The organism is Massilia suwonensis (assembly GCF_042655665.1).
GTDB classification, from domain to species: Bacteria; Pseudomonadota; Gammaproteobacteria; order Burkholderiales; family Burkholderiaceae_D; genus Telluria; species Telluria suwonensis.
The window spans coordinates 511,457-566,313 of record NZ_JBHSMR010000001.1; the positions used below are offsets into that span (position 1 = coordinate 511,457).

Here is a 54,857-nt window from a genome sequence, read left to right on the forward strand (position 1 = left end):
AGGATGCGGCCGCGGAACCCGCGTGCGCGATCATCAGCTGGGCCACGGCTTCGCGCAGCGCCTGCGCGATCTGCTGCGCCTGTTCGCCGTCGGTTTCCGGCATCAGGAGGACCATCTCTTCGCCGCCGTAGCGCGCCGCCAGGTCGGCCGGGCGGCGCATGTGGGTGCCGGCCACGCGCGCCACTGCGCGCAGCGCGCGATCGCCGGCCGGGTGGCCGTATAAATCGTTGAACTGCTTGAAGGAATCGATGTCGAGCAGGGCCAGCGAGAGCGGCTGGCCGCTGCGCCGCGCGCGCTGCCATTCGAGGTCGTAGACGTCGTCGAAGCGGCGCCGGTTGGCCAGTTCGGTGAGGCCGTCGACGTGGGCCAGGTGTTCCAGCAGGCGGCGCTGGCGCACCAGCTGCAGGTGCAGCGCCACGCGCGCCAGCACCACGGTCGCGTTGAAGGGCTTGGCGATGTAGTCGGAGGCGCCCATCTTGAGGCCGGCCGCCTCGTCTTCCGGGCGGTCCAGGCCGGAGATGAAGATGATCGACACGTGCTCGGTCTGGGGCGTGGCGCGCAGGCGGCGCAGCACGTCGAAGCCGCTCATGTCCGGCATCATCACGTCGAGCAGGATCAGGTCGGGCACGTGGCGGGTCGCGCGTTCCACCGCCTGCGCGCCGTTCTTCGCCAGCAGCACCGTGTATTCCGGCTGCAGCAGCTCGCACAGGACGTCGCGGTTGATCGGGTCGTCGTCGGCGATCAGGACTTTTTGCGGTTCGGCGGGCGTCATGTGGTCTCCTCCAGATTCAGTCCCAGCAGCCTGGCCAGCTCGTCCAGCGGCGCCAGCGCGGCCTCGTATTCGAGTTCGCCGACGCCATGCGCGATCGCGGCCAGCTGAGCGGCGTATTCCTGCGCCGGGAGCAGCTCCTGCAAACTGGCCAGCGTATCACGCGCGCGGGCGTCGTCGGATGCCAGCTGGGCCGCGAGACGAGAAAGCAGCGCCGGCAGCGTATTGCTTTGATGCGCGGCCTGCTGCGCCGGCAGGTCGCGCGGACCGGCCAGCGGCGCCATCCCGGCCAGTATCGCATCGAGCGCCGCGATCAGGGCCGGCACCATGCCGGCCGCGCGCTCGGATTCGCCTCCGCGCAACGCGTCCTCGATGCGCCGCGCCAGGCTCTCCAGTTCGTAGGCGCCGACATAGGCCGCGCTGGCCTTCAGGTTATGCGCCAGCACCTGCAGCGGCGCCTCGTCGCCGGCCGCCAGCGCGTCGGCCAGCTGGCGCGGCGCCGGGCGGTATTCCTGCACGAAGCTGCGCACCCGCTTGATCAGGCGCGCATGCTGGTGGCCGACGCCGGACAATGCCGCGTCCCAGTCGATCCCGGCCACCGGCGGCAGCAGGACGGTGTCGCCGCTCGACAGCGGTTCGGCCGGCGCGCTTGGGGCCGCACGGCCTTCCAGGCGCGCCGGGTCGATCCAGGCCAGCAGGGTCCGGAACAGCTGGTCCGGATCGACCGGTTTCGCAAGGTGGTCGTTCATGCCGGCGGCCAGGCTGCGTTCGCGGTCGCCCGCCATCGCATGCGCCGTCATGGCGACGATCGGCAGCGCGCGCAGGCGTTCGATGGCGCGGATGCGGCGCGTGGCCGTCAGGCCGTCGACTTCGCGCATCTGGATGTCCATCAGCACCAGGTCGTAGTCGTTCTGCTGCACCATCTCGACCGCTTCGCCGCCATGCACGGCGACGTCGACGTGGACGGGCGCCGCGGCCAGGAAGTCGAGCGCGACTTCGCGGTTGTTGGCGTTGTCCTCGACCAGCAGGATGCGCGCGCCGCGCAGGCGCGCCAGGCCGCGCGCTTCAAGCTCCATCCGTTCCGACGCCGCAGGCACTTCGAGCTCCGGACGCAGCGCCCGCAGCAGGCTGTGGTACAGCAGCGCCGGCCCGACCGGCTTGTTCAGGAAGCCCTGCAACTGCAGCGCGCCCGCCTGCAGCTGCACGGTCTCGCGCGCGCTGGCGCTGACCATCAGGATCGACGGCGCCGCATGCGCGACACCCTCGACGCCTTCCAGCGCGCGCAGGCGGCGGATCGTCTCGACGCCATCCCAGCCCGGCATCACGTAATCCATCAGCACCACCTGGTAGGGTTCGCCGCGCCCGAGCGCATCCTTCATGCGCGTGAGCGCCAGTTCGCCCGAGGAGGCGGCATCGGCCGCCACGCCGAAGCTCTCCAGCATCTCGACCAGCGCCGTGCGCGCCGTTTCGCTGTCGTCCACCACCAGCACGCGCATCTGCTGCAGGGCCGCGCCCGGCGCCGCCAGCACGCCCGGCGCGCTGGTGGCCTGCCCCAGCGGCACGGTGAAGCTGAAGCTGCTGCCCACGCCCGGGGTACTGGTGACGTCGATGGTCCCGCCCATCAGCTCGACCAGCTGCTTCGAGATCGACAGGCCGAGACCTGTGCCGCCGTACTTGCGCGTGATCGAATCGTCGCCCTGGCGGAAGGACTGGAACAGGCGCGCAAGCTGGTCGCCGTCCATGCCGATGCCGGTGTCGGTGACGCAGAAGCGCAGCGTGACGCCGCCGTCGCTGCGCGCCGCCACTTCCACCGCGACCACGATCTCGCCCTGCCCGGTGAACTTGACGGCGTTGCTGGTAAGGTTGATCAGGACCTGGCCCAGGCGCAGCGGATCGCCGACCAGGCGCGCCGGCACGCCACGTCCAACCCGGAACACGAGTTCGACCCGGCGCGCGTCGAGCTTGACGGCGGTGAGGTTGGACAAATGCTCGAGCAGGTCGTTGAGGTCGAACTCGACCTGCTCGATCTTGAGCTGGCCGGCCTCGATCTTGGAGAAATCGAGGATGTCGTTGACGATGCCGAGCAGGTGCTCGCCCGCGCCCAGGATCTTGCCCAGGTAGTTGCGCAGGCGCGGCGACGGGTCGGCCATCAGGGCCAGGCGGCTCATGCCGATGATCGCGTTCATCGGGGTGCGGATCTCGTGGCTCATGTTGGCAAGGAAGTCCGATTTCAAACGCGTGGCCGCTTCCGCGCGCAGCATCGCATGGCGGATCGCGCTGGTGCGCAGGCCCAGCACGCGCATGAAGATGATCATGTCGATCGCATTCGTGAACTGCAGCGAGTGCATGGTCCAGAAGTCGGCGTCGACGGCGCCGTTGATCATCTGGCTCAGCACCAGCGAGCCGAGGAAGCTCAAGGCCCAGCCGAGCAGGAAATACAGGCCGACCGGATCGCCGCGGCGCGCGCGTTTTAAAGCACCCGGAATCCCCAGCAGCATCGGCATGATGCCGAGCGTGCTGACGATGGCGACCAGTTGGCCGACGCTGATCAGGTCGAGGCCGAAGGCCAGCGCGGCGATCGCGGTGAGCGCGGCGCCGGTTTTCATCAGGCGGCTGAAGGTGCGGTCCATGCCTGGACGCGCCAGCGCCTGCTCGACGAACAGGTAGGCGCCGCAGGAGGACATCAGCGCGAACAGGCCGCCGGCGTGGATGTTCATCCAGGCGTTGTCGCCCCACACGTACTGGCTGCCGATGCCGAAGAATTCGGCCGAGAACAGCGACGAGCCGAGGATCATCAGCGCGTACTTGGCGAACAGCGGCTCGCGCAGGTTCACGGCCTGGGCCATACTGTAGAGCAGCAGGCACAGGCTCAGGCCGAGCAGCAGGCCCTGCACCATCTGCTCGTTGACGGAGTCGGCGTGGAATACGGCCGGCTGCGAAAAGCGCAGCGGCAGCACCATCGCGCCGGTGTTCTCGATGCGCAGGTAGATATCGTAACGCGGGCCATGCAGGAGCTCGAGCAGCATGGCCGGCGTGCGCACGCGGCGCCCGCCCGCCTGCGGCGGCTGCAGGTTGCCGGCCAGGCCGTGCTGGCGCACGACGCCCTCGCTCACGACATAGAAGTCGACCTTGTTGAGTACCGCGTAATCGATCTCGGCGATCCAGGCGGCGTGGCTGCCGTGCGGCACCTGGACCGGGATGCGCAGCCATACGGGATCGTCCTGCACGCCCAGCGTCGCATGGCCGGAGACCGGCGGCGCGAAGCGCTGCGGCGCCGCCAGCACATCCTCGATGCCGAGCTTGCCGCCCGCATCGACCAGCATCGTCACGGCCGGCCAGGCCTCGATGCTGCCGATCCGGTCATCCAGCACCAGCGGGTCCGCTGCCCATGCCCGCGGCACGCAGGCCAGGAAGAGCAGGAACAGGGCGCAGGCAGCGCGCAGGCTGGATGACAGGGTCTTCATGCGGCTTCCTTGATGACGGTGGGTTCGGGAGCAGGTGTGGCAGGCCGCAGGCGCTGTTCGATGGCGTTCATCCAGCCGGGCGCCTGCGGATCGAGGTCCCAGCCGCGCACGGCGCCGTCGACCTGGTGCAGCAGCGCCTCGGGCAGTTTCAGGGGCCGGGTCTGGTCCATCAGGAAGCGCGTCGTCAGACGATAGCCGAAGATGCGCGTGACCAGGCGCGAGATCGAGAACCCGGGGCAGACCAGCCGCACGAGCGTATCGACCGTGCGCGTAACGCCCATGCCGAGCGCGAACACGGCGCGCGAGAACAGCGAGACGCGGCCGTCCAGGCCGAGGTCGCGTCCCGTGTCCTTGCCGCACAGGCGGCGTGTCAGCAGCACCGGGAAGGCTTTCAGTGCCCGCAGCGGGATCTCGTCCTGCATCGCCCGCATCAGGGCATGGGCCAGTGCCGGGCGCGGGTCGGTGCTCCTCGCATACAGCGTCGCGCCGACCTTGCGCGTGGACGGCGCATAGCGGGCGGCGGCCAGGGCGCGGCCGTCCTGCTGCAGGCGCGCGAACAGGGCCTCGGCCTCGCCCATCGTCTCGACCAGCAGCTCCTGCTCGATGCCGAGCAGGTGGCCGACCACGTTCCAGGCGTGCAGGTAGGCGCCCTCTTCTTCCTTGCTCAGGCCCAGGCCGAGACGGCGCAGGCCGCGCAGGAAGACGTAGTGGAAGGTCAGCAGCGTGTAGGCCAGTTCTTCCTGGTTGACCGGCAGGCCGTTGGCGTTGACGTCCCAGCCGCGCGCGAACAGGGTCTGGTGCAGGCCGCGGCCTTCGGCCAGCAGCGGTGCGATCACGGCGCCGTGTTCCAGCGCCTCGCCCGGATTGCCGCGCACGATCAGGTGGCGGATGGTCGCGTGGATCAGGCGCACTTTCAGCACCTGCGCCACGCCGCCGCCGGCGGGGTCCAGCAAGCCGCCGCGCAGCATCACGGGGAAGATCATCGCCGCCGTCGAGCGCACCCGGTAGTCGGTGTGCTGCTCGAGCTGGCCGGCCGTGTGCAGCACGCTGGCCAGGTCGGCCGGCACGTAGCACTCGGGCAGGCTGGCGCAGAACAGCAACGTGCAGGAGAGCATGCTCATGTCGACGAAGACGGCTTCGGCGCAGCCGACCTTGCCCGCGTCGACCCAGTCCGGCAGCCGGCGCGCACGCGCCACGTAGTCTTCCAGCGCCGCTGCGATCGGCGCCGGCGTGCCCAGGCTGGCCTTCCAGCCATCGAGCATGCCGTTGGTCTGCCAGCCGGCCAGCTCGCGGTTCACGAGCGCGATCGCATCCCAGCGCGACATTGCCGGCGTGCCGTCGTCCCACGTGCCGAGCACGCGCGCGATGGTGTCGTCGGCCAGCGGATCGGCGCGCAGGCGCGGATCGGCGGACGCTACCGGTTCAAACATATTCGCCATCATGCCCTCCCCGCCAGCGCGATGCCGGCGCCCTTCCAGCGGCTCCAGCCGCACAGGGCGGCGAGCAGTGGAATGCCCATCGCGAAGATGGCGATCGCCCGCGTTTCGATCGGCACGCCCAGCAGTGCCTGGAACAGCAGGTTGCCGGCATAGATCGCCAGCGGCACGGCGATGTCGCGCGGCGCGATCGGCGCGGCTGGCGCCGGCGGCGAGCGCTTCAGGCCGAGGCGGAACAGGAAGACGATGACGAAGGAGACGAACATCCAGCCCGCGAAGCCCTGCAGGGTCTCGCCGAACCAGCCGCCGTCGGTTTTCGTCATGATCCAGGCCTTGAGCTTGAACACCATGTAGGGATCGGCGCCGAGGTCGTAGGCGGTGACGATCATGGCCGCCAGCAGCGACTGCACCAGCGTCTGCCCGAGCGAAGTGGCGCCGTCGCTCGGCACCTGCCAGACGATCAGGTTGGCGATCACGTAGCCGATGTAGCTCAGCGCGAACCACATCAGCGGAATCACGAAGGGCACGCTGCCGACGCGCGGGCCGAGCACCTCGGTATAGGTGTAGGACCCGAAGAACCAGCCGTAGCGCGAGCCCATTTCCTCGGCAGCCCAGCCGAGGACGACGGCGATCAGGGCGAAGCGCAGCGCGGCGCGCGCGCCCAGCACGTGGGCGGCGCTGCTCAGGCAGCAGGCGAACATGGCAATCGACCCGGCGATCAGGAGGCCCGTGGTGTCGCCGAGGCCGCGCATGAGCAGGGTCGCAGCCGCCACGGCCAGCAGGACGAAGGTGAGCCGGGGGAGCGTCATCAGGAATCCAGCCTCAGAACCGGTAGTCGACGCGCAGGGCCACCGCGCGCGGCGCGCTCGGCACCGTCATGCCGAAGCTGTCGATGTTCACCGGCTCGACCTTGTTCTCCAGGTTCTTCACGCGCAGCAGCACGCTCCAGGGCGACTGCGCCGGCTGGTAGCCCAGGCTCAGGTCCGTCTGGGTACGGCTCGGGACCGTGTAGCGCAGCAGCTGGCTCGGCACGCCGATGGCCCAGTCGCTGCTCCTGCGCGCGAACACGCCGGCGCTCAACTGGCCGTCGCGCAGCGCGAATGCGTGTTGGTAGCCGAGCGTGAACACGGCGCGCGGCGCGCGATCGAGCTTGTAGCCGGCCCAGGAGTGAACGCCGTCCGGGCTGTAGGCCAGGTAGTGGGCGTCCAGCAGCGCCAGCGTGTAGCTCAGGCGTCCTTGCGGCACGGGCTTCACGGCCCCTTCGATTTCCAGGCCCTTGACGCTGGCCGCGCCCGCATTCGAGGTGACGAAGCGCGGCACGCCCTGCACCATCGCCACGCCCGACAACTGCAGGTTGTCGTAGGCATAGCGGAAGGCGCTGAGGTTCAGGCTGGCGCGCTTGTCCCAGAAGCGGCTCTTCAGACCCAGTTCATACGAGGTGAGCGTCTCTGGACGGTAGACCAGGGTGTCCTCGGGCACGGCGATGAAGGCCGGGCAGGCGGGACCGGCCACGCAGCCGTCGTTGAAGCCGCCCGCCTTGTAGCCGGTCGACACCGTGGCATACACCATGGTCGAGGGGTTGACGTCGAAGTCGGCGCCGATGCGCCACGTGGTCTTGCTCGTGGCCAGGCTGGCCGCATTCGGCAAGGCGATGTCGGTGGCGGGATTGAACACCGCCTGCTGCTGCAGGTTGGTCGAGCCGTAGCGCGACTTGCGGTCCTCGGTGCGGCGCGCGCCGAGAGTGAAGCGCAGGCGCTCGGTGGCGCTCCAGGTCATCTGGCCGAACAGCGCGCGGCTATACGAGGTCACGGGATCCGATGGGAACACGTAATAGGACGGCAGGCCGATCAGTTCCAGGTCGCGGAAACTGGCCAGCTGCGCCATCTCTTCGCGGAACCAGTACACGCCGGCCTGGGCCGACACCGGCCCCTTGCCATTGGTGGCCAGGCGCAGCTCGTGCGAGTCCTGTTCGTAGCGGCCCTCGAAATCCTGGCGCACGCCGAGCGCGAAGCCGGGCATGATGCGGTAATAGTAGTTGACCAGGAAGTCGTGGTCGAAGCGGCGGTGCGAACCGAGGTAGTGCAGCGTGGCCGGACCGAGGTCCCAAGAGAATTCGGCGCCCAGGCCCGTGCTTTCGCGGCGGCTGTGGCCCTGCTCCGGCAGCATGTTCGGCGGGACGAAGGCATTCGTCAGGCGCTTGGCGGTGCTCGCGTCGAATGGCGTCGGATTGCCGGTCTCGATGCCCTCATAAAAATTCGTGTCGGGGACGATGACGTCGTTGTTGTCGCGCTGGACGGTGCGGTCCAGGCGCAGCAGCAGCGAGGCCGACTGGCCGAGCGCGAACTTCGCCGACAGGCGGCCGGCGTCGGCGTTGCGGTCCAGGCCGAGCGTATGCGGCGTGCCCTGCTCGTTGCGCAGCAGGCTGTCGCGCCGGTTGCTCGAGACGGCCGCGCGCAGCGCGATGCCGTCGGTGACGGGCACGTTGATCATCGCATTCGCCCGGCGGCTGCCGTGGTTGCCCATCTCGGCGCCGGCGGCGCCTTCGAAGCGCGCGGTCGGCGCCTTCGAGATGACGTTGACGACGCCGGCCGTCGTATTGCGGCCGTAGAGCGTGCCTTGCGGGCCGCGCAGCACCTCGATGCGCTCGACGTCGAGGAAATCGATGTTCTGGCCGTGCGGACGGGCGATGTAGACGCCGTCGAGCATGAAGGCGGCCGAGGGCTCGCCCTTCTCCGTGGCGTCGGCGTTGGAGACGCCGCGAATCGTGATGCGCAGGCCGTCGGCCGCGCCATCGATGGCCACGCCCGGCAGGCGCGCGCCGATATCGGACGGACGATCGAGGCCGGCGCCGGCCAGCGCTTCTCCTCCAATGACCGACATCGCGACCGGCGTTTTCGATTCAGCGCTGGCATTGCGCTGGGCGGTGACGACGACTTCCTGGATCTGGCCTTCGGCCCCGGTTGATGGTGCGACTGGCGCTTCCTGTGCTGCCGCGGCAGCGCCCCAGACGCAGCCCGCGACGGCGAGCGCCAGCGGCGTAAGGTTCGAACGAACCTGACGATTGGACATGCATTCCCCTAGTTTCTTGTGTAGACGCTGACGCCGCCTTTTACAGGGCGGCGTCTGCCCACCTTGTGTGTTTGATTTTTATCAACACATCTTTTGGTTGAGCGTGAATTAGAGGAGTCTATCAGTTAGTGCAACGGGGAAACAGAGCCATGAGCGATACCGTGGACAGGTAACAACTGTTCAGTTTGCTGAATGTGAAACCGGAAGAGGTCATCGCCCTGTCACAGTGTGCTGGCAGGCTGGTCTCGCAAATAGGCCAGGTAGGCGGGATACGCCGAGATCGAGTTATGCCCCGCTCCGTCGATCACCCGCATCGAGGCTACGCCGCGGGCAAAGCGCGACAGCAGCAATGCGGTGCTCTGCGCCGGAATGATTTCGTCGTTCCCGGCCGCGATCAGGAGCGTGGGCGCCCTGACAGCCGGCGCGTATTGGCCCGATTCGTATTTGTCGCGCAGCAGCCAGCGCACCGGTAAATATGGGAACTGCCGGGCGCCAAGCGCGGCCAGGCTGTCGAAGGGCGTGACCAGCACCAGCCGCGCCACAGAACGCCGGGCCGCCAGCTGGATCGCCACACCGCTGCCGAGGCTGCGCCCGATGACGACGATCTCGCGGTGCTCGGCCGCGGCCCGGTCGAACAGCGCCAGCGCATCGGCGACCAGCGCCTGTTCCGTCGGCTTGCCGGAACTGCCCAGGTAGCCGCGGTAATGCATCAGGTACAGGGCGTGTCCGGGAAAGGCCTCGTCCAGCTGGGGCAGGCTGGCGGTCACGTCTTCGGCGTTGCCGCCGAAGTAGAGCACGGCCTGCGGCCCCTGGCGCGGACGTTCCGACACCCTGACTTCGGCGCCGGGCAGCGCCAGCGTCGTCGTCCTGGGCGCCGCCAAGGCCGGGGTGGAAGGCGGAAAATAGATGTAGGAACGCTGGAAAGCGAACAAGGCCGCGCAGATGGCCAGGTAGCCGGCCAGGGCGATCAGCAGGAGCATGGTCACCGCCTTGCGCATCGGCCGGCGCGTCCTCAGCCGGCCCGTACTTTTGTCAGCAGTTTGGTGGTCGAGCGGTCATGCTCGAAGTCGATGGCCACCGCCTGCCCGCCGTAGGCCAGCACGGCCTGCCCTTCGGGAATCGCATCCATCTGATAGTCGCCGCCCTTGGCGTAGATCTCGGGCTGCGCTTCGAGTACGGTTTCCAGTGCCGTGTCCTCGTCGAATTCGACCACCAGGCTGACCGATTCCAGCGCCGCCAGCACCGCCATGCGGTCGGCCAGCGTGTTCAGGGGGCGGTCGTCGCCCTTCCCCAGGCGCTTCACCGACGCGTCGGTGTTCGCCGCAACGACCAGCGAGGCCCCCAGTTCGCGCGCCTGCGCCAGGTAAGTGACGTGGCCGCGGTGCAGGATATCGAACACGCCGTTGGTCAGCACGACGGGTTTAGGGAGGGCGGCGACGCGCGCCTTGAGCTCGGCGCGCGAGCAGATCTTGTTCTCGAAATTCGGCATGGTCTTAATGTGGAGTGGCAGGGTCTTGCGGTTCTTCTTCGAGCATCATCGACAGCGGCGAATTCTTGGCGCCGCCCTCTTCGCCTTCGCGCCGTTCGCCCGACAGCTTGATCTGCAGGCGCAGGCCGTTGGCCGAGTCGGCATTGCGGATCGCCTCGTCGTAGCTGATGTAGCCTTTGTTATACAGCTCGTACAGCGCCTGGTCGAAGGTGCACATGCCCAGTTCGCGCGACTTGTGCATGATCTCCTTGATGCTATGAAAATTCCCCTTCAGGATCATCTCGCCGATGGTCGGCGTGTTCAGCAATATCTCGATGGCGGCTTTGCGGCCCTTGCCGTCTTCCGTGCGCACCAGGCGCTGCGAGACGATCGCGCGCAGGTTGGCGGATAAATCCATCAGCAGCTGGTTGCGGCGCTCTTCCGGGAAGAAGTTGATGATGCGGTCCATCGTCTGGTTCGCGTTGTTCGCGTGCAGGGTGCCGAGGCACAGGTGGCCCGTTTCGGCAAAGGCGATCGCGTGTTCCATGGTCTCGGTGTCGCGGATCTCTCCGATCAGGATCACGTCGGGCGCCTGGCGCAGCGTGTTCTTCAGGGCGTTGTGCCAGGAGTGGGTATCGACGCCGACTTCGCGGTGCGTGACCAGGCAGTTCTTGTTCTTGTGGACGTACTCGACCGGATCTTCCACCGTGATGATGTGGCCGGCCGAGTTGCTGTTGCGGTAGTCGATCATCGCCGCCAGCGTAGTCGACTTGCCGGAACCGGTGCCGCCGACGACCAGCACCAGGCCGCGCTTGGTCATCACCACGTCCTTCAGCACTTCGGGCAGGTCGAGCTTTTCGAAGTTCGGGATTTCCGAGGCGATGGTGCGCACCACCATGCCCACGCTCTGCTGCTGCACGAAGACATTCACGCGAAAGCGGCACACGTTTGGCAGCGAGATCGCGAAGTTGCACTCCATCTCCGCTTCGAACTCGGCGCGCTGGCGCTCGTTCATCAGCGACACGGCCAGCGCACGCGTGACTTCGCCGCTCAGGCGCTGCTGGCTCATCGGCTTCATCGCGCCCTGGTGCTTCATGCTGGGCGGGAAATCGGCGGAAATGAAGAGGTCGGAACCGCCCTGCTGGTGCATGACGGTCAGCAGCTTCTGGATGTAGGCCAGGGCTTCGGCCGGGCCAAAGGAAGTGGACATGCGTGCCTTTCTTAATCGTCGGGCGATGAATCTGCATCGATCTCACCCACAGGGCATTATATCGACTAAGATTCTGGTTAAATTACTATTCTGGCTGACCACGCCGGGCCATGGCAGGATTATTATTGCACCACTGCAATTCGACTGACCATACTCTATGACACTCACCGAGCTGAAATACATCGTCGCCGTTGCGCGTGCCAAACACTTCGGCCATGCCGCCGAGTCCTGTTTCGTGGCGCAGCCCACCCTCTCGGTCGCCATCAAGAAACTTGAAGACGAGCTCGGCGTCACGCTGTTCGAGCGCGGCGGTTCGGAAGTGTCGGTCACCCCGGTCGGCGCCCAGATCGTGGCCCAGGCCGAACGCGTGCTCGAGCAGACCGCCGCCATCAAGGAGCTGGCGAAACAGAACAAGGATCCGCTGGCCGGCCCGCTGCGCCTGGGCGTGATCTACACGATCGGGCCCTACCTGCTGCCGCCGCTGGTGAAGAACCTGATCGACAACGTGCCGCAGATGCCGCTCGTGCTGCAGGAAAATTTCACGGTCAAGCTGCTGGAACTGCTGCGCCAGGGCGAGCTCGACGCCGCCATCATGGCGCTGCCCCTGCCCGACCACGGCATGCTGATGCAGACCCTGTACGACGAACCTTTTGTGGTCGCCACGCCGCGCACCCATCCCTGGTCGAAGCGCCGCGAAATCCCGGCCGACGATTTAAAAGCGGAAACCATGCTGCTGCTGGGCAGCGGCCACTGCTTCCGCGACCAGGTGCTGGAAGTCTGTCCGGAAATGGCGCGTTTCTCCTCGCCGGGCAACGGCATGCAGCGCACCTTCGAGGGCTCGTCGCTGGAGACGATCCGGCACATGGTGGCCAGCGGCATCGGCCTGACCGTGCTGCCGCGCGCGTCGGTGCGCGACATGGAGGATCCGAACGGGATGCTGTCGTTTGTTCCGTTTGCGAATCCGGCGCCTTCGCGGCGTGTGGTGATTGTCTGGCGCAAGAGTTTTACGCGGCGGGCGGCGATCGAGGCGGTGTGCAATGCGGTGGCGCAGTGCGATTTGCCGGGGGTCGATATGCTTGCTTTGGAAAAGGCCGCGTGATTTTGTAAGGTGGGCGGGTCTCCCGCCCACGCGGTGATCGTTATCGGCTGCATTGTCGTGCCGGATGATCTTGTGGCTATCTATCACCGCGTGGGCGGCAAAGCCGCCCACCTTACGGCCCTTCCGATACGCGTCCGTCGCCCCCCATCCCAAACCCGGTAAAATCGCTGTCTTGTACACAATAATTCTTGCGCGACAAGAAGCGAATCCATGAACAAGCTGGCGCTCTACTTCCGGCTGGTCCGCGCTGACAAGCCGATCGGCATCCTCCTCCTGCTCTGGCCCACGCTGTGGGCGCTGTGGATGGCTTCCGGCGGCAAGCCCGATCCGATGGTGGTCGTGATCTTCGTGCTCGGCACCGCCCTGATGCGCTCGGCCGGCTGCGCCATCAACGATTACGCCGACCGCGACTTCGACAAGCACGTCAAGCGCACGGTCGACCGGCCGCTGACCTCCGGCCGCATCAAGGGCTGGGAAGCGGTGATGGTGGCGGCCGTGCTGGCCATCGTGTCCTTCCTGCTGATCCTGCCGCTGAACACGCTGACCAAGCAGCTGTCGGTGGTGGCCGTGATCGTCGCCGGTTCCTACCCCTATTTCAAGCGCTTCTTCGCGATTCCCCAGGCCTATCTCGGCATCGCCTTCGGCTTCGGCATCCCGATGGCCTTCGCCGCCGTGCTGGGCCACGTGCCGGCCGTGGCATGGTGGCTGCTGGTGGCGAACGTGTTCTGGGCCGTGGCCTACGACACCGAATACGCGATGGTCGACCGCGACGACGACCTGAAAATCGGCATCCGCACCTCGGCCATCACCTTCGGCCGCTTCGACGTCGCCGCCGTGATGCTGTGCTATGGCGTGGCGCTCGCCATCGACCTGGTCTGCGGCTGGATGCTGGGCCTGCGCTGGTGGTTCGTGGCCGGCGTCGTGGCAGCGGCGGGTATCGCGCTCTACCACTACACCCTGATCCGCGACCGCGACCGCATGCGCTGCTTTGCGGCCTTCCGGCACAACAATTGGTTGGGTGCGGCACTTTTCATCGGTGTCGCGTTAGACTATGCATTAGGATAATATTGTCCGAAATGCACCAAGCGTTGCGGCTACTGGCCGCACTCCACATTCCGATGAAGAGGACCTCCCCATGATGGAAAAAATCCCGACCCAGACCGGCGCCCGCGATCAACTGCTGGCCGACCTGAAAACCGTCATCCAGGACGCCGAAGCCTGGCTGCGCCACGGCAGCTCGCTGACCGGCGAAGAACTGACCAAGGCGAAAGCCAAGTTCGAAGGCGCCCTCGCCGGCGCCAAAGAGGGCCTGGCCAACCTGGAAGTGGTCGAGAAGTCGAAAGCCGCCGCCAAGGCCACCGACACCTACGTCAAGGACAATCCCTGGAAGGCAGTCGGCATCGGCGCCGCGGTCGGCGTCGTGCTGGGCATGCTGATCAATCGTCGTTGATCGTGTTCACCGAGACGGTCGGCCGCATCGGGTCGACACTCGTGTCCATGGCGCGCACGCGCCTGGAACTGGCCGCCGTCGAGGCGCAGGAGGAAGCGCAGTCGCTGCTGGGCTATGCGGCCTGGACGCTGCTGGCGGCCTTCCTCGGCGCCTTCGCGTTCATGCTGGTCGCCCTGTTCGTCATCGTGCTGTTCTGGGACGAGCACCGTCTGCTCGCGATCGGCGCCATGGCCGGCGTGTTCGCGCTGGCGGCCGTCCTGATCCTGGCCCGCGTGCGTGCCGGCTTCGCCGCGCGCGGCCCGATGCTGGCGGCGACGCGTGCGGAACTGGGCAAGGACATCGCCTTTATCAAGGGCACGGGGATTCCACATGAACAGTGAACACACTCCTCTGGCCGTGCGGCGCGCGCATCTGGTTGCGGAATGTGCGCGCCAGCGCGGGGACATGGCGGATCAGTTGAATCTGCTGAAGGCGCCGGTCGAACGCGTCCAGGGCGCGGCGGGATTCATCGGCGCGCATCGCAAGACCCTGCTGGCTGGAGCCGGCGTGGCGGTCGGCGTGATGATCGCCCGGCCCAAGCCGGTGCTGGCCGTGATCGCGGCGGGTGCGTCCTTGTGGCAGCTTGCGCAGCGCGTGGTGCCGGTGGTGCAGAGGATGCTGCCGACGGTGCAGCGGGTGTTGCCGATGGTGCGCGCGCGGATGGGCGGGCATCTCGAATAAACGATTGGTGGGCACGGGGCGCCCACCCTACGATACTGTAGGGTGGGCGCTCCGTGCCCACCGTTCTTAATCCTTCCCTAATTCCTCACCCAATTCGCGCCCGCGCGCGGCCGCCGCTTTCATCGCAGCGACAATCGCCTCCTTCACGCCCGCCGCTTCCATGCTCGTGATGGCCGCATGCGTCGTCCCGCCTTTCGAGGTCACGCGCTGGCGCAGCACTTCCAGCGATTCATCCGACTGCGCCGCCAGTTGCGTCGCGCCGCTGAAGGTCGCCAGCGCCAGCTTTCTCCCCTGCTCCGCGCTCAGCCCCATCTCCTGCGCCGCCGCGACCATCGCTTCCAGGAAGTAGAAAACGTAGGCCGGCCCGCTGCCCGACACCGCCGTCACCGGATCGATCAGCGCTTCGTCGTCCAGCCACACGGTCTGGCCGACCGCGCCCAGCACCTTGTCGGCGGCTGCACGCTGCTCCTCGCTCACGCCCGCCAGCGCCACCAGCCCGGTGACGCCCTGCTTGATCAGCGCCGGCGTGTTCGGCATCGCGCGCACGATGGCCTGGTGGCCGTTCATCCAGCGTGACAGGTCCACGCCGCGGATGCCCGCCGCGATCGACAGCACCAGCTGTCCGTTCGCCAGATGCGGCGCCAGCGCACCCGCCACCTCGCGCATCTGCTGCGGTTTGACCGCCAGCACGATCACCTCGCACGACGCCACGGCCGCGTCGATGCTGCCCGACGTGCTCGCGCCGTACTGCGCCGCCAGCTGCGCCAGCGCTTCCGGCTTCGGGTCGACCACGTGCACCTGCACGTCCTGTCCTTTTACGAGGCCGGCGATGAGCGCGGTAGCCATGTTGCCGCCGCCGATGAAAGCGATCTTCATACTGTTCCTTTTAATCGTAATGGCGTGAGCCGAAGATGGCGCTGCCCACGCGCACGATGGTGGCGCCTTCGAGGATCGCGGAGGCCATGTCGCCCGACATGCCCATCGAGAGCGTATCGAGATCGAGGCCGTCCGCGCGCAGGTCGTCGGCCAACTGGCGCAGCCTGGCAAAGGCGGCGCGCTGCAGCGCCGGATCGCTTTGCGCTTCGGGAATCGCCATCAGCCCGCGCAGCCGCAGATTCGGCAGGCTGGCCACCTGGCCCGCCAACTCGGGCAATTCGGCGGCCGTGGCGCCGCTCTTGGTCGCTTCTCCGCTGATGTTCACCTGCAGGCAGATGTTCAGCGGTCCCAGTTCCGGCGGACGCTGCTCCGACAGGCGCTGGGCGATCTTCAGGCGCTCGACCGTATGCACCCAGGCGAAGTTGGCCGCGATCGGACGCGTCTTGTTGCTCTGGATCGGGCCGATGAAATGCCACTCGAGAGGCGTATCGGGTTGCGCGCGCGCCACGGCGGCGATCTTTTCGACGCCTTCCTGCAGGTAGTTTTCACCGAAGGCGCGCTGGCCCGCGGCCATCGCTTCGAGCACGGCTTCCATCGGGAAGGTCTTCGACACGGCCAGCAATCGGACGCTGGAAACCGGCCGGTTGGCGGCCTGCGCGGCGGTCGCGATTGTCGCTTCGACAGCTTGCAAGTTGGCGGCGATTGTGGACATAATTGTTTTCTATAGGCAATTTTCGCGCGGAAGTACGCCGGAGCTGAGCCTCCACGCAAAAGGATTATAAATGGACATCTCCGAACTCCTCGCCTTCTCGGTAAAGAACAAAGCCTCCGACCTGCACCTCTCGGCCGGCCTGCCGCCGATGATCCGCGTGCATGGCGACGTGCGCCGCATTAACCTGCCGCCGCTCGAGCACAAGGACGTGCACGCCATGATCTATGACATCATGAACGACGGCCAGCGCAAGCAGTACGAGGAAGTGCTGGAGTGCGACTTCTCGTTCGCGATCCCCGGCCTGGCCCGTTTCCGCGTCAACGCCTTCAACCAGGAACGCGGCGCCGCCGCCGTGCTGCGTACCATTCCGTCCAAGATCCTGACGCTGGAAGAACTGAACGCGCCGAAGATCTTCGGCGAGCTGGCCCTGAAACCGCGCGGCCTGGTGCTGGTCACCGGCCCGACCGGCTCGGGTAAATCGACCACGCTGGCGGCGATGATCAACCACCTGAACGAAACCGAATACGGCCACATCCTGACGATCGAAGACCCGATCGAATTCGTGCACGACTCGAAGAAGTGCCTGATCAACCAGCGCGAAGTCGGCCCGCACACGCTCTCCTTCAGTAACTCGCTGCGCTCGGCGCTGCGCGAAGACCCGGACGCCATCCTCGTCGGCGAGCTGCGCGACCTCGAGACCATCCGTCTCGCCTTGTCCGCGGCCGAAACCGGCCACCTCGTGTTCGGCACCCTGCACACCTCGTCGGCCGCGAAGACGATCGACCGTATCGTCGACGTGTTCCCGGCCGAAGAAAAAGAGATGGTGCGCGCGATGCTGTCGGAGTCGCTGCAGGCCGTGATCTCGCAAACCCTGCTGAAAACCAAGGACGGCTCCGGCCGCGTCGCCGCGCACGAGATCATGATCGGCACCCCGGCGATCCGTAACCTGATCCGCGAAGCGAAGATCGCGCAGATGTATTCGGCGATCCAGACCGGCAGCAACGTCGGCATGCAGACCCTGGACCAGAACCTGACGGACCTCGTGCGCCGCAATGTGATCTCCAGCGCCGCCGCCCGTTCGGCAGCAAAGATTCCCGAAAACTTCCCAGGTTAAAAAATGGAACGCGACCAGGCATCGAAATTCATGTTCGACCTGCTGCGCCTGATGGTCAGCAAGGGCGGCTCGGACCTTTTCATCACCGCCGGCTTCCCGCCCGCGATCAAAATCGACGGCAAGATGACGCCGGTCTCGAGCCAGGCGCTCACGGCCGCGCACACGGCCGATCTCGCGCGTTCGATCATGAACGACAAGCAGACCGCCGGCTTCGAACTGACGAAAGAGGCGAACTTCGCGATCAGCCCGGGCGACCTGGGACGCTTCCGCGTCTCCGCCTTCGTCCAGATGAGCAGCGTCGGCATGGTGCTGCGCACGATCACGACGCAAATCCCGAAGTTCGAGGACCTCGCGCTGCCGAACGTGCTGAAGGACGTGATCATGGCCAAGCGCGGCCTGGTGATCATGGTCGGCGCCACCGGCTCGGGTAAATCGACGACCCTGGCCGCGATGGTCGGCTACCGCAACGAGAACAGCTACGGCCACATCATCACGATCGAGGATCCGGTCGAATTCGTCCACCCGCATAAAAACTGCGTCATCACCCAGCGCGAAGTGGGCGTCGACACGGACAGTTTCGAAGCGGCCCTGAAGAACTCCCTGCGCCAGGCGCCGGACGTGATCCAGATCGGAGAAATTCGCGACCGCGAGACGATGGAACACGCGATCGCCTTTGCCGAAACCGGTCACCTGTGCCTGGCCACCCTGCACGCCAACAGCGCCAACCAGGCGCTGGACCGCATCATCAACTTCTTCCCCGAAGAGCGCCGCCAGCAGCTATTGATGGACTTGTCGTTGAACCTGCGCGGCCTGATCTCGCAGCGCCTGGTGCCGAAGAAGGAAGACAAGGGCCGCGTGGTGGCGATGGAAATCATGCTGAACTCCCCTCTGATTTCGGACCTGATCTTCAAGGGCGAAGTCCACGAGATCAAGGAGATCATGAAGAAGTCGCGCGAGCTCGGCATGCAGACCTTCGACCAGGCTCTGTTCGATCTCTACGAGGCGGACAAGATCTCGTATGAAGACGCGCTGCGCAATGCCGACTCGGTGAATGACCTGCGCCTGAACATCAAGCTCAATAGCAAGAGTTCGAAAGACCGCGATTTCTCGGCCGGGACCGAGCACCTCGGCCTGGTCTGAGCCGCCGGCGGGTGTATGATCCCGCCATGAACGTCTTCGACTTCCACGCTCCTCTACTGGACGGCACTCCCACCGACCTGTCGCGCTACCGCGGCAAGGTGCTCCTGATCGTCAACACCGCCAGCGCCTGCGGCTTCACGCCCCAGTACAAGGGGCTGGAGGCTGCATATCGCCAGTTCCGGCAGCGCGGCGTCGAAGTGCTGGGCTTCCCCTGCAACCAGTTCGGCAAGCAGGAATCCGGCAGCGAAGCCGAGATCGGCGCCTTCTGCGAAAAGAACTACGGGGTCAGCTTCCCCCTGTTCGCCAAGGTCGAGGTCAACGGGCCGAACGCGCATCCGCTGTTCCAGCACCTGAAGCGCGAGGCGCGCGGCGTGCTGGGCACCCAGGCCATCAAGTGGAATTTTACGAAGTTCCTGGTTGGCCCGGACGGCAAGGTCGTCAAGCGCTACGGTCCGGCGACGAAACCGGAACAGATCCTGGGCGACATCGAAGCCCTGCTCAAGTAAGACAACGCAAAAACGAAAAGCCCGCAGATGCGGGCTTTTCGTTTTTTGCGACCGTGCTTACTTCTGGATCGGCGCGACCGGCACGCTGGCCGGGGTCGGCGAGGTTTCCGGGGTCGGCGCGCTGGCAGGCGCCACGCTCGCATCGACATTCCCGCTCACCGGGGTGGTGGCCGGGGTCGTGGTCAGGACCGGCGCTGCGGTGGTGCCGGTGGTGCCGGTGGTGGCCTGCACGTCGGCCGAGGTCGAGGTCGTACCCGACGTTGCGCTCGAACCGGAAGTGGTCGTCGAGGTAGGCGCCGCTGCATCGGTGGCCTCGGTCTTCGCAGGCTCCTGCGTGTCCTTGTGCTTGGCCTTGGTCTTGGTGGACTTCTTGGCCTTGGCCGTATCCGCTTTCGCTGCAGGCTTGGCGTCCGTCTTCGTGTCCGCCTGTGCCGTCACAACAGGAGCTGCGGCAGGCTTGGCGCCCGTGTTCAGGGTCGACTTGACGTCCTTGTTGTCGACCAGGACGGCGGTCTTCGCATCCATCTTGCCGGTATTGGCTTTGGCGACAGGCGCCGGGCTTTGTGCATAGGCGGCGCTTGCGAACAGGCCGGCGATCAGGGTGGCGGTGATTTTTTTCATGGTGTGGCTCCTTGTAGTGGCCGTCGCCCGTGCGACAGGCAAGGGAAGCCCGCGCTGGCGCGGGCTCGATCGACTGAGGGGTTTATTTGGTCTTGGCGGTGGCCGAGACATCGGCGCCGTGGGTGCCGGCGTGGCCGGTGGTGCTGACTTCCGCAGGCGGTTTCACGCTCGACTTGACCGGGGTCTTACCGTCGGCCTTGGCGGCCGCCTTGGCGTCCCTGGTATCGGCCTTGAGCGTTTCCTTTGCTTCCTTGGTATCGGCCTTCAGCGTCGCCTTGGCGTCCTTGGTGTCGGCCTTCAGCTCGGCTTTCGCTTCCTTGGCGTCGGCCTTGACTTCCGCCTTGGTGGGCGCAGGCGTGGCCGTGGTCTGCGCAAAGGCGGCAGTGGCGAACAGGCCGGCGATCAGGGCAGCGGTGATTTTCTTCATGGTCGAGCTCCTTGTTGGTTGTCTTGTCAGTGCACGTTTTGCATGTCACTGAACCAACAACGAAGCGCGGACACAGCCTGTTGACCAGTTTAACAATCGCTTACATTCGTGGCATTTGCTTACAAGCCTGGCAAACTTAGTTGTCGTAAAGCCAGTCGATGTCCTGCGATGGCACGGCGGCATGCAGCACGAAGCGGATCGCATTCACGAGCGGTTGCGCCGCCTCGAACGACGCCGCAGCGCGGCCGAACCAGCCAGTACCCTTGCGCCCCAGCGACAAGCCCCAGTGTTCGTCGCTGCCGTCGATGTTTCCACACAGGATATGAAAGACCACGCCCTGGCCGGCGTCGAAGCTCAGCATCCAGCCCCAATCTTCCGCCACCGGGTAACTCGTCACGACGCCCTGCTGCGCAAGCTTTCCCGCCAGCCAGAACGCCAGCTCGGCGCCATATCTGCGCGGATTGACCTGGCAGGTATCGGGCAGGATCGGCTTGAACCGGCCGCTCCTGAACTCGGCGATGTCGCGGATGTCCTTCACGCGACGTTCAGGCCCATCGTCCGCACCAGCTCCGCCGCCTGCCGCGGCGAGATCGTCGCGCCTGCAAACAATTTGACGTTCACCAGCTTCAGGCCGCCGAGATCGGCCTCGCGCAGGTCGGCGCCGTCGAAGCGCGTGTCCTTGATGTGGGCGTCGCGCAGGCCGCCGCCTTCGAACACGGCATCGCGGAAATCGCAGCCCGACAGATCGGCGTCGGCGAAGTCGAGGCCCATCAGGGTCTGCTTGCGGAAGGACATGCGGCGCAGGTCGGCGCCGATCAGCAGGCAGTCCTCGAAAGACAGGCCCAGGTAGCTCACTTCCTCGAAGGCGGCGCCGGTCAGCTTGCAGCTGCGGTAGCTGCAGGAGGCCAGCTTGGCGCGGCGCCAGCTGGTGTTGTTCAGGTCGCAGGATTCGAAGCGCGCGTCGACCAGGTCGCCGGATTCGAAGTCGGCATGCCCTGCCCGGCAGCGCCGCCAGCGCGTGCGTGCCAGGTTGGCGGCGTAGAACGAGGTCTCGAGCAGCGCGCAGTTATTGAAAACGCTGTCCTGCAGGTTCAGGCGCGAGAGGTCGGCGCCGGAAACATCGCAGTCCTCGAAGACGAGCAGCGCGTCTTCCTGCAGCAGTTGTTCGATGCGGGCGCGGTCGAGGGAGTCGCCGCTCAGGGTGATGGTGGGACGCGGCATCAGCGGCTCTGGATCTCGGCCGAGCCGTGGATCACGCAGCCGCGGTTGACGTTTTCCAGGAAGCGGATCGCTTCGCCCATCGAAGCCGAGGATGGCACCAGGCGGTTCAACCCGGGCTCGCTGGAGACGCGGTCGAGGCCATAGGCGATCGCGCGCGAGACGTCGCGGGCGCGCTTGCCGTCGCTGTTGTAGAGGGCATCGTAGACGCCGACTTCTTCCCACAAGGGGACGAAACCGGGGGTGGTGGAGTCCTCGAAGACGACGACGGGCTCGAGGCCTCCTTCGTCGCGTACGAGGCGGAATACGGAACTCATTGGCTGCTCTCACGGGTGGTGGCACGGAATGCTAGCACGACGGGCGACACCTGTTGTGGCTGGCCTGACACGCGCGTGCGGGGAAATGCCGGGGAGCGATGCAATTGTTTTGTCGGTATGCATCACGAATTGACTGTTGATTACATTAATACTATTTTCGAAATGCAATACCTACCGCCTCTTTCCTCTTTTAATTGCAGACATTCTCATGTTCACACAGCCGCTCGACCAGGTTGATACCACTGACGCCGCTCCCCGCTTCCCGCTGCTGGACAAGATAGCGCACGCTTATGAGGCATACCAGGCCAGGCGAACCCTGGCCCGGTCGAACAAGCTCTTCGAGAAAGTGGAAGAACAAAAATACCGGTTGACGCAGCGGCACCGCGAAGCCGTTTCCGTTCTCTACAACACCGCCAAGGGTCCACTCGTCGATCAACAATTTTTTGCGACGATGAATGCAGTCGAGGCGATCCAGCAGACCGGGCAAAGCCTGGAGCAGCAACTCGAGCACCAGCGCATCGCCCTGCAATATGGGATGCGTGCGATAAAAGACATCATCGACGGCCGCCGTCGCACCGACGACTGATCCGAGCGGGCGTTACTCCCTGTCAGGCCGCAAGGGCCCGGTCCACCAACTCGATCCAGTGCGTGACCGGCATCGAGGTCCCCGACTGCAGATGGGTCATGCACCCGATGTTCGCCGAGACGATCTCCTTCGCCCCCGTCGCTTCCAGGTTGGCCAGCTTGCGGTCGCGCAGTTCGTGCGCGATCTGGGGGTGCAGCACCGAATAGGTGCCGGCCGAGCCGCAGCACAGGTGGCTGTCGGCGCACAGCACGACATCGATCCCGGCCGCGCGCAGCACGCCTTCCACCTTGCCGCGGATCTGCTGGCCGTGCTGCAGCGTGCACGGCGGGTGGAAGGCGATGCGTTCGGTGACCTTCCCGCGCAGGCGCGCCGCCAGTTGCTCCTCGAAGGCCGGCATGATCTCGGAAAGATCGCGCGTCAGCATCGAGATGCGTCCCGCCTTCGCCGCATAATCCGGATCGTGGGCCAGCAGGTGGCCGTATTCCTTGACCGTCACGCCGCAGCCCGAGGCCGTCATCACGATCGCCTCGACCTGTTCGTTCTCGACATACGGCCACCAGGCGTCGATGTTGCGGCGCATGTCGTCCAGCCCCGCCTCCTGGTCGTTCAGGTGGTAGCGCACGGCGCCGCAGCAGCCGGCCTTCGGCGCCACGATCAACTGGACGCCCAGCGCATCGAGCACGCGCGCAGTCGCCGCGTTGATATTTGGCGCCATCGCCGGCTGCACGCAGCCATCGAGCACCAGCATCTTGCGCGCGTGTGCCCGGGTCGGCCAGTGGCCGGCGCTGCGCGGACGCTGCACCTTGTCCTGCATCTCTTTGGATAACAGCGGCCGCAGCGCCGTGCCCACCCCATACGCCGGCTTGAACAGGCTGGTACGCGGCAGGAATTCCTTGAGCATGGTGCGCTTGACGCGGTCTTTCGGCGGACGCGGCACGCGCTCTTCCACCACGCGGCGGCCGATGTCGACCAGGCGGCCGTACTTCACGCCCGACGGACAGGTCGACTCGCAGTTGCGGCAGGTGAGGCAGCGGTCCAGGTGCAGCTGCGTCTTGCGCGTCGGTTCCGCGCCTTCCAGCACCTGCTTGATCAGGTAGATGCGCCCGCGCGGGCCATCGAGCTCGTCGCCCAGCAGCTGGTAAGTGGGGCAGGTGGCGGTACAGAAGCCGCAGTGCACGCAGGCGCGCAGGATGGCTTCGGCCTCGTTGCCTTCCGCCGTGCCTTTGATGAAATCGGCCAGGTTGGTTTGCATGTTTTAAAACATCCGTCCGGGATTGAAGATGTGCGATGGGTCGAAGGCCGTTTTCAGGCGTTCGTGGATGCGCGCGACCGCGGGGGCCAGCGGCTGGAACACGCCGGCGGCCTTGTCTCCGCCGCGGAACAGGGTCGCATGACCGCCCACGGCGCGCACGGCGCTGCGGATGGTCTCCGCTGCATCGGCAGGCGCGCGCAGCCAGCGCTGAGCCCCGCCCCACTCGATCAGCTGTTCGCCATCGAGGACGATCGCGCCCGTGGTCGACGGCACCGACAAGCGCCACAGCGGCGCCTCGCCCGCGAAGAAGGCGTGGCGCTGTTCGCGCAGGCCGGCCCAGAAAGCGTCGGCATCCGGCACCACTTGCCCGCCCAGCGATTTGATGGCCGCGTCCACCGCCGCCTGCGCGCCCGACAGGCGCAGCAGCAACACGCCCTGGTGCCAGCAGCTGGCCGACAGCGGCAGCGGCTGGCCGCCCCAGGTGTTGAGCAGGCGGATGGCGTCGATCTCGCTCGTCTCGAAACGCAGCGTGGTCTCGGCGAACGCACGCGGCAGCACCTTCACCGACAGCTCCGTGATCAGGCCGAGCGTGCCGAGCGAACCGGCCAGCAGGCGCGAGACGTCGTAGCCGGCCACGTTCTTCATGACCTGGCCGCCGAAGTTGAGCAGTTCTCCCTTCCCGTCCATCAGCTGCGCGCCCAGCACGAAGTCGCGCACGGCGCCGCTGTTGGCGCGGCGCGGGCCGGACAATCCTGCAGCGATGGCGCCGCCAATCGTCGCACCCTCGCCGAAATGCGGCGGCTCGAAAGCCAGCATCTGGTTCTGCTGCGCCAGCACGGCCTCGATTTCGGCGAGCGGCGTGCCGCAGCGCGCCGTGATCACCAGTTCCGTCGGCTCGTAGTCGACGATGCCGCTATGGCCGCGCGTGTCGAGGATGTCGCCCGCCAGCGCGCCGCCGTACCAGTCCTTGGTGCCGCCGCCGCGGATGCGCAAGGGCCGTTGCTGAGCTGCGGCCGCGCGTATCTGTTCCTTGAATTGTTCGATCATCTTTTAAAAACGCGGGAGTTCAGGGAACGGCACATCGCCGTGATGCACATGCAGCTTGCCGAATTCGGCGCAGCGGTGCGGCGTCGGGATCGCCTTGTCCGGGTTGAGCAGCATCGGCACGTCGAAGGCGCGCTTGACGGCGAAGAAGGCGTCGAGTTCGGCGCGTTCGAACTGCACGCACATCGAATTGATCTTCTCCATGCCGACGCCGTGCTCTCCCGTGATGGTGCCGCCCACTTCCACGCACAAGGCAAGGATCGCGGCGCCGAAGGCTTCGGCGCGCTCGAATTCGCCCGGCTGGTTCGCATCGAACAGGATCAGCGGATGCATGTTGCCGTCGCCCGCGTGGAACACGTTCGCGCAGCGCAGCCCATAGGTGGTTTCCATCTGCTCGATGCTGCTCAGTACATGGGCCAGCTGCTTGCGCGGAATGGTGCCGTCCATGCAGTAGTAATCGGGCGAGATGCGCCCCGCCGCCGGGAAGGCATTCTTGCGGCCGGACCAGAACTTCATCCGCTCCGCTTCGTTCTGGGATACCGCGATCGCGCTGGCGCCTGCGCGCTCGAGCACTTCGGCCATGCGCGCGATTTCTTCGGCCACTTCCAATGGCGTGCCGTCGGCCTCGCACAGCAGGATGGCGGCGGCGTCGGTGTCGTAGCCGGCGTGGACGAAGGGCTCGACCATGCGCGCCGAGGTGCGGTCCATCATTTCCAGGCCGGCCGGGATGATGCCGGCCGCGATCACGCTGGCCACCGCATTGCCGCCGGTGACGACGTCGTCGAAGGAGGCCATGATCACCTGGGCCGCGACCGGCTTCGGCACCAGTTTCACGGTCACCTCCGTGACGATGCCGAGCATGCCTTCCGAGCCGATGAACACGGCCAGCAGATCCAGGCCCGGCGCATCCAGCGCCTCGCTGCCCAGTTCGACGATCTCGCCGTCGATGGTGGCCACGCGCACGCGCAGCACGTTGTGGACCGTCAGACCGTATTTAAGGCAGTGCACGCCACCCGAATTCTCGGCCACGTTGCCGCCGATGGTGCAGGCGATCTGCGAGGACGGGTCCGGCGCATAGTACAAGCCGTACTGGGCCGCCGCTTCGGAAATCGCGAGGTTGCGCACGCCCGGCTGGACCACCGCCGTGCGCGCATACTCGTCGACGCGCACGATGCGGTTCAAGCGTGCCGTGGACAGCACCACGCCGTCGTGGATCGGCAGCGCCCCGCCCGACAGGCCGGTGCCGGCGCCGCGCGGCACGATCGGCACCTGCAGTTCGCGGCAGACGTTCAGTATCGCCAGCACCTGCTCTTCGTTGCTCGGCAGGGTGACGATCATCGGCAGCTGGCGGTAGGCCGCCAGGCCGTCGCATTCGTAAGGGCGGGTGTCTTCCGGATCGGAGAGGACAGCGCCATCGGGGAGCCTCGCCTTCAGGGCTGCTGCGACCTGCTGGCGGCGTTCGGTAGAGACTGGGAGAGGGGCGGACATGAGATCGATTGTAGCCACAATCGCATCGTTTTGTCGTATGCTCGGGCTATCTTTTTTTAGGGGCAGGACATCATCATGGGTAATCGACTTTCCAAAATCGCCACACGCACCGGCGACGACGGCAGCACCGGCCTCGGCGACGGCAGCCGCACCGGCAAGGACAGCGCCCGCATCCACGCCCTGGGCGAAGTCGACGAACTCAATTCCTTCGTCGGCCTGCTGCTGTGCGAGGACATGCCGGCGGACACCCGCGAGGAACTGGTTTCGATCCAGCACGACCTGTTCGACCTCGGCGGCGAGCTGTGCATCCCCGGCTACCAGATGATCAAGGACGAGCACGTGGCGCGCCTCGATGGCCTGCTCGAGAAATACAATGCCGACCTGCCGGTCCTGAAGGAGTTCATCCTGCCGGCCGGCTCGCGCGCCGCTTCCACCGCCCACGTCTGCCGCACCGTCTGCCGCCGCGCCGAACGCGCCATCGTCGCCCTGTCGAAACAGGACAGCATCAACCCGCAGCCACGCCAGTACGTGAACCGCCTGTCGGACCTGATGTTCGTGCTGGCGCGCGTGCTGAACCGCTTCGCGGGCGGCAGCGACGTGCTCTGGAATCACGAGCGCAAGCGCGGCTGAGGCGTGCCGATGACGGGTAGCAGCAGCTTCGACGTCCGTTTCTACACGGCCGGCGCCAACTGGCCGACCAACCCCTTCCGCCTGCGCGGCCAGGGTTCGCTCGAGCTGCAGGACGACTTCGTGATCGTGCGCGGCACCAGCCAGCGTTCGTTCCGCATGCCCAAACGCGAGGAACACCGCCTGCGCCGGGTCGACATCGTCAACGCCTGGGCCAACGGCCAGGACGTGCGCTTCGACGTGCTCGGCGTGAAGGGCGACGTGACGGTCGGCTTCAGCGTGGCCGACCGCGAAACGGCCGCGCGCATCGTCTCCCTGCTCCCCACCCGCCAGACCGAACAGTTCGTGCAGGAGCACGAGGAAAACGCCGTTTTCCATGACCGCATCGACTACTGGAGTCCGTCGACGCCGGTGATCTGGGGCCTGCTGACGGCGAACATCGGGATCTTCGCCCTGATGTGGCTGGCGCGCCAGACCTACCAGAACGCCCTCGAAGGCCCGCTGCGCCAACTCTTTGCGTTGAATCCGAGCGTCTCCGCCCTGCTGCACGCCCAGCAGCTGGTGGAATGGGGCTCGAACGTGGGCCGCCTGACGCTGGGTGGTCAATGGTGGCGCCTGGTGAGCTCGATGTTCCTGCACGGGAGCATCTGGCACCTGGGCTTCAACATGCTGGCGCTGTGGCAGGTCGGACGGCTGACCGAACGCATCTTCGGCAGCACCCGTTTCGTGGCCCTCTACCTGCTGGCCGGGATCTCGGGCAGTCTCGCCAGCGTGCTGTGGAACCCGCACGTGAACAGCGTCGGCGCCTCAGGCGCCATCTTCGGCATCATCGGCGGCCTGTTCGCCTTCCTGAGCCGCCCGAACAGCGGCGTGCCGCCGACGGTCGTGAGCGAGCTGCGCTCGTCTCTCCTGCCCTTCCTGCTGTTCAGCCTGTGGATGGGCTTCGTGTATCCGCACACCGATAACGCCGCCCACATCGGCGGGCTGGTCGGGGGCTGGCTGGCGGGATTCCTGCTGGCGCGCTCGATTCATCTGCCGGAGCAGCGGCCGGCCTGAACGCAGGTTCGGAAGGAAAAGGGAAAGGAAAAGAGCGGGCAAAAGCCCGCTCCTTTGCTTTACGACGTGTAGAAAATCAGACCTTGGCGGCGCGCTTGCGGGCGACGACGCCGGCGCCCAGCATGGCGATGCCGAACAGGGCCAGCGAGCCTGGCTCCGGCACTTCGGCCAGCTTGAACTGACCGTTGTTGCTGACGAAGAACTGGCCTGGGCCGTTCGCGTAGGTGCCGCCGCCGCAGCCTGGACCGGTGTAGCCGGCAAATTCGCAAGCGACTTCCGACACCAGGGTGGCGTCCGGATTGGCGACGGTGTTCGCGTTGGTGAAGGCGAACGCCATGATTGCCTCGGTCGACAGATCCTGGCCGTTTTCACGGAAGAAATAGCCCGCGTCCAGCGAGCCGGCTTCCGCGCGTGCCAGCACGGTCACCTGGCCATTGTTGGTCGGCGAGCCGCTTGCATCGACCAGGCCCCCGCCGCCGGCCATCACGGTGAACTCGGCGATCTGCTCGCCCAGGTTGGCGCCGTAGATGCCGGCCGTGGTGGCGTACTGGTTGTTGGTCGGGTTCTGGTACATGCGGATGGTGCCGCCGGTGAAGGTGAAGGCGCCGCTGAAGTTACCGGTACCGGTCGCCTCGAGGGTTGCAGTGATATTGCCGCCTGGGAAGTTCACTGGGAACAACCTGCCATTGCTGTCAGCCTGCACGATGTTGAATACACCGTGTTCGGTGAACGAGAAGCTGCTACCGCCGGTTGGGTTGAGTTCAATGAACGCATTGCCGTTCACGTCGAGGTATTCATTGATGCTCTGACCGCCGGCAAAGCCGCCGCCGGACGGGTTGAACACCCAGTCGTTGAGCACGGTGGCAGCGTTTGCGCCTCCCGCGAGCGACATCGCAACTGCAGTAGCACAAGCCAATTTCTTCAGAAATTTCATGATCGTCATCCTCTGTTCGTGGTTGATCGGGCAATGGCACAGCAATTCATGTCTAGCAACCACCGTACCAGCCAAAGGACGACCTTACAGATCAATGACTTACGATTTTTCGTTATCTCATCAATAAGAAAATTGTAAAAAAATCCGACTAAAAAGTTGCGGGAATTTAATGCTTTTATGCAGGAATCCTTTCCAAAATCCATTCCAGAGAAGATTCGAAAATTTCGATTATAAATCCGCAAATATTCCGTTTTTCTTATCCTTTCAGGCCACGCATAATGACTTCATCGCATCGAACACTAGGCGAACCGGAGCAGAAAGCACTGGCGCACAGCGTCGAAGCCTTCGATGCTCAGCCAAATCAACGCAAAGGAGAGCAAGCATGTACCTGATGTCACTCGGCGCCGGAATCCTGGCAGGCGTGCTCTACGGTGTGATCAACGTGCGCTCGCCGGCACCGCCGGCGATTGCCCTGATCGGCCTGCTGGGCATGCTGGTCGGCGAACAGATCGTACCGGTGGCCAAGCGCGTGCTCGACGGCGCCCCGATCACCAAGGCCTGGTTCGCCAGCGAATGCCAGCCAAAAATCACCGGCGTGCAGCAAGACGCCAAAGACGAAGCTTGAACCAATCAACCACAAAGGAGAACGCCATGAACAACCCAAAACTCGAAGTCCTGACCCCACACAACTCGCAGCTGATCATCATCGACCACCAGCCGCAGATGGCCTTCGGCGTGCAGTCGATCGATCGCCAGACCCTCAAGAACAACGTGGTGGGCCTGGCCAAGGCGGCCAAGGCCTTCGGCATCCCGACCATCATCACCACCGTCGAGACGGACTCCTTCTCGGGCAAGACCTACCCTGAAATCCTGGACGTGTTCCCGGACCACGTCATCCTCGAGCGCACCTCGATGAATTCCTGGGACGACCAGAAGGTGCGCGACGCCCTGGCCAAAAACGGCAAGAAGAAAGTGATCGTCGCCGGCCTCTGGACCGAAGTGTGCAACACCACCTTCGCCCTGTCCGCCATGCTGGAAGGCGACTACGAGATCTACATGGTGGCCGATGCCTCGGGCGGCACCTCGAAGGACGCCCACGACTTCGCGATGCAGCGCATGGCGCAGGCCGGCGTGGTGCCGGTGACCTGGCAGCAGGTGCTGCTGGAGTGGCAACGCGACTGGAAGAACCGCGAGACTTATGATGCGGTGATGAAGATCGTCACCGAGCATTCGGGCGCCTACGGCATGGGTGTCGACTACGCCTACACGATGGTGCACAAGGCGCAGGCCCGCAACCAGGGCCAGAACGAAGTGCTGGCGCCCGTCGCTGCGCCAGTCCGCTAAACACGGCTCGCCGGTCCGCCGCGGCGGACCGCTCACTATCAAGTAGCGAATCATCCAGGAGACAGACCATGCAAGCACAGGCCAACACGGGCGCCGGGGTTGCAACCCTCATCCTCACCAACGGCGCCTTCGCCACCCTCGACCGCGACAAGCCGCAGGCCAGTGCGGTCGCCATCCGCGACGGCCGCTTCCTCGCCGTCGGCGGTCTCGAAGACGTGATGCGCCACCGCGACGCCGCCACCCGGGTCATCGACCTGAACGGCCGCACCGTGATCCCCGGCCTGAACGATTCGCACATCCACCTGATGCGCGGTGGCCTGAACTACAACCTGGAACTGCGCTGGGAAGGCGTCCCTTCGCTCGCCGACGCGCTGCGCATGCTGCAACGACAGGCCGAGCGCACGCCGCATCCGCAATGGGTGCGCGTAGTCGGCGGCTGGAACGAATTCCAGTTCGCCGAAAAGCGCATGCCGACGCTGGAAGAAATCAACGCCGCGGCGCCCGACACTCCGGTCTTCATCCTGCACCTGTACGACCGCGCCCTGCTGAACCGCGCCGCCCTGCGCGCCGTCGGCTACACCAAGGACACACCGAACCCGCCTGGCGGCGAGATCCAGCGCGACGCCGCCGGCAACCCGACCGGCATGCTGATCGCCCGTCCGAACGCGATGATCCTGTACGCCACCCTGGCCAAGGGCCCGACCCTGCCCTACGACCTGCAGGTGAACTCCACGCGCCAGTTCATGCGCGAACTGAACCGCCTCGGCCTGACGAGCGCGATCGACGCCGGCGGCGGCTTCCAGAACTACCCGGACGACTACGCCGTCATCGAGGAACTCGACCGCAACAAGCAGCTCACGATCCGCATCGCCTACAACCTGTTTACCCAAAATAAAGGCCAGGAACTGGAAGACTTCCAGCGCTGGACCGGCATGGTGAAACCGGGCGAAGGCAGCGACTACTACCGCCACAACGGCGCTGGCGAGATGCTGGTGTTCTCGGCGGCCGACTTCGAGGACTTCCTCGAGCCGCGACCGGAACTGGCGGCCGGCATGGAAGACGAACTGGAAAAAGTCGTGCGCCACCTGGTCGAGAACCGCTGGCCGTTCCGCCTGCACGCGACCTACGACGAATCGATCACGCGCATGCTCGACGTCTTCGAAAAGGTCAACCGCGACATCCCCTTCAATGGCCTGCACTGGATGTTCGACCATTGCGAGACCATCAGCGAACGCAATATCGAGCGCGTGAAAGCGCTGGGCGGCGGCATCGCGATCCAGCACCGCATGGCCTTCCAGGGCGAGTACTTCGTCGACCGCTACGGCAAGCAGGCCGCCAGCGCCACGCCGCCCGTGAAGCACATGCTCGCATCCGGCGTGCCGGTCGGCGCCGGCACCGACGCCACCCGCGTCGCCAGCTACAACCCGTGGACAGCGCTGTACTGGCTGGTCTCGGGACGCACGGTCGGCGGCCTGCCGCTGTATGGAGATAATGGCCTGCTGTCGCGCGCCACGGCACTGGAACTGTGGACCTCGGGCAGCGCCTGGTTCTCGAACGAGCAGGGCCGCAAGGGCCAGATCAAGGAAGGCATGCTGGCCGATGTGGCGGTGCTGTCGCAGGACTTCTTCACGGTCGACGAAGAGGCGATCAAATCGATCGAGTCTGTGCTGACGGTCGTGGGCGGGAACGTGGTATATGGCGCGGCCGAATTTACGAGCCTCGGTCCGCCGCCGATCCCGGTGCTGCCGGAATGGTCGCCGGTGAGTAAAGTGCCGGGGCACTGGCGCAAAGCCGCGCCGCAGCCGCAGCAGCAGATCGCCCTGCCGCACCAGTGCAGCGGCCCTTGTGGCGTGCACGCCCACAGCCATGACCGCGCGCGCAAGTCAAACGTACCGGTGTCGAACTTCGACGGCTTCTGGGGCGCCCTCGGTTGCAGCTGCTTCGCGTTCTGATCATGAAGACGATCCAATTCCAACGCGTCCAGGGAGTCGGCATGGGTTTTCTGGCCGGCTACGTCGACACCCTCGGCTTCATCGCCCTGTTCGGCCTCTTCACCGCCCACGTCACCGGCAACTTCGTGCTGATCGCGGCGGCCCTGGCCGACCCGGCGCAGACGCCTTCGCTATTAAAACTGCTGGCCTTCCCGGCCTTTATCCTGGGCGTGGCGGCAGCCCGGCTGCTGGTGGCAGGCTGCGAACGGCGCGGCGCGCCGGCCACGAAGCCGGTCTACCTGCTGCAGCTGGTCCTGCTGCTCGGCTTCATGGTGTGCGGGATGCTGGGCGAGCCGGTGAGCCGCAACGTGAATGCGCTGGCCTTCACCGCTGGCCTGCTGGGCGCAGCCGCGATGGGCGCCCACAGCGCGGCCAGCAAGCTGCTGCTGACGCACCTGGCGCCGACCTCGATGATGACCGGGAACGTGACCCAGCTCGTGATCGACACGGTCGACCGCCTGCGCGGCGCCGCCGACGCTGCCACCAAGGCGCGCTGCGCCAAGTTCTTCTGGCCGGTGCTGGCGTTTGCACTGGGCTGCGTGGCGGCTGCCTTTGCGTACCGCGCCTTCGGCTTCGTCGCGCTGATCTTGCCGAACGCGATACTATGCCTGCACCTGTGGCTGCCCGAAGCGGAGGAAAAATGAACAAGAACCGCCTGGAGGCGTTCAGCGACGGCGTCATCGCCATCATCATCACGATCATGGTGCTGGAGCTGAAAGTCCCGCACAACCCCAGCTTCCAGGCCCTGTGGCCCCTGTGGCCCGTCTTCATGAGCTATGTGCTCAGCTTCATCTACGTCGGCATCTACTGGAACAATCACCACCACATGATGCATGCGGTGAAGGAAGTCAGCGGCGGCGTGTTGTGGGCCAACCTGCACCTGCTGTTCTGGCTGTCGCTGATTCCCTTCGTGACGGCCTGGATGGGCGAGAACCATTTCGAGACCGCGCCGACCATCGCCTACGGCTTCGTGCTGTTCATGGCCGCAAGCGCGTATTCGCTGCTGGTGCGCAGGCTGATCGCCCACCACGGCAAGAACACGACCCTGGCGGACGCCATCGGCGACGACCGCAAGGGCAAGATCTCGATCGTGCTGTATCTGGCCGGGATCGCGCTGGCCTGGTTTGCGGCCTGGGCGGGCTTTCTGGTATATGTCGGGGTGGCGGTGATGTGGCTGATTCCGGACCGGCGGATCGAACAGAAGGTGGTCGAGGAAGAGCGGGAGGAAGGCGAAGGCGCGCCTTCCTGAGAGGCCGCCCCCGCGGATAACGACGCGGCGCTCACCGCATCGAGACTGTTACCAGGTGTAGCCGGCCTTCAGGTAGAAGTAGCGGCCATTGAACCCGTTCGGCGCCCACACGCTGTACGGCTGGGTGCCGTTCACGTTCAGGTTGGCGAGCGAGGTCACTTGCGCCGGGTAGCGGTTGGTGACGTTGTCGATGCCGGCCGTCAGGCGCCATTGTTGACCGACGCGCACGCTGGCGGCCAGGTCGAGCACCCATTGCGGATCGTAGGTCTGGTCCAGCGTTGCATCGTTCTGCGGCACCGTGAACTTGCCGTAGCGCGTGACGGCGGCGCGGCCATTCCAGATGCCTTGCGTGTAGTCGCCCGACAGGCTCAGCTTGTCCTTCGGCGAACCCACGGTCAGGCGGTTGACGGTCTGGCGGTCGACCAGGCGCAGGCCCTGTGCGGACAGCACGGCCGGCGAGTCCGACACGCGCTGCACTTCGTTGTCGTTGTGGTTGTAGGCCAGCGTCAGATCGGCACGCGCGCCCTGCTGCAGGTTCAGGCGCCAGGTGCTGACGACGTCGACGCCCTTGGTGCGGGTGTCCACTGCATTGGTGAAGTAGCGCGCGGCGCCCACGTAGACGCCCTGCGCGGCCAGTGCGCCGGCGAGGGCCGGTGCATTCGCCAATTGCAGGTTCGACGAGAAAACGATGCGGTCGTCGATGTCGATGCGGTACAGGTCGACGGTCGTGGTCCAGTTGCGCGTCGGCTGCCATTGCGCGCCGATGCTCAGGTTGCGCGCCTTTTCGGCCTGCAGCGGCTGGGCGCCGAGTGCGCGCGCCGCGGCGCTGCCGACCGGGAAGGTGCCCGTTTCGACCAGTGCGCTGGTGCCGTTCACGAGCAGCGAATTGGTCGTCGTGATCGTGTAGAAGGACTGGGCCAGCGAGGGCGCGCGGAAGCCGTTCGATGCGGTGCCGCGCAGCGCGAAGCTCGGCGTGAACGCATAACGTGCCGAGGCCTTGGCCGAGCTGGTGCTGCCGAAATCACTGTAGCGCTCGTGACGCAGCGCCAGGGCGCCCGACAGGTCCTTCGTGATGTCGCCTTCCAGGTTCAGGTACACCGACTTGTTGTTGCGGCTGTTCTTGCCGGCGTTCTCGGGACGGAAGCCCGAATAGCCCTGGGCGCCGGAACCGACATAGGAATTGGTTTCGCCCGCGCCGATCTCATACGATTCGTGGCGCGCCTCGAGGCCCAGCGCCACCGTCAGCGGGCCGCTCATGAAGGACACGGGAATCTCGCGCGCCACGTCCAGGTTGGCCAGGCTCTGCGTCGAAGTCAGCTCACCGGCATAGAAACGGTTCGGGCTGGCGGCGCCCAGGCTGAAGTTGGCCGTATTGGCGACGTCCAGCGAGAAGCGGTTGCGGCCATGGTTCAGGCTCGCGTCCCAGCGCCAGCCGGCCAATTCGCCGCGCAGGCCGGTGACCAGCGACGCTTCCGTGGAGGTGCTGTCGAGCAGCGGCTGGAAGCCTTCCGGATACAGGCTCGAACGCAGCGTCGTCCGGCTGTTGTCGGTATAGGCGGTGCGGAAGGTGGCAGCCGACGAGGTGCGGCGCTCGCCGTAGTTGGCGAACGCGTACCAGTCGATGGCGTCGTTGACCTTGACCTGGCTGTTGACGAACAGCGTGCGCGGACGGCTGTCCGGATCGCCGTAGCGCTGCGTCACCGTGCCCTGGCGCGGGCCGGCGGAAGCACGCGGGTCGGCGAACGCACGGTTGGTCGCATTGCGCTCGGCCGCCTCCACTGCGACGCGCACCCAGCCATCCTGGCCCAGGTTGAAACCGGCGGAGCCGCGCACGGTGGCCTGCTCGCCGTCGCCCCGGTCGAACTGCCCGTAGACGATTTCGGCTTCGCCGCCGTCCGCGCCCTTTTTGAGGATGATGTTGACGACGCCGGCGATGGCGTCCGAGCCGTATTGGGCGGCCGCGCCGTCGCGCAGCACTTCGATGCGATCGATCGCCGCCAGCGGAATCGCATTCAGGTCGACCGGGGCCGAGCCGCGGCCGAGGGTGCCGTTGACGTTGACGACGGCGGAGGTGTGGCGGCGCTTGCCGTTGACCAGCACCAGGGTCTGGTCAGGCGACAGGCCGCGCAGTTGCGCCGGACGTACCGCGTCGCTGGCGTCGGCGCCGCTCGGGCGCGGGAAGTTCATCGACGGCAGCAGGCGAGACAGCACGGTCGCGAGTTCGCCGGAACCGGTGCTCAGCAATTCCTTGCTGCCGATGACGTCGACCGGGGACTCCGAGTCGAGGGTGCGGCGGTTCAGCGAGCGGGTGCCGGTGACGACGACCGACTGCATCGGCGCCGCGGCGGGGTCTTGTTGCTGGATGTCCTGGGCGAAGGCGACGGGCGGGGCCAGCGTCGCGATCAGGCCGAGAATGAGGACGGCGCGTGCCGGATTGGTGGGGGGGTGCTTGCAGCTCATGGGGATTCTCTGTGTTCTTGCATGGGTTGCGGCGGCGCTGCGGCAGCCGGGGGGAAGCAAGCTTAACAGTCATGAAATTGCGGCGCCAATAACGAATACGCTTATGCTTATGCACCGGATCGAGGGGAGCGCAGCGCCAGCCCGACACCGGCAAAAGTCAGGCCCATCGCAAGGAGCTCCTTCGCGCCGAGCGCCTCGCCCAGGCTGAAGGCCGCGGCCAGCACGCCGACGACCGGCGTCAGCAGGGTCGCAATCGATGCCAGCGCCGGCGGCAAGCGGCGCAGCGCGGCGAACCAGGTGACGTAGCACAGGCCCATCGGCACCAGCGTCATGTACACCATGACCGCGAACCCCTTGCCACTCAGCGCATGCAGGTCCGGGCGCTCGACAAGCACGCCGTACAAGATCATGGGTAGGCAACCGAGCGCCAGCTGCCATGCGACCGCGGCCAACGGCGCAATCGGAAGCGGCTTCAGGACCACCGTCCCCAGCGCGAACAGCAGGGCCGCGCCCAAGCCGAATAGGACGCCGGGAAGCTGGTCCGCACGGATGCCGCTGTCGGCGCCCCCGAACAGTAAAGCGATCCCCGCCAGGCAGAGCACCAACCCCGCCAGGCTCGCCGCGGCCGGCCGCTTGCCGAGCACCGGCCAGGCCAGCAGGGTCGCCCACACCGGCATGGTGTAGACCAGCAGCGCACCCTGCCCCGCGCTGAGCCAGCGGATCGACAGCGTCGCAAAACCCATCCAGGCGAAGATGTTGAGGAAGGCGGCCAATGCCAGCTTGCCCCACAAGGCGCGCGACACGGTCAAACGCTGGCCGGCCTTGAGGGCGACGAGCGCGATCAGCAGGGCCGCGCAGAGGCCCGACGTGCCGCGTGCGAACAGCGGCGGCCATTCCTTCAACAGGAACTTCATCGCCGGCCAGTTCAGTCCCCATCCGACCGAGGTCACGAGCAGGCACAGCAGGCCGATGGAGCGGGCGTTCGAGGTGGTCACGGCGGGCGGCTCATCCGATGATCGAAAACCAGATCTTACTCCCGGGCATCGGGCCTGTCTGGTATTGATCTGCGTCCCAGGCACGCCTGACCCTCGCTCTGGTCAATGAGTGACAAGCCAGCCGGCGCTCCTTCCTAATACCCCAACAAGTTATGTCGGATCCGCACCAAGTGCTCCATGATCAGCCCCCGCGCCCTTTCTTCGTCCCGGTCCTTCAGCGCATTCACCAGCGCCCGGTGCTCCTGCTCATAAGCCCGGCGCCGCTCCGGCGTCAGGCTCCGCATTTTTAACGCCCCCCAATCCCCCTGCTCGCGCACCCGGTTCATCAGCTGGAACACCTGCTTGATGAAGGTGTTGTGGGTCGCATCCGCAATCGCCTGGTGCAGCGCGCCGTCCCACACTTCGAACTCCGGCATCGACGCGGCATTCTCGCCGCGCGTGCAGCACTCTTCCATGCGCAGGAAGTCCGCACTGGTGCCGTTGCGGACGATGAGGTTGGCGATCATCGGTTCGATGAGGATGCGCGCTTCCATCAGCTCGGCCGGGCTGGTATGCATGCCGGACGCTTCGCTGTCGTCGGCTTCCAGCAGGGCGGCGGCTTCCTTCGACACGTAGGTGCCGCTTCCGACCAGCTGCGTGATCAGTCCGCGCTCCTTGGCTTCGGCCAGCACCTGGCGCACCGCCGCGCGGCCGATGCTGTAGGTTTCGCTCAAGTCGCGTTCAGTGGGGAGCTTGTCGCCGGCGCGCCAGTGGCCGGAGCGCATGTTGGCCAGCAGTGCGGCCCGTAGCGCGACGGCGCCGTTCTGGTGTTTCATTCGTCTGCCTTGCAAGATAAATTGGTTTTATTTTAAACCAATTTTGTCTTTGACTGAGGCTTTCAGCTGCGGTAAATTGGTTTTAGAGACAAACCATTTAAAACCAAAGCGAGGACCAAATGCGCATTGCAACAATCGAAGTCCAGGGCGCGTCGCGCGTCGTCATTATCGACGAGGCCGGCGAACAGTACTGGGATATCGCCGATGTCGTGCCCGAATTTGCAGGCGACATGCTCGACCTGATCAAGGCCATGCCGCACCCGGGGCAGCAGCTGAAGCCTGTCGGCCCGGGCCAGCCGCTGGCGGGCGTGCGCCTGAAGGCACCCCTGAACCGGCTCGACCGCAACCTGTTCCTGGTCGGGAAAAACTACCACGAGCATGCCAAGGAATTCAGCGGCTCGGGTTTCGATTCCTCGGCCCAGGTCGTGCCCTCGGCGCCGAACGTCTTCACCAAGCCGGCCAGCACCATCGTCGGGCCGCATGACGCGATCGAATCGCATCCGGCGGTGACGCAGCAGATGGACTACGAGGCCGAGCTGGCCGTCGTGATCGGCAAGGGCGGGCGCGGCATCCGCAAGGAAGACGCCTATGCCCACGTCTGGGGCTACACCGTCGTCAACGACGTGACCGCGCGCGACCTGCAGAAGCAGCACGGCCAGTGGTTCCTGGGGAAGTCGCTCGACACCTTCTGCCCGATGGGTCCGTGGATCGTCACCGCCGATGCGATCGATCCGACCAACACGCGCGTGCAGTGCTGGGTCAACGAGGAACTGCGCCAGGATGCGAACACGGCCGACCTGATCTTCGACATTCCGACCCTGATCGCCACCATCTCCGCCGGCATCGAACTGAAACCGGGCGACGTGATCGTCACCGGCACGCCGGTCGGCGTCGGCATCGGCTTCAAGCCGCCGAAGTTTTTGAAAGCCGGCGACGTGGTGCGCATCGCGATCGACGGCATCGGCACGATCGAGAACCGCGTCCGCTGAACCTCGGCACCGCCGAGGACGTCATCCAACGAATTCACAGCGAGTGAACACGATGAACATGCAATTCCTGAAACTGCCTCTCCTGGCCGCGGGACTGATCTGCGGCGCCGTAGCAAACCTAGCCAACGCGGCCGACGCCTACCCTTCCAAAGTCATCACGATGGTTGTCCCCTTCCCGCCCGGCGGGGTCGCCGATACCGTGGCGCGGCCGGTTGCCGCCGCCATGGAAAAGCACCTGAAGGGCAGCATCATCATCGAGAACAAGGGCGGCGCCGGCGGCGCGATCGGCATGGGGCAAGTCGCGCGCGCCGCGCCGGACGGCTATACGGTGCTGATGGCGCTGTCCTCGATCTCGATCATCCCGGAGGCCGACAAGGTCATCGGCCGCAAGCCGCTGTACCAGATGGCGCAGCTCAAACCGGTGGCCCGCTTCACCGCCGATCCGACCGTGCTGGTAGTGCGCGCCGACAGCCCGTGGAAGACGCTGGCCGAATTCGTCGCGGCCGTGCGCAGCAAGCCGGGCGCCTACAGCTTCGGCTCCTCGGGCAATTACGGCACCATGCACGTACCGATGGAGATGCTGAAGTCCGAGGCCAAGCTGCACATCCTGCACGTGCCCTATACCGGCGCGGCGCCGGTCGTCATGGCCTTGCTGAGCGACCAGGTGACGGCCCTGTCGACCGGGCCGGCCAGCGTGGCGCAACACGTCAAGGCGGGCAAGCTGCGCGTGCTCGCGCATTGGGGCAACCAGCCGCTGGCGGCGTTTCCGGGCGTGCCGAGCCTGAAGGAAGCGGGGTATCCGGTGGAGTTCGCGCAGTGGTCAGGGTTGTTCGTGCCGGCCGAGACGCCGGATGTCGTGGTGGCCAAGCTGCGTGAGGCGGCGAAAGCGGCGGCGAACGATCCGCAGGTGCGGCAGGTGATGAACGGTGCGGGCAGTCCGCTGCAGTATCTGGATACGCCGGAGTTCCAGGCGTATATCGCGGAGGATTCCAAGAAGTTGAAGGAAGCCGTGCACAGGATCGGGAAGGTGGAATAGTTATTTGTTGGCTGTGGCGTAACGTAGGGCGGGCATGCCCGCGCGGTAGGTACTGGCTCCGATGTCGCACTCGACGATCTTAAGGGTACGTATCACCGCGCGGGCATGCCCGCCCTACGGTGCACGTCTGCCTGAGGCGAGATCACCCGCCGTGGCCGGCGTATGTCCGAGCCACTTCCCCACCAGCGCCAGGCCGGCGATCAAATACGCCAGCCCGCCCGGAACCCACATGATCAAACCGCCCAGCTGCTGGTCTTCCAGCGCATCCATCCCGAACGCCTCGCCGGCGCCGAGGTAGCTCGGATACCAGACGATCCCCGACCAGGTCAGCAGCGCGCCCAGCGCACCGGTATGCGCCATGGTCGTGAAGATGTAGAGCATCGACAGGCCGCGCTGCGGGCGGAAACTGCCGTCGCCCAGCACGGCCCACCAGAACAGCAGCGCCGAGCCGAGGAAGCTGATGTGCTGCAGCGTGTGGATGGCGTTGCTGTGCAGGGCCGCTTCGAAAAACAGCGGCGCGTGCCATAGCCACAGCACGGCTGCATGGAACAGCCAGGCGAACAGGGGCCAGGTCAGAAGGGTCCACACCGTTTGCACCGGTCCCGTACGCACGGCCGCGCCGACCGGGCGGCGCCAGCCTGCCGGCAGGCCCCACATCCACAAGGCGAACGGCCGCGCCAGCACCAAGAGCGGCGCGGCCACGATCATCATCGCCTCGTGCTGCAGCATGTGGGCCGAGAACAGGCGCGTGCCCATCGCGTCCAGCGGCGAGACCAGCGCCGCCACCAGAGCCAACCAGCCGACCAGGAAAGACCAGGCCTGCAGCCGCAGGCGCGCGCGCCCTTCCCCGGATTTGCGCCACAGGCGCGCCAGCCCCACGCCGTAGAGCAGCGCCGACAAACCGAGGCAGATCACGACCCAGGGTTCGAAACTCCAGCCCAGCTGCGGCGTCACAGGTGCGGCGACGTCGTGCGCCTGCGCGGCCCCAGCCGCCAACAAAAAAAGTAACGCCCGGATTACGCGAGGCATGGCGACACCATGAACACCGGCAGCCACTCGGCCAGCACCACCAGCGTCGACAGCAGCCCGCACAGTGTCGCGACCTGGCTCAGGAAGCGGCGCCGCGTCTGGTCCGGCGCCTCCTGCGGGCCGGCCAGCACGCGCGCGCCCTGCCAGTTCAGGTAGGCGCCGAAGGTGAACAGCGCGCAGGCCAGCAGGCTGGCGATGGTCACCAGGTGCAGCGTCGTCACGTCCTGCTGGGCGCAGCTGGGCGAGACCAGCGCGTAGGCGATGGCGGTATTGGCCAGGGCGACCGAGGGTGCAAGCACGAGTGCGGGCCAGTTCGGCATGGTGAATGTGCCGCGCCTACAGGCGCGCTCCCCAGTAGATGACGGCATAGATCGGCAGCCAGCTGCCGACCACGAAGTACCAGTACATGGCGTTCTCGCTGACGTCGACGAAACGCTTGCCCTCGAGCGGCCCCGTGAACATCAGCACGGCCAGCACCGCGGTATCGATGGTGTCGGTGATCAGGTGGGTGGTGTGCAGCGCCAGCAGCATCCAGACGACCGAACCGTAGGCATTGGCATCCCAGCGCGTGTTCAGCGTGCCGAACTCGAACACCCGCACCACGAGGAAGGCCAGCGCAAAGCCAAGGCAGACGAGCAGCCACCAGCGCGCATGCTGCCTGCGTTCGCGCTCGGCGGCGCGCCTGGCCAGCTGGTTCGGCACCAGGCTGGCCAGCAGGATCGCGGTATTGATGCCGCCCCACAGCAGGTCCGGCGCCGGATTGACGGGCCAGGTCGGGGAGTGGCTGCGCAGGTAGAAATACACGACCACGGTGATGGCGAAGACGGTCCCTTCGATCAGCATCAGCCCCATGGTCCCCCACCACATCATGCTGTGCGCGCCGAAGACATAGGTCGGCAGCCGGGCCACATTGATGTCCTGGCTCGGGATGCGGGTGTCGTTCATGGCTTGACCTCGCGTTCCAGGTTCATCTGCGTCGGTTTGCGTTTCGGCCAGAACCAGACGATCAGCGGCGGCGTCGCGAGCACGGCGCCCCAGACCACGGCCCAGGGTGTGAAGATCGAGCCGACGAACAGCACCGTCACCGCCACCGCCGAGACGAAGGGCCAGATGCTCGATTCCGGCAGCACCGCGCGGTGATTCGGCACGGCGTCGAGCACGCTCGTGACCAGCACTTCGCGGCGGTCGTCGGCCAGGCCGCGCACGATGCCGGCCACGCCGCCCGGGCTCCACAGCGGGAAGCGCGAGGCCACCACCGGCGGCTGCGCGAAATTGCCGGGGTCCGGGGGCGAGGCCGTGGCCCACTCGAGCGTGCCGGCCTGCCACGGATCGGCGCCGGCCACTTCGCCGTGGCGGCGGCTGCGCAGCACGTTGATCACGAACAGCAGGATGCCGGCCGCGAGGATGGCCGCGCCGATGCTCGACACCAGGTTCAGCATGTTCCAGCCCATGTCGGCGGGATAGGTGTAGACGCGGCGCGGCATGCCGCGCAGGCCGGCGATGTGCATCGGGAAGAAGGCGACGTTAAAACCCACGAACATCAGCCAGAAGTTCCATTTACCCAGGCGCTCGCTCATCAGACGCCCGGTGAACTTCGGGAACCAGTAATAGAAGGCGCCGAACAGTGGGAACACTGCGCCGCCGATCAGCACGTAGTGCAGGTGGGCGACCACAAAAAAGCTGTCGTGCACCTGCAGGTCGAGCGAGACGGAAGCGAGCATGATGCCGGTCAGGCCGCCGATCAGCAGGATGAAGAAGAACGACAACGCAAACAGCATCGGCGTGCGGAAGTTCAGGCGCCCCGCCCACAAGGTCGCGATCCAGCAGAACATCTGGGCCGCGGTCGGGATCGCAATCATGGCGCTGGCCGCCGTGAAGAAGCTTTTACCGAGTTCCGGCACATTGGTGGCGAACATGTGGTGCACCCACAGGCTGAAGGCGAGGAAGGCGGTGGCGATGATCGCCAGTACCATCACCGGATAGCCGTAGATCGGACGCCGCGCGAAGGTGGCGATGATCGAGGACATGAAGCCGAGCGGCGGAATGAAGATCAAATACACCTCGGGGTGGCCGAAGAACCAGAACAGGTGCTGCCACAGCACGACGTCGCCGCCTTCGGCCGGGTTGTAGAAGTGCGTGCCGACCAGGCGGTCGGTAATCAATGCGGTACTGGCCAGCATCACCGAAGGCATGGCGAACATCACCATGAAGGAGGTCACCAGCATGGTCCACACGAACAGCGGCATGCGGTTCAGGGTCATGCCCGGCGTGCGCAGCTTGAAGATGGTGGTGATCAGGATCACCGCTTCCAGCAGGCCGGAAAGTTCGGTAAAGGTGATCAGCTGGGCCCAGAAGTCCATGCGCTTGCCGGGCGAGTACTCGGGACCGGCGAGCGGCGGATAGGCGAACCAGCCGGCGTCCGGGCCGATATCGAGGATGAAGGCGCCGTAGAGCATCAGGCCGCCGAACAGGAAGATCCAGTAGGCGAAGGCGTTCATGCGCGGGAAGGCGATGCCGCGCGAACCGATCATCAGCGGCACCAGGTAAGTGGCCACCGCCTGCATCACCGGCACCGCGAACAGGAACATCATGGTGGTGCCGTGCATGGTGAACAGCTGGTTGTAGAAGTCCGGGCCAACCAGCGTGTTCTCCGGGCGCGCCAGCTGCAGCCGGATGACCAGCGCCAGCACGCCGCCGGCGGCGAAGAAGCCCATGGTGGTGATCATGAAGCGGATGCTGATGGTCTTGTGGTTGATCGCGGACAGCCAGCCGATGATGCCCGGCGGATCGCTCCAGGCGCGGTCCAGTGCGGGACTCTGAGCGACGGCGCGCTTCATTTGAGCGTCTCCAGGTAAGCCATCAGCGCGTTCAGTTCCGTCGAGGACAGCGGCGTGGCGGGCATGTTCGCGCCTTTCTTGAAGCGTTGCGGATCGAGGATCCAGGCGGCCAGGTATTGCGGCGTGTTGGGCAGCGTGCCGGAGGCGATCATGCTGCGGCTGGCCAGGTGGGTCAGGTCGGGGCCGAGCCGGGCGCCGGCCTCGGTGCCGGCGATCGCATGGCACATGGCGCAGGTGCTGCGCATGAAGACGGCCAGGCCCTGCTTCTGCAAGTCGGTGCTTGGCGCCGGTGCCGGCGTGCGCTGGCGCGCGGCCCAGGCTTCGTACTGTTCGGGCGGATCGGCGACGACAGTAAAAGCCATCAGCGCATGCTCGAAGCCGCAGAACTCGGCGCACTGGCCGCGGTAGACGCCGGGTTTGTCGGCACGGAAGTGCAGCAGCGCCGTGCGGCCCGGGATCAGGTCCTTCTTGCCGTGCAGGCTGGGCGCCCAGAAGCTGTGGATGACGTCGGCGCTGTTCAACTTGAGAATCACCGGCTTGCCGGCCGGGACGTGGATCTCGTTGGCGGTATTGAACATGCGCGCGGGCTCGTCGTCGAGGTAGCGCACGCCCCACCACCACAGGTGGCCCGTGACTTCGATGCGCACCGCGTCCTTCAGCGGCAGGTGCGCCAGGCGCCGCTCGGTGACGAAGTCGGCCACGATCAGCACGAGCAGCAGCACGACCGATACGGCCATGCCGATCACGACCGGGCGGTGCAGCTTCGGTTCGGGCTGGTCGAGCACGGCGATGTCGGGCGCCGTCTGCTCCTTGCTGCGCGGCGCGCGCCAGATGGCGTACAGGAAGGCGGCCAGCACGGCTGCGAACACGAGCGTGCAGACCAGCAGCGTCAGGCGCCACAGGTCGTGGATCGCGAGCGCCTGCACGCCATGCGGTTCGAGCGCGTTCTGCGCCGGCACCGCGGCCAGTGCGCCCGATGCGGCCAACAACAGAAGGGAAGCGAGTGCGCGCACGGTCACCCCTTCGGCGCGGCCGCCGCATCGGACGCGTCCTTCGGTTCTTCCTTCTCGCGCCGGCCTTCCTGCGGCGCCGACTGGAATTCGTCGCTGCGCGAAGGCGCGGCGTCCGTGCGTACCTGTCCGCTCATCGAACGCACATAGGCCACCAGCTGCCAGACTTGATCATTGGTGAGGTGGCCGCCAAAGGCCGGCATGCCGTTCGGCCGGCCTTGCACGATGGTGGCGTAGATGTTTTCGGGCTCGCTGCCATAGTTCCACTTGTCGTCCATCAGGGCCGGGCCCATGCCGCCTCCGCCCTGGCCGTGGCAACCGCTGCAGTTAAATTTGCGGAACAGCGTTTTTCCTTGCGAGAGCGCGTAGGCGTTCTCTTCGTACTGGTTCGAGACGTCTGCAGGCGCCTGCTTCTGTCCCGGCTCGATTTCGCTCAGGCGCACGCTGGACGTGGTCGGCGGCGATGGCGGCGCCGGGTCCGGACGCTCCTCACGGTAGCAGCCCGCCAGGCCCGCCAGCAGCAGCATCGACAACACGGTCGTCTTCATCGCCCCTCCCCTGCCGCATCCGTGCGCGGCACGTGGTAAGCGGCCAGGATGGCGTCGATGTCGCGCTGTCTGCGTTCCAGCACGCCGTCGAGCTCCGCCAGCAGCGCCTTGTTGCCGCGCTTGACGCCCAGCGCCACGGAAAACTCGAAGGGTTCCGGCGTGCCGGCCGGCGGACGCGCGATGCTGACGCTGAGCGGTTTATGGGCGCGCGCCGCGAAGTAGCCGGCCTGCGGACCCCACACCAGGGCGGCGTCGATGCCGCCGCCATCCACTTCATCGACCATGCGCTGCGCCGCCGGGCCGTCGCCGAAAATCGTAAAACCGGTGACGTTGGCGGTGGCCCCGGCGCGCGCCAGCGCGTGGCCGGCCGGCGTGGCCGCCATGTCGTTGCCGATCAGCTGGACGCCGATGCGGCGCTGGCGGATCGCGGGGTCGGCGAAGCCGGGCACGGACTCGCCCGCGCGCGTGACGAACACGTAGCTCGAACGGTAGTAGGGACGCGTGGTGCTGACGCGCTCGAAGTCGGCCGGCACGCCGATCAGGACGTCGCACATGCCGGCCCCCAGCGTGCGCCGCACGAAGCCGCGGTGCTGCGGCCACCAGTCGTAGGCGAGCTTCGCGTGCAGGTCCTGCGCGACCAGTTCGGCGATTTTGTTTTCGAAGCCGGCGCCGTCCGCGTTCGAATACGGCAGGTTGTCCGGGTCGGCGCAGACGCGCAGCAGGCGCTCCTCGGCCTGCGCCGCGCCGGCTAGCGCCAGCAAGGCCACCAACATGCACTTACGGGAGCGCGAAAACATACAGCATCCCTCCCTTGGCCGTGTACTTCGGCAGGTCCCTGGTGAGATTGACCATGCCGTTCGCGCCGGTACCGTCGCGCGGATCGATTTCGCCCGAGACGATGGTGCCCGCCCATCCGCCGATCCCCGCCAGCACCGCGATGTACTGCTTGCCGTCCGGCCCGCGGTAGGACACGGGCTGGCCGATGATGCCGGAGCCGGCCTTGTACTGCCACAGCAGCTTGCCGCTCTTCGCGTCGAGCCCCTTGAACCAGCCGTCCATGGTGCCGTAGAAGACGACGTCGCCCGCGGTGGCCAGCACCCCGCTCCAGACCGGGAAGTTCTCCCTGATGCTCCAGATTTTTTTACGCGCGACCGGGTCCCAGGCCGCGAACTCGCCGCGGTGGCCGCCCGGTCCCGGATACTGCTCGATGCTGGCGCCGACATACGGCGTGCCCGAGATGTAGCTGGTCTCGAAAGTCTGCGCATCCTGGCAGATGTTCTGCATCGGCAGGTACAGCAATTTGGTGCGCGGCGACCAGCTCGACGGCTGCCAGTCCTTGGCGCCCGAGGACGCCGGGCAGATGTCGCGCACCGTCTTGCCCGCGGTCGGGTCCTTCTCCGGGTTGTAGACCAGGCGACCGGTCTGCAGGTCAACGCGGGTGCTGGTCGTGATCGCCGCATAGGGCGTGGCCGAGAGCACCTGGCCGCTGGCGCGATCGAGCACGTACAGGTAGCCGTTGCGGTCCGGGTGCAGGATCACCTTGCGCTGCTTGCCCTGGACAGGAATCTCGACCAGCACGTTCTCGTTGACGCCGTCGTAGTCGTGCAGGTCGTGCGGGCTCCACTGGTAGTACCAGACGGCTTCGCCGGTATCGGGCTTACGGGCGAAGATCCCCGAGGTCCACTTGTTGTCGCCGGGGCGCTGCTCGGGATTCCAGGGCCCCGGATTGCCGGTGCCATAGTACACGAGGTCCGTCTCGGGATCGTAGGTGAGAAAGCCCCAGACGGTGCCGCCGCCGATCTTCCAGCCGTCGCCGGGCCAGCTGCGCGTACCGAGGTCCTTGCCGCGGTCCTGGGCATAGAAGGGTTTGAAGGCGGGGCCGATCAGCACGTCCTTGTCGGGACCGGTGCTCCAGGCGCGCCAGGCGATCTTGCCGGTGGCGGCGTCCAGCGCCGTGAGCCAGCCGCGCACGCCCAACTCTCCGCCGCTGTTCCCGACCAGGACCTTGCCTTTGACGACGATCGGCGCCATGGTCATGGTTTCGCCCTTCTCGATGCTGCCGAGCTTCGTGCGCCACAGCTCCTTGCCCGTCTTCGCATCGAGCGCGATGGTGTTCATGTCGAGCGTGTTGAAGAACACTTTGCCGTCCGCGTAGACCACGCCGCGGTTGACCACGTCGCAGCAGGCCACGCCTTGGCTGCTGGCGGCCGGCTTGGGATCGAACTTCCATTTCTGCGGCGCGCCCGGCTTGGTGAGGTCGAGCGCGTAGACCAGGTTCGGGTAGGGCGTCACGATGAACATCGTGTTGTCCGCCACCACGGGCGCCGCTTCGTGACCGCGCAGGACGCCGGTCGAGAAGGTGAAGGCGAGGCTCAGCTTGGGGAGGTTGGCGGGGGTGATCTCGCTCAGCGGGCTGAAACGCGTGTTGCCGTAATCGCGCGCCGCCATGTGCCATTCGCCTTCGGGCTCGGCGGCCGGGGCAGGCGCCGGCATCAGGTTCATCAGGACAAAAAAGGCTGCGAGAAACGGCTTCATTACCTGCCCTGTCAGTGGTTCGTTGGATGTCTGTACAGGAAATTTTAATGAAGTGTACGAAGGTCTAATGTGCGGTGCTTAACTCTGCTGTAGCGAAACTTGCAGATCAAATACACGTTTTCTATCGGCGCGTGCGAGGCTATTTTGCGGACCGTATCGGCGGGCACTTGCAGCGCGAGTGAGCGATCGTACGCCAGTGGCCGCCTGTGTTTCTCGACCCGCTTTTTTTCTACATGAGAGATCGATAGCGGCCTTTTCAATACCAAAAGTCGAACTAGGATGAACATTGTGGTTAGCGCTCGAGGCCGTCAAAACACTGCGCACTACACGATGAGCGCAAACACAGGGGAGCAGCACACATATCAAGAATCTTGCTGAAGGAACGCTCATGAATCTCTCACTGTTGAACGGCACACCCAACCCGGGCCGCCGGATGCTACTCAAGGGCGGCACCGCTGCCGGCGCACTGACCCTTGCCCACGAAGGTTTGATGCCCCGGCCAAGCAGTGCGCAGACCGCCACGCCGCACCTGGATCCGTTTATCGACCCGCTGCCGATCCCGCCGATCGCGCGGCCGACCGTCCTGTCGCCGCCGCCGGGACGCCTGCCGGTCACGGGTGAAGCGGGACGCGCCGAACATCAGCGCTTCGAAGAGTTTTATCCCGAAGTGCAGTACGAGATCCACGTGAAGGAGACGAAATACCGCTACCACAGCCAGTTGCCGCAGGAGACGGTATGGGCCTACAACGGCTCGATACCCGGACCGACCTTCATCGCCCGTGCCGGGGTGCCGGCCATCGTGCGCTTCCGCAACGAGCTGCCGGAAACCCACGTGGGATACGGCTCGCCCGAGATCAGCATCCATCTACACAGCGGCCACGTCGGCCCGGCCTCGGACGGCTTCGCATCCGACTACTACAGCGCCTACAAGGCGGGGCCGACGCTGAGCCGGCCCGGCGCCTTCCTCGACTACCATTACCCGAACTTCCCGCCCAATAAGGATTTTCGCGAAATCACCGGTACCCTGTGGTACCACGACCATCGCGAAGACTACACGGCGGCCAATGTGTATCGTGGCCTGGCCGGCTTCTACCTGGGCTTCGACGCCCTCGACACGGGAGACGAAACCACCGGCCTGAAATTGCCTGCTGGCGTGGGACGCTACGACATTCCGCTGCTGCTGCAAGATAAACGCTTCGATTCCGGCGGCAACCTGTTCTTCGACCAGCTCAGTCCGGAAGGCTTTTTGGGAAACCATTTTCTGGTCAATGGCAAGGTCCAGCCTTACTTCAAGGTCGAAGGCCGCAAGTACCGCTTCCGCCTGCTGAACGGCAGCATGGCGCGCTACTTCGAGATGTATCTGGCCGATGCAGGCGACCGCGATCAGCCCTTCACCTTCATCGGCAGCGACGGCAACCTGCTCGAGCGTCCCTTGACGCTGAAGAAAATACTGCTGGGGATGGCCGAGCGGGCCGACATCATCATCGACTTCTCGCGCTTCGCTCCCGGCACCAGGCTGTATCTGGTGAACCGGATGCGCCAGGACGATCCGCGCAAGCCCGAGCTGCAGCAGCTGCGTCCGGGCATCCGCATGCTGCGTTTCGAAGTCGGCGACAAGACCGAGGACAGGAGCGTCATCCCCGCCTTCCTGCGCCCGCTCTCGCCCGCACCCTTCAACGGCTCGACCAGGAAACGCTCGTGGACGTTCGAACGCACGAATGGACAATGGGCGATCAACGGCAAGTTCTTCGACCACGACCGGATCGACGCCAGGCCCCAGCAGGACGTGGCCGAGATCTGGCGGATGGAGACGAAAGGCGGCTGGGCGCATCCGGTCCACGTTCACCTCGACGATTTCCGCATCCTGTCCTACAACGGCAAGCCGCCGCCGCCCGAGTGGGCCGGCCGCAAGGACACGATCTCGCTGCTGCCCGGCGTGACTGCGGAGATCCTGGTCGAGTTCCGCGACTTCAACGGCAGGTACATGATGCACTGCCATCATCACATGCACGAAGACCACGCGATGATGATCCGCTTCGACATCCAGCCTACAAAACCATGATGCCGGGAGCCGACATGAACGCCAAACGCATGCTGTTGAAAACGACGATGGCCGGCGCCCTGCTGCCCATCGCCGCCGGGGCGCAGGCGCGCCCGACGCGCAACGGACCGGCCGCCAGCGCCTTCCCGAACGCGGCGCTCCAGACCCACCAGGGCAAGACGATCCATTTCTACGATGACGCGGTACGCGGAAACAGGGTCGTCGTGTTCAACATGATGTACACCGGCTGCATGAACATCTGCCCGCCGAATACGGCCAACCTGATGCAGGTGCAGCGCTTGCTAGGCGAACGGATGGGGCGCGACGTGTTCTTCTACTCGCTGACGCTGCAGCCCGAGATCGACCGGCCGCCGGCCCTGCAGGCCTATGCCAGGCGCTACGGCCTCGCGCCCGGCTGGACCCTGCTGACCGGGGAGCGCCGCGACATCGACGCCATCCGCCGCAAGCTGGGATTCTTCGATCCCGATCCCGCGGTCGATGCGGATCTCGCCCAGCACACGGGAATGGTCCGCATCGGTAACGAGGCGCTCGACCGCTGGTCGATGATGCCCTCGCTGCTGTCGCCGGCCAAGCTGGCCAGGTCGATCGCCGAGCTTGCCGGGTAAGGGCAATCCGCGCACGTGATCCCGGCGTGCGTCTTACCGTTCGCGCACCAGATTGAACTCGACGGCGCGCCGGTTGTAGTCGGCCACGGCCTGCCTGACGTAGCGGGTCAGCGCGTCGCCCGTCAGTGCGAACGGATACAGGCCCGCATCACGGCGCATCTGTGCAAAGGCGGGCTGCGCCTCGATGCCGTCGAAGGCGGCGACCCAGCGCCGGTAGTCGGCCTCGGGCACGTCCTTGCCCATGTAGACGCCGCGGATCACCGGCCACACCGCGTCAAAACCCTGCTCGCGCGCGGTGGGAACATTGGCCAGCGCACCCGGCAGGCGGTGTTCGGACAGCACGGCCAGCACCCGCACCTTGCCCGAGCCGGCGTTCAGCAGGGCTTCGGAGGTGTCGCCCGAAATGGCCTGCACGTGACCCGCGTCCATCGCGACGAATTGCTCGCCGCCGCCTTCCAGCGCGACGAAGCGCATCTTGCGCGGATCGACGCCGGCCTGGCGCACCAGCAGCGCCATCTTCATCCAGTCCTGGCTGCCGATAGTGCCCGACATGCCGATCAGGACGCGCTTCGGATCGCGCCCGATCGCCTCGAGCAGTTCGCGCAGCGTGCGGTAAGGAGAATTGGCGGGCACCGCAACCATGCCGTAGTCGGTGGCGAAGGCCGCGACCCAGCGCACGTCGTCGACGCTGGCCTTGCCGAATTTGCCGCGCGCGAGGTTCAGCACCGAGCCGCCGGAGAAGGCGACCAGGGTATCGGCTTCGGCGCGGCGCTGCGACACCAGCGTATGCCAGGCCACGGCGCCGACGCCGCCGGGCAGGTAGCGCAGCTTCAGGTCGGTGGCGGGAACGGCGCCCTGCCGCGCCGGGCCCGGCAGGTCGTGCAGGGCGTGCTGCGCCAGCTTGCAGGTCAGGTCCATGGCACCGCCGGGCTTGGAGGGCACCAGGCACTGCGCGGGGGACGGGCTGGCAGCGGCGGCGGGCAGGCAGGCCAGCGCCAGCATCGGCATCAGGAAGGAACGAAGAAAAGGTCGCGGGATGTTCACGCCGCCATCATAGCCCCTGCCCCGCTTCGGCGCACGGCGCACCCGAAGCGTGCGTTTGAGGGCCGGCTGAAAGCTGATTGAAAGGCGGGCGCGCATATAGTTCACGCTGATAAGAGCAATACACAACCGTGATAACGCTGTGTTTTGTGCGCCAGCCTCTCCTCGCAAGGGGAAGGCGCCGTCCCTGAGGAGAAGACAATGTTAACCGCCCTGGCCTATTCCATGATCGTCGTGTTCATGTTCCTGATCATGACCAAGCGCCTGCCGGCCCTGGTCGCGCTGATCGTCGTCCCGATCGCCTTCGGGCTGATCGGCGGCTTCGGCGCGGAACTCGGACCGATGATGCTCACCGGGATCAAGAACCTGGCGCCGACCGGCGTCATGCTGATGTTTGCCATCCTGTACTTCGGCGTCATGATCGACGCCGGCCTGTTCGATCCCGTCGTGCGCAAGATCCTGGCGATCGTCAAAGGCGACCCGATGAAGATCGTGGTCGGCACGGCGGCGCTGGCGATGTGCATCTCGCTCGACGGCGACGGCGCCACCACCTACATGATCACCGTCGCGGCCATGCTGCCGCTGTACCAGCGCCTCGGCATGAGCCGCCTGGTGCTGGCCTGCGTGATCATGCTGGCGGGCGGCGTCTTCAACATCCTGCCCTGGGGCGGCCCGACGGCACGCGCCGCCAGTGCGCTGGGCGTCGATGTGGGCGAGATCTTCGTGCCGATGATCCTGCCGATGGCCGTCACCGCGGGCTGGGTCCTGTTCGTCGCCTACGTGCTGGGCAAGCGCGAACGCAAGCGCCTCGGCGTGCTGGAGCTCGATGCTCCGCAGGCTGCGAACGACAGCGTCCTCAATCCAGCGCTGGTCGAGGTACCGGCGGCCGGCCAGAAGGACGGCACCACCGGCCAGTGGATCCCGCAGGCCGGCGCCGCGGGCGCACCTGTCGCCGGCATGGCCGCAACGGGCGGTTTCGTCGAGCGCCGCGCATCGGCCCCGGCGCCACATGTGGCGGGCAGCGTTTCCACGGGCGGCGTTGACGCCGGCGTCAACGTATCGAAGCCGGCCACCGCACGTCCAAAGCTGATCTGGGTGAACTTCGCGCTGACCGCCCTGCTCATGGGCCTGCTGATCAAGGGCGCCCTGCCCCTGCCGGCGCTGTTCATGATCTTCTTCGCGGTCGCCATCATGGTCAACTATCCGAAGCTGGAAGACCAGAAGGAACGCATCGCCGAGCATGCGGCCAACGTGGTGCCGGTGGTCTCGCTGATCTTCGCCGCCGGTATTTTCGTCGGCATCCTGCAGGGGACGAAGATGGTCGACGCGATCGCCACCAGCGTGATCGCGGCAGTCCCGGCCTGGATGGGCCCTTACATGGCGATCGTCACCGGCGTGCTGAGCATCCCGTTCACCTTCTTCATCTCGAACGATGCGTTTTACTTCGGCGTGGTGCCGATCCTGGCCAAGGCGGCCGCCGTGTACGGCATCAGCGCCGCCGAAATCGGCCGCGCCTCGATCATCGGCCAGCCGGTGCACCTGCTCAGCCCATTGGTGGCGTCGACCTATCTGCTGGTCGGCATGTCGAAGATCGAATTCGGCGATCACCAGCGCTATACGCTGATCTGGTCGATCTCGGCCTCGATCGTCATGCTGGTCGCGGCGCTCGTGTTCGGCGTGATTCCTTTCGTGGGCGGTTGACGATTATCGTGTAGGGTGGGCATGCCCACGCGTAAACGTCGCACCATGTTGGCTTCGTTCGAAGAAAGACCCCGCCAACACGATGCCGGCGTCACGCGTGGGCATGCCCACCCTACAACCCCGTGCGGCTTTGCCGCCACTGGCGCCGCGGTCTGGTTCTGCACCCGCGCGCCTTAGGCCGAGGCTGCGCGCGCCTTCTTCTGCTCTTCCTGGTACTCGTGGTAGCGCTCGATCCGCAGTGCACGGCGCAGCACTTTCGATTGCGGATCGAGCGTATAGTCCGCGCCCTCGGCTGCACCGGCCGGCAGCTCGACGCTGCCGTGCCCGTCCTGCATCGGCACGGTCACGATGCGGCTGCCGACGCGCACTTCGACCGGCATCGGGAAAGGCGTGTTCTTTTCCGTCTTCCAGGCCAGCTGCAGGGTATTGCCGCTGCGGGTCGCCTGCAGTTCCGGCAGCGCCGTCTGGTACAGATAGGCCTGGAAGAACCAGTCCAGGTCGCGGCCGCTGGCGCGCTTGACGATGGCGATGTACTCCGGCGTGGTGCCGTAGCGCGGCGCCATCGAGCCCGGACGCGGCGTGTCGGTGCCGTAGACGATCTCGCGCACCGAACGGAAGAAGGCCTCGTCGCCGACCAGGCCGCGCAGCGTATGCAGGATCAGCGCGCCCTTGTTGTAGATGTCCTGGCCCGGACCGCCGCGCTTGGTGTCGTAGACGTCTTCTTCGGTCTTCGGCTTGCCCGACACGACCGGCGCCTTGTTCTCGATGCGCGCGCGCAGCGCCATCAGCGAGGCATAGTATTCCTGGTTCCCGTGCAGGTGCTGCACGTACAGCGGCTGCATGTAGGTGCCGAAGCCCTCGTGCAGCCACATGTCGTCCCAGTTGGCGTTGGTGAGCTGGTTGCCGAACCACTCGTGCGCGAATTCGTGCTGCAGCAGCTCGTCGTAGCCGTAGGCCGTCTTGGCGTACTTGTTGCCGTAGGCGTTGACGGTCTGGTGCTCCATGCCTTTATGAGGCGTCTCGACCACGCCCATCTTTTCGTCGCCGAAGGGGTAAGGGCCGATCACGCTCTCGAAGAAGTCCAGCATCTGCGGGAATTCCGCGAACAGCTCCTTCGCGCCCTTCTCGCTCTGCGGCAGGTACCACAGCTGCAGCGGGATCGTGTTGCCGTAGCGGCTGCGGTAGCTGCCCGTCAGTTCCTTGTACGGACCGACGTTGACCGAGATGCCGTAGGTGCTCGGGTTTTTCGTGCGCCAGTGATAGGTGCGCCAGCCGTCGCGCTCCTCCATCCCCATCGCGATGCCATTGCCCGCGACGACCAGCGGCGCCGGCACGCTGATGTGTTCATCGACGGTCTTCGCCTTGCCGGTCGGGTGATCGATGCAGGGCCAGAACAGGTCGCAGCCTTCACCCTGCACGGCGCTGGCCACCCAGGGCTGGCCATCGGGCGTTTGCGACCAGACGAAGCCGCCATCCCAGGGCGCCTTCTTCGCCACGTGCGGGCGGCCCTGGTAGCGCACCCGCACCGCGGCCTGCTTGCCCGGCTCGAGGACGCGCGGCAGATCGATCGTCAGCTTGCCCTCGGGGTTACGCCAGCCGGCGGCGGACAGCGTCTGGCCATCGACCTCGATCGCGTCGATGGCGAAATTGCGGTCCAGGTCCAGCTCGATGCGCTGCAGCGGCGCGCGGGTGCTGAAGGTCAGCAGCACGTCGCCGCGGATGCGCTTGGCGGCCGGTTCGATCCGCAGTGTGAGGTCGGCCTTTTCGAATTCGAGCGCCTGCTGTTCGGCGCTGCGCTCGGCGCCGCTGCCTTCGGTATAGGGCGTCAGCGCGGGCTGGCTGGCGCAGGCCGCCAGCAGGAGGGGAAGACTGGCGATGGCGATTCTTTTCATGGTGTGCGCGGCCGGTATGCTGTTAAATGATCTCGAGAAATTTATCACAGGGACAACATTTGCGCAGTATTGACGGACTGCGAAAAAAATCCGTTATATGGGAATTTGTTTTCCT

Annotated in this window: 53 protein-coding genes (1 of these 53 cut by a window edge); 21 read left to right on the forward strand and 32 right to left on the reverse strand. The window is 65.9% G+C overall.

What is annotated here, in order from left to right; genetic code table 11:
- The 8 genes from ACFPQ5_RS02250 to ACFPQ5_RS02285 all read right to left on the reverse strand — a co-directional run.
- Window positions 1-772, reverse strand: the 5' portion of a protein-coding gene (locus tag ACFPQ5_RS02250) for a diguanylate cyclase (protein ID WP_379751479.1). The gene continues 146 nt to the left of window position 1, outside the view; 772 of the gene's 918 nt are visible here — the first part of the coding sequence; it begins with the start codon at window positions 770-772; the stop codon falls past the left edge of the window.
- Window positions 769-4,233, reverse strand: a complete 3,465-nt coding sequence (locus tag ACFPQ5_RS02255; RefSeq protein ID WP_379751481.1) for a response regulator — start codon at window positions 4,231-4,233, stop codon at window positions 769-771. Before ACFPQ5_RS02255 ends, ACFPQ5_RS02250 begins: the two co-directional genes overlap by 4 nt.
- Window positions 4,230-5,663 carry an oxygenase MpaB family protein gene (locus tag ACFPQ5_RS02260; protein WP_379751483.1) on the reverse strand — a complete coding sequence of 478 codons (1,434 nt, stop codon included), beginning with the start codon at window positions 5,661-5,663 and terminating at the stop codon, window positions 4,230-4,232. The genes ACFPQ5_RS02255 and ACFPQ5_RS02260 overlap by 4 nt, the downstream gene beginning before the upstream one ends.
- Window positions 5,664-5,671: 8 nt before the next feature.
- Entirely contained in the window at window positions 5,672-6,478 is an 807-nt protein-coding gene (locus tag ACFPQ5_RS02265) for a carotenoid biosynthesis protein (protein WP_379751485.1), read from the reverse strand.
- Between the two features lie 13 nt (window positions 6,479-6,491).
- The gene (locus tag ACFPQ5_RS02270) at window positions 6,492-8,738 is read right to left on the reverse strand and encodes a TonB-dependent receptor (RefSeq protein ID WP_379751487.1); all 2,247 of its coding nucleotides are present in this window, start codon (window positions 8,736-8,738) and stop codon (window positions 6,492-6,494) included.
- 221 nt (window positions 8,739-8,959) lie between these two features.
- Window positions 8,960-9,718, reverse strand: a complete 759-nt coding sequence (locus ACFPQ5_RS02275) for an alpha/beta hydrolase (protein ID WP_379751489.1) — start codon at window positions 9,716-9,718, stop codon at window positions 8,960-8,962.
- Between the two features lie 32 nt (window positions 9,719-9,750).
- Window positions 9,751-10,227 (reverse strand): D-glycero-beta-D-manno-heptose 1-phosphate adenylyltransferase, encoded by a 477-nt coding sequence (rfaE2, locus tag ACFPQ5_RS02280; RefSeq protein ID WP_379751491.1) that lies wholly within the window; start codon window positions 10,225-10,227, stop codon window positions 9,751-9,753.
- Window positions 10,228-10,231: 4 nt separating this feature from the next.
- Window positions 10,232-11,416 (reverse strand): PilT/PilU family type 4a pilus ATPase, encoded by a 1,185-nt coding sequence (locus tag ACFPQ5_RS02285; protein WP_379751493.1) that lies wholly within the window; start codon window positions 11,414-11,416, stop codon window positions 10,232-10,234.
- Between the two features lie 157 nt (window positions 11,417-11,573).
- Here ACFPQ5_RS02285 and ACFPQ5_RS02290 point away from each other — a divergent pair, with 157 nt between their 5' ends.
- The 5 genes from ACFPQ5_RS02290 to ACFPQ5_RS02310 all read left to right on the forward strand — a co-directional run bounded on the left by ACFPQ5_RS02290 (window position 11,574) and on the right by ACFPQ5_RS02310 (window position 14,685).
- Window positions 11,574-12,515: a hydrogen peroxide-inducible genes activator gene (locus ACFPQ5_RS02290; protein ID WP_136220729.1), complete on the forward strand. Its 942-nt coding sequence runs from the start codon at window positions 11,574-11,576 to the stop codon at window positions 12,513-12,515.
- Window positions 12,516-12,725: 210 nt separating this feature from the next.
- Entirely contained in the window at window positions 12,726-13,580 is an 855-nt protein-coding gene (ubiA, locus tag ACFPQ5_RS02295; RefSeq protein WP_379751495.1) for a 4-hydroxybenzoate octaprenyltransferase, read from the forward strand.
- A 70-nt stretch (window positions 13,581-13,650) separates the two neighbouring features.
- Window positions 13,651-13,965, forward strand: a complete 315-nt coding sequence (locus tag ACFPQ5_RS02300) for an ElaB/YgaM/YqjD family protein (RefSeq protein WP_379751497.1) — start codon at window positions 13,651-13,653, stop codon at window positions 13,963-13,965.
- 2 nt (window positions 13,966-13,967) lie between these two features.
- On the forward strand, window positions 13,968-14,345 hold the full coding sequence (locus ACFPQ5_RS02305; RefSeq protein ID WP_379751636.1) for a phage holin family protein: 378 nt from the start codon (window positions 13,968-13,970) through the stop codon (window positions 14,343-14,345).
- On the forward strand, window positions 14,335-14,685 hold the full coding sequence (locus ACFPQ5_RS02310) for a YqjK family protein (protein ID WP_379751499.1): 351 nt from the start codon (window positions 14,335-14,337) through the stop codon (window positions 14,683-14,685). The genes ACFPQ5_RS02305 and ACFPQ5_RS02310 overlap by 11 nt, the downstream gene beginning before the upstream one ends.
- Before the next feature lie 66 nt (window positions 14,686-14,751).
- Here the strand turns inward: ACFPQ5_RS02310 and proC are convergent, their stop codons facing one another.
- Together proC and ACFPQ5_RS02320 are read right to left on the reverse strand one after the other, a co-directional pair.
- Entirely contained in the window at window positions 14,752-15,561 is an 810-nt protein-coding gene (gene proC, locus ACFPQ5_RS02315) for a pyrroline-5-carboxylate reductase (protein ID WP_379751501.1), read from the reverse strand.
- 10 nt (window positions 15,562-15,571) lie between these two features.
- Window positions 15,572-16,273 carry a YggS family pyridoxal phosphate-dependent enzyme gene (locus ACFPQ5_RS02320; RefSeq protein ID WP_379751503.1) on the reverse strand — a complete coding sequence of 234 codons (702 nt, stop codon included), beginning with the start codon at window positions 16,271-16,273 and terminating at the stop codon, window positions 15,572-15,574.
- Between the two features lie 70 nt (window positions 16,274-16,343).
- Between ACFPQ5_RS02320 and ACFPQ5_RS02325 the strand changes: the two genes are divergently transcribed.
- The 3 genes from ACFPQ5_RS02325 to ACFPQ5_RS02335 are packed head-to-tail and all read left to right on the forward strand — an operon-like array spanning window position 16,344 to window position 19,033.
- Complete coding sequence (locus ACFPQ5_RS02325) at window positions 16,344-17,387, forward strand: type IV pilus twitching motility protein PilT (protein ID WP_379751505.1); 1,044 nt, start codon at window positions 16,344-16,346, stop codon at window positions 17,385-17,387.
- Window positions 17,388-17,390: 3 nt separating this feature from the next.
- Entirely contained in the window at window positions 17,391-18,527 is a 1,137-nt protein-coding gene (locus ACFPQ5_RS02330) for a PilT/PilU family type 4a pilus ATPase (protein WP_379751507.1), read from the forward strand.
- A gap of 26 nt (window positions 18,528-18,553) precedes the next feature.
- Window positions 18,554-19,033, forward strand: coding sequence for a glutathione peroxidase (locus ACFPQ5_RS02335; RefSeq protein ID WP_379751509.1), 480 nt, complete (start codon window positions 18,554-18,556; stop codon window positions 19,031-19,033).
- Between the two features lie 57 nt (window positions 19,034-19,090).
- On the opposite strand, the gene ACFPQ5_RS02340 is transcribed toward ACFPQ5_RS02335, so the two are convergent.
- The 5 genes from ACFPQ5_RS02340 to ACFPQ5_RS02360 all read right to left on the reverse strand — a co-directional run bounded on the left by ACFPQ5_RS02340 (window position 19,091) and on the right by ACFPQ5_RS02360 (window position 21,616).
- Window positions 19,091-19,654, reverse strand: coding sequence for a hypothetical protein (locus tag ACFPQ5_RS02340; protein ID WP_379751511.1), 564 nt, complete (start codon window positions 19,652-19,654; stop codon window positions 19,091-19,093).
- Between the two features lie 82 nt (window positions 19,655-19,736).
- A complete protein-coding gene (locus tag ACFPQ5_RS02345) occupies window positions 19,737-20,081 on the reverse strand; it encodes a hypothetical protein (RefSeq protein ID WP_379751513.1) in 345 nt (114 codons plus the stop codon).
- A gap of 136 nt (window positions 20,082-20,217) precedes the next feature.
- Entirely contained in the window at window positions 20,218-20,619 is a 402-nt protein-coding gene (locus ACFPQ5_RS02350; RefSeq protein WP_379751515.1) for a hypothetical protein, read from the reverse strand.
- Complete coding sequence (locus tag ACFPQ5_RS02355; RefSeq protein ID WP_379751517.1) at window positions 20,616-21,302, reverse strand: pentapeptide repeat-containing protein; 687 nt, start codon at window positions 21,300-21,302, stop codon at window positions 20,616-20,618. The genes ACFPQ5_RS02350 and ACFPQ5_RS02355 overlap by 4 nt, the downstream gene beginning before the upstream one ends.
- A complete protein-coding gene (locus ACFPQ5_RS02360; RefSeq protein WP_136220715.1) occupies window positions 21,302-21,616 on the reverse strand; it encodes a hypothetical protein in 315 nt (104 codons plus the stop codon). Before ACFPQ5_RS02360 ends, ACFPQ5_RS02355 begins: the two co-directional genes overlap by 1 nt.
- A gap of 208 nt (window positions 21,617-21,824) precedes the next feature.
- Here ACFPQ5_RS02360 and ACFPQ5_RS02365 point away from each other — a divergent pair, with 208 nt between their 5' ends.
- Window positions 21,825-22,202, forward strand: coding sequence for a hypothetical protein (locus ACFPQ5_RS02365; RefSeq protein ID WP_379751519.1), 378 nt, complete (start codon window positions 21,825-21,827; stop codon window positions 22,200-22,202).
- A 22-nt stretch (window positions 22,203-22,224) separates the two neighbouring features.
- On the opposite strand, the gene glcF is transcribed toward ACFPQ5_RS02365, so the two are convergent.
- From glcF to ACFPQ5_RS02380, 3 genes are read right to left on the reverse strand one after another with little or no spacing between them, the layout of a single operon-like run.
- Window positions 22,225-23,454: a glycolate oxidase subunit GlcF gene (gene glcF, locus ACFPQ5_RS02370; RefSeq protein ID WP_379751521.1), complete on the reverse strand. Its 1,230-nt coding sequence runs from the start codon at window positions 23,452-23,454 to the stop codon at window positions 22,225-22,227.
- Window positions 23,455-23,457: 3 nt separating this feature from the next.
- The gene (glcE, locus tag ACFPQ5_RS02375) at window positions 23,458-24,501 is read right to left on the reverse strand and encodes a glycolate oxidase subunit GlcE (RefSeq protein ID WP_379751523.1); all 1,044 of its coding nucleotides are present in this window, start codon (window positions 24,499-24,501) and stop codon (window positions 23,458-23,460) included.
- A gap of 3 nt (window positions 24,502-24,504) precedes the next feature.
- Window positions 24,505-25,986 carry an FAD-linked oxidase C-terminal domain-containing protein gene (locus ACFPQ5_RS02380; RefSeq protein ID WP_379751525.1) on the reverse strand — a complete coding sequence of 494 codons (1,482 nt, stop codon included), beginning with the start codon at window positions 25,984-25,986 and terminating at the stop codon, window positions 24,505-24,507.
- Window positions 25,987-26,061: 75 nt separating this feature from the next.
- On the opposite strand from ACFPQ5_RS02380, the gene ACFPQ5_RS02385 reads away from it, so the two are divergent.
- A complete protein-coding gene (locus ACFPQ5_RS02385) occupies window positions 26,062-26,616 on the forward strand; it encodes a cob(I)yrinic acid a,c-diamide adenosyltransferase (RefSeq protein WP_379751527.1) in 555 nt (184 codons plus the stop codon).
- Between the two features lie 9 nt (window positions 26,617-26,625).
- Window positions 26,626-27,669, forward strand: a complete 1,044-nt coding sequence (locus ACFPQ5_RS02390; protein WP_379751529.1) for a rhomboid family intramembrane serine protease — start codon at window positions 26,626-26,628, stop codon at window positions 27,667-27,669.
- A 76-nt stretch (window positions 27,670-27,745) separates the two neighbouring features.
- Here ACFPQ5_RS02390 and pepA read toward each other — a convergent pair whose 3' ends face one another.
- The gene (gene pepA, locus ACFPQ5_RS02395) at window positions 27,746-28,603 is read right to left on the reverse strand and encodes a flocculation-associated PEP-CTERM protein PepA (protein ID WP_379751531.1); all 858 of its coding nucleotides are present in this window, start codon (window positions 28,601-28,603) and stop codon (window positions 27,746-27,748) included.
- A 382-nt stretch (window positions 28,604-28,985) separates the two neighbouring features.
- Between pepA and ACFPQ5_RS02400 the strand changes: the two genes are divergently transcribed.
- From ACFPQ5_RS02400 to ACFPQ5_RS02420, 5 genes are all read left to right on the forward strand, one after another.
- On the forward strand, window positions 28,986-29,228 hold the full coding sequence (locus ACFPQ5_RS02400; protein WP_379751533.1) for a XapX domain-containing protein: 243 nt from the start codon (window positions 28,986-28,988) through the stop codon (window positions 29,226-29,228).
- 26 nt (window positions 29,229-29,254) lie between these two features.
- Window positions 29,255-29,947 carry a hydrolase gene (locus ACFPQ5_RS02405; RefSeq protein WP_379751535.1) on the forward strand — a complete coding sequence of 231 codons (693 nt, stop codon included), beginning with the start codon at window positions 29,255-29,257 and terminating at the stop codon, window positions 29,945-29,947.
- A 68-nt stretch (window positions 29,948-30,015) separates the two neighbouring features.
- Window positions 30,016-31,899 (forward strand): amidohydrolase, encoded by a 1,884-nt coding sequence (locus tag ACFPQ5_RS02410; RefSeq protein WP_379751537.1) that lies wholly within the window; start codon window positions 30,016-30,018, stop codon window positions 31,897-31,899.
- A 2-nt stretch (window positions 31,900-31,901) separates the two neighbouring features.
- Window positions 31,902-32,582, forward strand: coding sequence for a YoaK family protein (locus ACFPQ5_RS02415; protein ID WP_379751539.1), 681 nt, complete (start codon window positions 31,902-31,904; stop codon window positions 32,580-32,582).
- Window positions 32,579-33,187 (forward strand): TMEM175 family protein, encoded by a 609-nt coding sequence (locus ACFPQ5_RS02420; protein ID WP_379751541.1) that lies wholly within the window; start codon window positions 32,579-32,581, stop codon window positions 33,185-33,187. Before ACFPQ5_RS02415 ends, ACFPQ5_RS02420 begins: the two co-directional genes overlap by 4 nt.
- Window positions 33,188-33,235: 48 nt before the next feature.
- Here ACFPQ5_RS02420 and ACFPQ5_RS02425 read toward each other — a convergent pair whose 3' ends face one another.
- From ACFPQ5_RS02425 to ACFPQ5_RS02435, 3 genes are all read right to left on the reverse strand, one after another.
- The gene (locus ACFPQ5_RS02425; RefSeq protein ID WP_379751543.1) at window positions 33,236-35,647 is read right to left on the reverse strand and encodes a TonB-dependent receptor plug domain-containing protein; all 2,412 of its coding nucleotides are present in this window, start codon (window positions 35,645-35,647) and stop codon (window positions 33,236-33,238) included.
- Window positions 35,648-35,754: 107 nt separating this feature from the next.
- On the reverse strand, window positions 35,755-36,642 hold the full coding sequence (locus tag ACFPQ5_RS02430; RefSeq protein ID WP_379751545.1) for a DMT family transporter: 888 nt from the start codon (window positions 36,640-36,642) through the stop codon (window positions 35,755-35,757).
- Window positions 36,643-36,776: 134 nt separating this feature from the next.
- Window positions 36,777-37,457, reverse strand: a complete 681-nt coding sequence (locus ACFPQ5_RS02435; protein ID WP_379751547.1) for a FadR/GntR family transcriptional regulator — start codon at window positions 37,455-37,457, stop codon at window positions 36,777-36,779.
- A 119-nt stretch (window positions 37,458-37,576) separates the two neighbouring features.
- On the opposite strand from ACFPQ5_RS02435, the gene ACFPQ5_RS02440 reads away from it, so the two are divergent.
- Together ACFPQ5_RS02440 and ACFPQ5_RS02445 are read left to right on the forward strand one after the other, a co-directional pair.
- Window positions 37,577-38,446, forward strand: a complete 870-nt coding sequence (locus ACFPQ5_RS02440) for a fumarylacetoacetate hydrolase family protein (protein WP_379751549.1) — start codon at window positions 37,577-37,579, stop codon at window positions 38,444-38,446.
- Between the two features lie 52 nt (window positions 38,447-38,498).
- Window positions 38,499-39,482 (forward strand): Bug family tripartite tricarboxylate transporter substrate binding protein, encoded by a 984-nt coding sequence (locus ACFPQ5_RS02445; protein ID WP_379751551.1) that lies wholly within the window; start codon window positions 38,499-38,501, stop codon window positions 39,480-39,482.
- Window positions 39,483-39,596: 114 nt separating this feature from the next.
- Here the strand turns inward: ACFPQ5_RS02445 and ACFPQ5_RS02450 are convergent, their stop codons facing one another.
- Genes ACFPQ5_RS02450 through ACFPQ5_RS02485 form a run of 8 tightly spaced genes read right to left on the reverse strand, consistent with a single transcriptional unit; the run spans window position 39,597 to window position 47,441 of the window.
- Window positions 39,597-40,511, reverse strand: coding sequence for a cytochrome c oxidase assembly protein (locus tag ACFPQ5_RS02450; protein WP_379751553.1), 915 nt, complete (start codon window positions 40,509-40,511; stop codon window positions 39,597-39,599).
- The gene (locus ACFPQ5_RS02455) at window positions 40,499-40,831 is read right to left on the reverse strand and encodes a hypothetical protein (protein WP_379751555.1); all 333 of its coding nucleotides are present in this window, start codon (window positions 40,829-40,831) and stop codon (window positions 40,499-40,501) included. Before ACFPQ5_RS02455 ends, ACFPQ5_RS02450 begins: the two co-directional genes overlap by 13 nt.
- A 16-nt stretch (window positions 40,832-40,847) precedes the next feature.
- The gene (locus ACFPQ5_RS02460; RefSeq protein ID WP_379751557.1) at window positions 40,848-41,456 is read right to left on the reverse strand and encodes a cytochrome c oxidase subunit 3; all 609 of its coding nucleotides are present in this window, start codon (window positions 41,454-41,456) and stop codon (window positions 40,848-40,850) included.
- Window positions 41,453-43,348, reverse strand: a complete 1,896-nt coding sequence (ctaD, locus tag ACFPQ5_RS02465; RefSeq protein ID WP_379751559.1) for a cytochrome c oxidase subunit I — start codon at window positions 43,346-43,348, stop codon at window positions 41,453-41,455. The genes ACFPQ5_RS02460 and ctaD overlap by 4 nt, the downstream gene beginning before the upstream one ends.
- Window positions 43,345-44,361, reverse strand: coding sequence for a cytochrome c oxidase subunit II (coxB, locus tag ACFPQ5_RS02470; RefSeq protein ID WP_379751561.1), 1,017 nt, complete (start codon window positions 44,359-44,361; stop codon window positions 43,345-43,347). The genes ctaD and coxB overlap by 4 nt, the downstream gene beginning before the upstream one ends.
- 2 nt (window positions 44,362-44,363) lie before the next feature.
- A complete protein-coding gene (locus ACFPQ5_RS02475; RefSeq protein ID WP_379751563.1) occupies window positions 44,364-44,906 on the reverse strand; it encodes a c-type cytochrome in 543 nt (180 codons plus the stop codon).
- The gene (locus ACFPQ5_RS02480) at window positions 44,903-45,703 is read right to left on the reverse strand and encodes a substrate-binding domain-containing protein (RefSeq protein ID WP_379751565.1); all 801 of its coding nucleotides are present in this window, start codon (window positions 45,701-45,703) and stop codon (window positions 44,903-44,905) included. The genes ACFPQ5_RS02475 and ACFPQ5_RS02480 overlap by 4 nt, the downstream gene beginning before the upstream one ends.
- On the reverse strand, window positions 45,684-47,441 hold the full coding sequence (locus ACFPQ5_RS02485) for a methanol/ethanol family PQQ-dependent dehydrogenase (RefSeq protein WP_379751567.1): 1,758 nt from the start codon (window positions 47,439-47,441) through the stop codon (window positions 45,684-45,686). The genes ACFPQ5_RS02480 and ACFPQ5_RS02485 overlap by 20 nt, the downstream gene beginning before the upstream one ends.
- 388 nt (window positions 47,442-47,829) lie before the next feature.
- Here ACFPQ5_RS02485 and ACFPQ5_RS02490 point away from each other — a divergent pair, with 388 nt between their 5' ends.
- On the forward strand, window positions 47,830-49,503 hold the full coding sequence (locus ACFPQ5_RS02490; RefSeq protein WP_379751569.1) for a multicopper oxidase family protein: 1,674 nt from the start codon (window positions 47,830-47,832) through the stop codon (window positions 49,501-49,503).
- Window positions 49,504-49,517: 14 nt separating this feature from the next.
- Entirely contained in the window at window positions 49,518-50,108 is a 591-nt protein-coding gene (locus ACFPQ5_RS02495) for an SCO family protein (protein WP_379751571.1), read from the forward strand.
- A 33-nt stretch (window positions 50,109-50,141) separates the two neighbouring features.
- Here ACFPQ5_RS02495 and ACFPQ5_RS02500 read toward each other — a convergent pair whose 3' ends face one another.
- Window positions 50,142-51,116, reverse strand: coding sequence for a tripartite tricarboxylate transporter substrate binding protein (locus tag ACFPQ5_RS02500; protein WP_379751638.1), 975 nt, complete (start codon window positions 51,114-51,116; stop codon window positions 50,142-50,144).
- A 234-nt stretch (window positions 51,117-51,350) separates the two neighbouring features.
- Here ACFPQ5_RS02500 and ACFPQ5_RS02505 point away from each other — a divergent pair, with 234 nt between their 5' ends.
- A complete protein-coding gene (locus ACFPQ5_RS02505; protein WP_379751573.1) occupies window positions 51,351-52,850 on the forward strand; it encodes a CitMHS family transporter in 1,500 nt (499 codons plus the stop codon).
- 173 nt (window positions 52,851-53,023) lie between these two features.
- Here the strand turns inward: ACFPQ5_RS02505 and ACFPQ5_RS02510 are convergent, their stop codons facing one another.
- Window positions 53,024-54,742 (reverse strand): M1 family metallopeptidase, encoded by a 1,719-nt coding sequence (locus tag ACFPQ5_RS02510; protein WP_379751575.1) that lies wholly within the window; start codon window positions 54,740-54,742, stop codon window positions 53,024-53,026.
- Window positions 54,743-54,857: the final 115 nt, after the last annotated feature.

Excerpts from the sequence above, each read along its gene's own strand:
- ACFPQ5_RS02270 (WP_379751487.1), bottom strand. The coding sequence starts at position 8,738 with ATGTCCAATCGTCAGGTTCGTTCGAACCTTACGCCGCTGGCGCTCGCC.
- ACFPQ5_RS02410 (WP_379751537.1), top strand. The coding sequence starts at position 30,016 with ATGCAAGCACAGGCCAACACGGGCGCCGGGGTTGCAACCCTCATCCTC.
- rfaE2 (WP_379751491.1), bottom strand. The coding sequence starts at position 10,227 with ATGCCGAATTTCGAGAACAAGATCTGCTCGCGCGCCGAGCTCAAGGCG.
- ACFPQ5_RS02500 (WP_379751638.1), bottom strand. The coding sequence starts at position 51,116 with ATGCCGATGCTGGCGCTGGCCTGCCTGCCCGCCGCCGCTGCCAGCCCG.
- ACFPQ5_RS02450 (WP_379751553.1), bottom strand. The coding sequence starts at position 40,511 with ATGCCTCGCGTAATCCGGGCGTTACTTTTTTTGTTGGCGGCTGGGGCC.
- ACFPQ5_RS02380 (WP_379751525.1), bottom strand. The coding sequence starts at position 25,986 with ATGTCCGCCCCTCTCCCAGTCTCTACCGAACGCCGCCAGCAGGTCGCA.
- glcF (WP_379751521.1), bottom strand. The coding sequence starts at position 23,454 with ATGCAAACCAACCTGGCCGATTTCATCAAAGGCACGGCGGAAGGCAAC.
- ACFPQ5_RS02445 (WP_379751551.1), top strand. The coding sequence starts at position 38,499 with ATGAACATGCAATTCCTGAAACTGCCTCTCCTGGCCGCGGGACTGATC.
- ACFPQ5_RS02340 (WP_379751511.1), bottom strand. The coding sequence starts at position 19,654 with ATGAAAAAAATCACCGCCACCCTGATCGCCGGCCTGTTCGCAAGCGCC.
- ACFPQ5_RS02400 (WP_379751533.1), top strand. The coding sequence starts at position 28,986 with ATGTACCTGATGTCACTCGGCGCCGGAATCCTGGCAGGCGTGCTCTAC.
- ACFPQ5_RS02335 (WP_379751509.1), top strand. The coding sequence starts at position 18,554 with ATGAACGTCTTCGACTTCCACGCTCCTCTACTGGACGGCACTCCCACC.
- glcE (WP_379751523.1), bottom strand. The coding sequence starts at position 24,501 with ATGATCGAACAATTCAAGGAACAGATACGCGCGGCCGCAGCTCAGCAA.
- ACFPQ5_RS02425 (WP_379751543.1), bottom strand. The coding sequence starts at position 35,647 with ATGAGCTGCAAGCACCCCCCCACCAATCCGGCACGCGCCGTCCTCATT.
- ACFPQ5_RS02435 (WP_379751547.1), bottom strand. The coding sequence starts at position 37,457 with ATGAAACACCAGAACGGCGCCGTCGCGCTACGGGCCGCACTGCTGGCC.
- proC (WP_379751501.1), bottom strand. The coding sequence starts at position 15,561 with ATGAAGATCGCTTTCATCGGCGGCGGCAACATGGCTACCGCGCTCATC.
- ACFPQ5_RS02390 (WP_379751529.1), top strand. The coding sequence starts at position 26,626 with ATGACGGGTAGCAGCAGCTTCGACGTCCGTTTCTACACGGCCGGCGCC.
- pepA (WP_379751531.1), bottom strand. The coding sequence starts at position 28,603 with ATGAAATTTCTGAAGAAATTGGCTTGTGCTACTGCAGTTGCGATGTCG.
- ACFPQ5_RS02480 (WP_379751565.1), bottom strand. The coding sequence starts at position 45,703 with ATGTTTTCGCGCTCCCGTAAGTGCATGTTGGTGGCCTTGCTGGCGCTA.
- ACFPQ5_RS02455 (WP_379751555.1), bottom strand. The coding sequence starts at position 40,831 with ATGCCGAACTGGCCCGCACTCGTGCTTGCACCCTCGGTCGCCCTGGCC.
- ACFPQ5_RS02490 (WP_379751569.1), top strand. The coding sequence starts at position 47,830 with ATGAATCTCTCACTGTTGAACGGCACACCCAACCCGGGCCGCCGGATG.
- ubiA (WP_379751495.1), top strand. The coding sequence starts at position 12,726 with ATGAACAAGCTGGCGCTCTACTTCCGGCTGGTCCGCGCTGACAAGCCG.
- ACFPQ5_RS02345 (WP_379751513.1), bottom strand. The coding sequence starts at position 20,081 with ATGAAGAAAATCACCGCTGCCCTGATCGCCGGCCTGTTCGCCACTGCC.
- ACFPQ5_RS02275 (WP_379751489.1), bottom strand. The coding sequence starts at position 9,718 with ATGCTCCTGCTGATCGCCCTGGCCGGCTACCTGGCCATCTGCGCGGCC.
- ACFPQ5_RS02320 (WP_379751503.1), bottom strand. The coding sequence starts at position 16,273 with ATGTCCACAATCGCCGCCAACTTGCAAGCTGTCGAAGCGACAATCGCG.
- ACFPQ5_RS02285 (WP_379751493.1), bottom strand. The coding sequence starts at position 11,416 with ATGTCCACTTCCTTTGGCCCGGCCGAAGCCCTGGCCTACATCCAGAAG.
- ctaD (WP_379751559.1), bottom strand. The coding sequence starts at position 43,348 with ATGAAGCGCGCCGTCGCTCAGAGTCCCGCACTGGACCGCGCCTGGAGC.
- ACFPQ5_RS02495 (WP_379751571.1), top strand. The coding sequence starts at position 49,518 with ATGAACGCCAAACGCATGCTGTTGAAAACGACGATGGCCGGCGCCCTG.
- ACFPQ5_RS02415 (WP_379751539.1), top strand. The coding sequence starts at position 31,902 with ATGAAGACGATCCAATTCCAACGCGTCCAGGGAGTCGGCATGGGTTTT.
- ACFPQ5_RS02475 (WP_379751563.1), bottom strand. The coding sequence starts at position 44,906 with ATGAAGACGACCGTGTTGTCGATGCTGCTGCTGGCGGGCCTGGCGGGC.
- ACFPQ5_RS02310 (WP_379751499.1), top strand. The coding sequence starts at position 14,335 with ATGAACAGTGAACACACTCCTCTGGCCGTGCGGCGCGCGCATCTGGTT.
- ACFPQ5_RS02485 (WP_379751567.1), bottom strand. The coding sequence starts at position 47,441 with ATGAAGCCGTTTCTCGCAGCCTTTTTTGTCCTGATGAACCTGATGCCG.
- ACFPQ5_RS02365 (WP_379751519.1), top strand. The coding sequence starts at position 21,825 with ATGTTCACACAGCCGCTCGACCAGGTTGATACCACTGACGCCGCTCCC.
- ACFPQ5_RS02385 (WP_379751527.1), top strand. The coding sequence starts at position 26,062 with ATGGGTAATCGACTTTCCAAAATCGCCACACGCACCGGCGACGACGGC.
- ACFPQ5_RS02290 (WP_136220729.1), top strand. The coding sequence starts at position 11,574 with ATGACACTCACCGAGCTGAAATACATCGTCGCCGTTGCGCGTGCCAAA.
- ACFPQ5_RS02510 (WP_379751575.1), bottom strand. The coding sequence starts at position 54,742 with ATGAAAAGAATCGCCATCGCCAGTCTTCCCCTCCTGCTGGCGGCCTGC.
- ACFPQ5_RS02355 (WP_379751517.1), bottom strand. The coding sequence starts at position 21,302 with ATGCCGCGTCCCACCATCACCCTGAGCGGCGACTCCCTCGACCGCGCC.
- ACFPQ5_RS02260 (WP_379751483.1), bottom strand. The coding sequence starts at position 5,663 with ATGTTTGAACCGGTAGCGTCCGCCGATCCGCGCCTGCGCGCCGATCCG.
- ACFPQ5_RS02330 (WP_379751507.1), top strand. The coding sequence starts at position 17,391 with ATGGAACGCGACCAGGCATCGAAATTCATGTTCGACCTGCTGCGCCTG.
- ACFPQ5_RS02255 (WP_379751481.1), bottom strand. The coding sequence starts at position 4,233 with ATGAAGACCCTGTCATCCAGCCTGCGCGCTGCCTGCGCCCTGTTCCTG.
- ACFPQ5_RS02440 (WP_379751549.1), top strand. The coding sequence starts at position 37,577 with ATGCGCATTGCAACAATCGAAGTCCAGGGCGCGTCGCGCGTCGTCATT.
- ACFPQ5_RS02360 (WP_136220715.1), bottom strand. The coding sequence starts at position 21,616 with ATGAGTTCCGTATTCCGCCTCGTACGCGACGAAGGAGGCCTCGAGCCC.
- ACFPQ5_RS02420 (WP_379751541.1), top strand. The coding sequence starts at position 32,579 with ATGAACAAGAACCGCCTGGAGGCGTTCAGCGACGGCGTCATCGCCATC.
- ACFPQ5_RS02265 (WP_379751485.1), bottom strand. The coding sequence starts at position 6,478 with ATGACGCTCCCCCGGCTCACCTTCGTCCTGCTGGCCGTGGCGGCTGCG.
- ACFPQ5_RS02405 (WP_379751535.1), top strand. The coding sequence starts at position 29,255 with ATGAACAACCCAAAACTCGAAGTCCTGACCCCACACAACTCGCAGCTG.
- ACFPQ5_RS02300 (WP_379751497.1), top strand. The coding sequence starts at position 13,651 with ATGATGGAAAAAATCCCGACCCAGACCGGCGCCCGCGATCAACTGCTG.
- ACFPQ5_RS02460 (WP_379751557.1), bottom strand. The coding sequence starts at position 41,456 with ATGAACGACACCCGCATCCCGAGCCAGGACATCAATGTGGCCCGGCTG.
- ACFPQ5_RS02505 (WP_379751573.1), top strand. The coding sequence starts at position 51,351 with ATGTTAACCGCCCTGGCCTATTCCATGATCGTCGTGTTCATGTTCCTG.
- ACFPQ5_RS02325 (WP_379751505.1), top strand. The coding sequence starts at position 16,344 with ATGGACATCTCCGAACTCCTCGCCTTCTCGGTAAAGAACAAAGCCTCC.